Raw genomic sequence first — 44,703 nt, 5'->3', positions numbered from 1 at the left:
ATGTTTATAGCGAGCTAATCGCGCGTTTTTCTACCACAGCGTAGCTCGTTTTTCTTATTAGATTATTTCTAACAAACTTGTTAACTAATTACCAGTGTTATTAAAATTTAGGAGTTCTCGCTTTTACCTCAGGATAAAAACGAGCGATTGGGTCGTTTTCTTGACTATACGAGCAACTGAGCTAAAACTGTGTATATATACAGCTTCTTTTCAAAGGAATGAAAATGAAAACTCGCTCTCCTTATTTAAACTACATTGCAGACTATATGCTCACTCGTCAGTATTCATTAAGAACAATTAATGCTTATTTAGGTTGGATCGCAAAATTTATTCACTTTCACAACAAACGTCACCCAAGCTCAATGGGAGATGCAGAAGTCAAAGCGTTTTTAGACCATATTGTATTAAAACGTAATATGTCACCTAGAACACAAAGTGCAGCTTTAAATGCGCTCGCTTTTTTATATAAACATATTGTCAAAAATGAGCTTTCTTTAAACTTGAATTTTGCACGAAGTAATCGACAACCCAAGCTGCCTGTAGTGATGACGCCTGATGTAGTAAAGCAATTGATGAGTCATCTTTCCAAGCGATATTACTTAATCACGGGGTTAATGTATGGAAGTGGTTTGCGTGTGATGGAAGCGGTGCAATTGCGAGTAAAGGACATTGATTTTGATTACAAAGGTTATTACGCCTCATACCTTGCGCCATTCATTTGCAACGCACCTATTGCAAAGTAGCGCCGATATTCGCACCGTTCAAGCTCAATTGGGCCATTTTGATGTAAAAACCACACAGATTTACACCCATGTTTTACAACAAGGAGCAAACGGTGTTGTAAGCCCATTAAGCAAAATTTTCTAGCTATTATTAAAGATGCGTTAACTTATCATTCAATGTGTAGGGCTTGGACCGTTTCTTGATTGCTCAAAGCAGCAGTTAGAGCATTTAACCTAACTTATTTTGGGGCAGAAGCGAGTTACGCTTGAAGTTATGATTTTGTACAAAACTGACTTTCACTTAAAACTCATTTTGCCAAATATGTATTGCTAAAAAGAGCTCAAAACACAACAAAAAAGCGCCTTAGGCGCTTTTTAAAATCAACTAACTTAATTAAGTGTGGGCTGTACATCTAAGCCATAGCCAAACATTACAGCTAATACTAATACAACCGATGCTGCGACCATTAGTTTAATTAGTAGTGGTAAACAGAATCTAAACCAATGGCCGTAAGGCACACCAGCCATGCCTAAAATGCCCATAAGTACAGCATTGGTCGGAATGATCATATTTGAAAAGCCATCACCAAATTGATAAGCAAGCACGGCAACTTGCCTTGGTACACCGACTAAATCACCGAGTGGGGCCATGAGTGGCATGGTGACATAAGCTTGCCCTGAACCAGAAGGAATAAAGGTATTGAGTAGGGTTTGAATAACCAGCATGCCAATTGCAGATATTTCAGCAGATACATAAGAAAGCGGTAACGACATGCCATGTACAAGGCTATGCAGGATTTGGCCGTCTTCTAAAATAAGGGCGATACCCCGTGCAACACCAATTAACACTGCGGTGGTAACAAGATCAGATACGCCTTCTATAAATTTGTTTGCTGCTTCATCAGCAGATAGTTTGCCTAAAATGGCTACAACCACACCCCAAGCAATAAAAACACCACCTAGCTCGTATAAGTACCAGCCCTTAGTTGCGATGCCCCATACTGCAATTGCTAGGGTAATAATAAAGCTACCTAAAACTAGTTTATGGCGCAGGGCAAGTGCTGGGTAACTTGTTGCTGTTTGATTTTCCAGTGGGCAAGGCACGCCAATCATCATTGATTTAGACGGATCGTGCGCTACCTTTTTGGTGTATTGCCAAACATGATGAAAACAAATGAGTACAAATGGAATAAATATCGCTAAACGTAACCACAGACCAGAGTAAACAGGAATACCTGCAATTTGCTGTGCGATTAATACCGTAAATGGGTTAAATGCCGAAACACCATAACCAATACCATAACCTGCGACTATCATACCTACGGCGGTCATTGCATCTAGGCGCATTGCTTTGCAAAGCGCGACGAGAATAATAACAAAAGGAATATATTCGCCGGCGGTACCAATACTGCTTGATGCTAAGGCAAAGCAAAACACCACCATAAAGATTAATCGTTGCGGTTTTTTACCGTGTCGCTCTAAAAGCCTACCAATGAGCGCATCAACAGTGCCTGTGGCACGTGCAACAGCTAATACACCGCCCACAATTAACACAAAGAAAATAACATCTTGAGCAGCAGCAAAAGCGCGAGGTATGGCTTGTAATAAATCCCATGGAGTTAAGTAATGGCGCTCAGCAACCGTTTGATAGGTGCCCGCAACAACCATTTCTCGGCCTGATTCACTTAATGTAGTAGTGAAAAAACCTTGTGGTACTAACCAAGTAGCAATAAGCGCAACAACCATCATGCCCAGCAGCAGTATCAGGGTATGTGGAACTTTAAAACGTAAACCCATTTATTCTCCGTAATTATGTTAGGTTAAATTCTTGAAATCATAACATGATAAAAGCGGATAGGTTGTCTCTAAAATGTCCACACTGTTAATGATTGTAATAATTCAGATACAAAAAAGGCCAGAAAACTGGCCTTATAAAGTTTATTTGAATTTTATTTAGCTAACCCAAATGGGTCATCGATGCTATGAGCAGGCTCGGTAAACCAACGCGGACCTTCGTCTGTCATATAAAAGTGATCTTCTAAGCGAATACCAAACTCATCAGGTACGACAATCATAGGTTCATTGCTAAAACACATACCTGTTGCGAGTGGAGTAGGGTTACCACCCACAAGGTATGGCCATTCATGAATATCTAAACCAATGCCATGGCCGGTTCTATGTGGGCAGCCTGGTGTTTGATACTCTGGTCCCATGCCATTTTCGGCAAGATACTGCCTTGCAGCATCATCTACTTTGCCACATGGCTCACCAATTTTTGCGGCAGCAAAAGCAGCAAGCTGGGCATTTTTCTCGTGTTGCCAAAACATGCGTTGACGTTCGGTTGCTTCACCAAATACATAAGTACGGGTAATGTCAGAGAGGTAATCATGTACTTTACAGCCAGTATCAATCAGTACCACATCACCTTTTTTAAGGGTTTGCGGGTTTTTAACGCCATGCGGGAAAGACGACGCAACACCAAATAGCACAATACAAAAATAGTTACCCGGTGCGCCGACTTTTTGGTGCGCTTTTTTAATAAAGGCTTCAACCTCAGTTGTGGTGATGCCTTCATAAAGCATACTTGCCGTTGCTTTGTGTACTTCTAAAGTCATGTCCATTGCACGTTGCATTAAGGCAAGTTCATTGGCTGATTTATGCATACGGCAGTGAGCTGTCACGCACTGTGCGTTAACAATGTTGTAATCGCCGTTAGCTTTATTAATGCCGTCGTAGATAAAAAATTGTGCGCTTTCATCAATACCAAGGGTGCCATTTTTGCTAATGCCCATTTCTGTAAGAACATCTACACATAGTTGATAAGGGTTTTCGTGTTCTTGCCAACCACGAATTGGGCCATCAATCACCATAAAATCGTTTAAGCTGCCGATTTCAAAAAACGGCGCTATGTATTGCACATCACCTTTTGCAGGTAAAATAGCGCCAACTAAACGCTCACTTGCGTACCAACGCATCCCTGTAAAATAGGCTAGGTTAGTGCCTGCATTTAAATAAATTGCATCAATGTTGTTTGCTTGCATATACGCTTGTGCTTTTGCGATACGCGCATCAAATTCGTCATTTTGAATAGGGGTTAAATCTGTTGTCATATCTGACAAAGAGTCAAGCGCCTGCTCTGGCGTTTGTGTGCCAATACCATATGTTGTCATTGTGTACTCCTTGGTTTTTTCTGCATTGTGGCTTGAGTAAACAGTTGATGCAAACTCACTGCGACTAATCGCATAATATTCGTATTTATGGACATAACTGTTAGCATGCGCAAAAAATAAGGAGCGACAATGCAAGTTAATTACTTAAAAAGACAAGCTGAATTTAAAGCCTTGCTAGAGCAACAAGGTTACAGCGCCATGTTAGTACTTGGTCATGAAAATATTCGTTACTTAAGTGGTTTTAGCGGTAATGCTGCTTATGCATTAATTACTCAAGATGCGTGTGTGTTGATCACTGATTACCGATACCACCAACGTGCAATTGCAGAAACAACTGGGTTTGAAGTTGTTTGTCGAGACAGAGACAACGAAACTCTTGGTCATTGTATTAACAGGCACCTTAATCCAAACAGCCATGTCGCATTTGATGCAAGTTATGTCACGGTAGCCATTTGGCAAGGTGTGGCAGATGAGCTAAGCGGCCACACATTAACAGCGGTAAACGGCTTAATTGAAAAACTAAGGCGCGTTAAAGATAGCTGGGAAGTTGCACAAATTAAAGCTGCTGCGGCTATCGCTGATGAAGCATTAGCACAAACGCTGCCTTATTTTAAACCGGGTGTAACCGAGCGTGACCTTGCCTTAGAGCTTGAATTTAGAATGCAAAAGCTTGGTTCAGAAGGAATGTCGTTTGCCACCATCATGCTGTTTGCAGAGCGCTCAGCCTTGCCGCATGGTAACCCGTCAGATCAGGTTTTAAAGCAAGGTGACTTTGTAACCCTTGATTTTGGTGCAGTTGTAAATGGCTATCGCTCTGATATGACTCGTAGTTACATTATTGGCGAAGCATCAGAAAAACAAACCCGTATTTATAATACCGTACTTGATGCACAAAATGCGGCACTTGAAATGGTTAAACCGGGTGTAAATTGTTTAGATTTAAATGCCATCTCAAACAAGGTGATTACTGATGCGGGCTTTGGCGAGTACGCAGGTAAAGGCCTTGGCCATGGTTTAGGGCTGTTTTTACATGAAGTGCCATTTATCAACACTCTGACAGACTACAACCTTGAAGTGGGTAATGTGATCACCATTGAGCCTGGCATTTATATACCAGGCTACGGTGGTGTGCGCCTAGAAGATGACATAGTTGTCACCGAATCTGGGTTTGAGGTGTTAACCCATGCGCCTAAGCCATTTATAATCTAATTCTTAAATTAAAGGTTATTTTTTAGCATACGCTAAGCGGGCTAAACGTTCAGTTACATGGTAACTATCAAGCCCGCTCACTGCGATTGTGTCAATGGCTTCAATATCGACAAAGCCATCTTCTTGCAAGCAAGCCTCATCTAAGTAAATGTCGGTTATTTCACCTATGATCAGCTCAGTGCCATTAATGGCAAGGTGGTGGTGCTCTCTCAGCTCAAGCGCATATTTAAGCTTACTTTCTTTAACAAAAGGCGCAGTAAAGTCATTTAGGTATTCAGTGCTGAGCCCTGTTGCATCAAATTCAGACTCGTCCTTGTCGTAGCGTGCCGATGTTTGATGTGCATTTTTATAAATGTCTTTGTTCACATGGTTAATCGTGTACTGCTTAGTGGCTAATAAGTTTTCTAGGGTATGGCGAGGCACTGAATGGGGCCTAATTATCATACCCACTAAAGGGGGATGTGCTCCAAGATGAAATACTGAACTGACAATCGCCAAATTGGTTTGGCCGTTACTATCTTGAGTGCCAATTAAGTTGGCACTTTTAAACCCCGACAAGCTATTAATTAAATGAGCGCGGTAGCGGTTTTCTAAATCAGCAATGGCTTGTTTTGTAAAATGCATAAATTTCCTGTTACCAGTCTATGGGTTTTCCTTGCCAGTCAAAGTAGGCAGGGTTGTGTGATTGTTGTAAATAGTCAGCATCACTTATCAATGAATACAATTGCTCGGCTACAAACTCAGGGGTAAATAACTTTCCTTCGGGTACATTTGCCTGAAAGGGTTTTGATAACGGCGTATCAGTGGTACCTGGGTGAAATAACACGCAGTGGCACTTTTTATAGCGTCTGCTAAGTTCAATTGCTGCAGATTTAAATAACATATTTAATGCCGCCTTCGATGCCCGATAGCTATACCAACCGCCTAACTTGTTATCACTAATGCTACCAACACGTGCGCTATGGGCACACACCACAGTTGAAACTTGTGGCTTTAAAAGCATAGAAAATAAAGTCACACAGCGAATTGGTAGTAGAGCATTTGTCGTCATGCTATTTATAAAGTGCTGCTCAGATATTTGCTCAAGTTTACGTTCAGGCGCATTATCTGGATCATGCAATAGGCCGTTAAATATCATCAACTGGGCCAAATCATAGTTGCCACCAGCAAGTTCTTTTGCAATGCCACTTAAGCTTTGCTCTGAATAGTCAGTAATAAAATGCTGGTGTCTTATCTCATTGCTTGATGACTTATTAAAACTTGCCTTAAATTCACCTCGACTGATGGTTACGATATGACCCGTGTTTATTTGTTTATGAAGAGTAGTGAAATAAGCATTTGCAATTTCACTGCTTGCACCGCACAAAATATAGAGTTGCATTTTTGACCTGTTCTAAAAATATTTGAAAATTTTTTCGCTCAAACTATCACCAACTAATAAAATGATAGTAGCTCTGTTTGTCTTGATCTAACCCTACAAACACATAAAAAAAGGCGGGTAAAAATTTGACCATGCAAACTTTAAGGATGCCTTAATATACGGGGATTTTACCTTTTAAATTGGTAAGTCCATTTTACCAATTGAGCTAGCTTTAACGCTTTGTAGCTGACTAAGCTGCGTATTTATTACACTTTTATGTTTATAGATTGGTTATTCTTTTTTACGAGTATGTTAGAAAATTCGATCTATTAAATTAACGCTGACAATGATATTAATAAAAGGGATCAGTATTTAGCTGCGCTCGTGCTTGGCTAAATACTGTGCAGTAAGTACTTTCAACTTAGTTAAAGAAAGGAGTATGAGAATGAGTGAACAATACGCTGCACTTCGCGGTAATGTTAGTATGCTTGGACAAATGCTGGGTCAAACCATTAAAGATGCACAAGGACAAGCCATTTTAGATAAGGTAGAAGAGATTCGCGCTTTATCTAAATCGTCACGTAGTGGTAACGAAGCCGACAGACAGGCGCTTATCGAAGTACTACACGCTCTCACAGATGAAGAACTATTACCGGTTGCACGCTCATTTAATCATTTTTTGAATCTTGCTAATGTTGCTGAACAATTTCATACCGTATCGCGCTTTAATGATGTTGGTTTTTGCCAACTAAACCCTCTCACTCAAACATTAAAAGCGTTAGCAACAGCATCAAAGCAAGGTCAAGTTGATCCTAATCACTTGGCACAAACACTCTCAAAACTCCACATCAATTTAGTACTGACGGCTCACCCAACTGAGGTGACACGCCGTACAATGATTAATAAACACGTTGAATTAAGTGATTGTCTTGCCTCTTTAGAGCGTAAAGATAACCTACCTAGTGAACGTGCAGATTTATTAAATCGTATTGCCCAACTTATCAGCCAAGCGTGGCATACCGACGACATTCGTCGCTCACGCCCAACGCCAATCGACGAAGCTAAATGGGGTTTTGCGGTTATTGAAAATAGCTTATGGCATGCCGTACCACGTTTCTTACGGGAGTTTGGCGAAGACGTAAAATCAGAGCTTGATCTTGAGCTGCCTATTGATTTCAGCCCAATAGAATTTACTTCTTGGATGGGCGGTGACCGTGATGGTAACCCGTTCGTCACCGCTGAAGTCACACAGCAAGTACTTGATCATGGCCGCTGGATGGCACTCGATTTGTATTCCCGTGATATCGAAACGCTAAGCAATGAGCTATCAATGTCGGATGCAAGCGATGAGCTTATTGAGCTTGCAGGTCAAGACTTTGAACCTTACCGTGCGGTACTTAAAAAATTAAAGAATCAAATTGCTGAAACGGTGACGCATTTGGGCGCAAAAATTAAGAAAAAGCGCACAGATTCTGAAGATTTAATTACTGATATCGCGCAAATTAAACATCCAATCGAAGTGTGCTATCGCTCGCTTATTAAGACCAACATGAAAGTAGTTGCCGATGGCTTGTTGCTTGATGTACTACGCCGTATTAACAGCTTTGGTCTGCGTCTTGCAAAACTTGATGTACGTCAGGATTCATCGCGTCATGGTGATGTTTTCTCTGAACTGACACGTTATTTAGGGTTAGGTGATTACCATCAATGGCAAGAAGAAGACAAACAAGCGTTCTTACTTGCTGAGCTAAACTCTCGACGTCCGCTTATTCCAAAGCATTGGCAACCAAGCCCAGAAGTACAAGAGGTGCTAGATACATTTGATGTAATCGCAGCGCAAGATGCTCAAACATTTGGTTTGTATATTATTTCGATGGCACGCACTGCATCTGATGTGCTGGCAGTACAGTTATTGCTCAAAGAAAGTGGTTGTAAGTTTAACTTACCGGTTGCGCCATTATTTGAAACGTTAGACGACTTAAATAATGGTAAAGAGGTTATCGAATGTTTACTTGATAACACTTGGTACCGTGGTCATATTCAAAACCAACAAAATGTCATGATCGGCTACTCAGACTCAGCAAAAGATGCAGGCATGATGGCTGCTGGTTGGGCACAATATGAAGCTATGGATAAACTTGTTCAATTAGCCGAAAATCGCGGTATTGAGCTTATTTTATTCCACGGCCGTGGTGGTACTGTTGGTCGTGGTGGCGCGCCAGCTGCACAAGCACTTCGCTCACAGCCTCCAGGTTCATTAAAAGGTGGCCTACGTGTAACAGAGCAAGGTGAAATGATCCGCTTTAAGTTTGGTTTGCCTGCTGTTGCCCTGCAAAGCTTAAATATTTATGCTGGTGCAGTTCTAGAGAGTAACTTGCTACCACCGCCAGAGCCGAAGAGCGAATGGCGTGATGTTATGGAACTTATTAGTGCTGATTCGTGTGAGCATTACCGCCAAGTTGTGCGCCATGATGAAAACTTTGTACCTTACTTTAGAATGGCAACGCCAGAGCAAGAGCTATCTAAATTACCACTTGGTTCTCGCCCTGCGAAGCGCAACCCGAACGGTGGGGTAGAAAGTCTTCGTGCTATTCCATGGATCTTTGCATGGAGCCAAAACCGTTTAATGCTGCCAGCTTGGTTAGGTGCATTAACAGGCCTTAAAGCTGCTTTAGATAAGTATGGCATCGAGACACTTCACGAAATGAGCTTAAAATGGCCATTCTTCCGTGCTCGTTTAGAGATGCTAGAAATGGTATTTAGTAAAGCCGATTCATGGTTAAGTGCGCATTACGATGATGCATTAGTAACTGAGCAATATAAGCCATTAGGCGTAAAACTTCGTCAGGAGTTGAGTGAGGCTATTGAGCTTGTGCAATCGCTTAGCCCACAAAAGAGCCTGCTTGCAGACCAACCTTGGATCAAAGAGTCAATAGCGCTTCGCAACCCGTACACAGATCCACTTAACTTATTACAAGTTGAGTTACTGCGTCGTTCACGCGAAGCTGACGTGGGCTCTGAAGGCGATATTGATAATGCCTTGATGATCACTATGACAGGTATCGCTGCTGGTATGCGTAATACCGGTTAATAGCTAGTATCATCAACCAATCGAGCATCGATTGGTAGGCTAATAACAAATCGTGCGCCGTGTTCATAAGGCTCGGCGCATATTTCTCCTTTCAAATTAAATTTAACTGCATTAAAAACAACATTTAACCCAAGTCCTAGGTGTTTATCGCCCATATTAGTGGTATAGAAAGGAGTAAAGATATCATGCAAGATAGTTTCCTTAATACCGACCCCGTTGTCTTGATAAATAATTTCGACATGCTTAGGAAAAGCTTTAATCTCGATCTCAATTAAACCGTGTAGCTTTATTGCAAAACCATGTTCGCAGGAATTAATGATTAAGGTTTTTAATATGTCACCAATAATTGCAGGGTAAGAAGTTATTACAACATTATCACCCTGAATATCGAATTTAATACACTTTCCTAAATAACTTGAGAAAGGCAGAACTCTGCGTGATATTTCTTCTGTTAGGTTAAACTGGACTAGCGGTTTATCTAAATCAATAGACACATTGAGTGCCTTAAATTCTTCGACAATGCTGGCAAGTCGAGCGATGCTAGCCTGTATTAAATCTTTTGCATCGTTTGTATCGTTTAAAAAGCTATGAAGGTGCTTGCTAGATAGCTCTTGAGATTTAAACTTTTGGCAAATAAGTGTAAGTTGATCATCAATTAAAGAGCTAGCGGTTACAATGGTGCCAATGGGCGTATTTAATTGATGCGCCATACCAGATACTAATGCGGTTAACGATGCTATTTTTTCGATTTCAATAAGTTGTGCTTGTGTGTTATGAAGTTTTGTTAATGTTTTAGACAGGGCATTCTTTTGTTGCTTCGTCCTCACTGTCATCAACGTTAATACGATTAAAATTGAGCATAAGGCAAAAGCAATCGCCATAAAGATCACTTTATTTGCTTTATTTTTTGAAGCCTGAACTTGATTTGATTTAGTTAAAAGTTCTATTTCTGCTTCTTTAGTCGTTATATCTAATTCTGCTAACGCTTTGGCAAGATTAGTACTGGTTTGTCTTCTTAGAATTTTTTCTTGAGTTTCATAGAGCTGTTTGTATGCATCAATTGCTGCATGGTAGTTTTTTTGTTGTAAATGCAAAGAGGCTGATAGCTCTTGTGTAGCTAGCAATAATTGATAGTCAGAGATTTTTTTATTCTTTAAATCAATTGACTGAATTTGTGCTAGAGCCAATGCAGGTTTATTTTGGGCTTTGTATGTTTTAGCAAGTTCTAATACTACAGCAAGCTTATCGCTTTGAAGATTATTCTCATTTAGTAAATTGAGTGCTTTTTTCAATATTATTTCTGCTTTTTTATATTGTGCTTGAGAGTTATAAATTTTTCCCTGAGTGGTTAGATTAACTATTTGGTGTGAAAGAAAGTCGTTGCTTTTCTGAAAGTTATATATGTTACTAAGTAGTTCTAATGCTTGGTCATATTTTTTTAAACCAAGCAAAGCCTTAGCAAGAAGATTACTCGTAAACGACTCATTAAAGGTATGGTTATTTGTTTTGCTGTACTCTCTAAATTTTTTAAATATTTCTGCTGCATTGTTATATAGGTGTAATTTTAAGTAGATAACAGCGATGTTGTTTTCAGTTTGCATTACAAGGTTATTATTCCTCATCTTTGCAAAAGGGAGCGCTTGTTTGTAATGATTAAGTGCTTCTTGATATAACCCTAAATGGGAATAGATATTTCCCGAAATATTATAGTAGCCATACATCAGGCTCTTATCTTTCGATTTGGCAACCATACTCTCGAACTCTACGAGCGTAATCATCGCTTCATCTAGTTTATTATTACCAGATAAAACCCACGCTTTATAGTTAGTCATAATGATCTTCTGTTCAAGATTCAACTCAGAATTGGCTAGTATTTTATTTACTTCTTCTAAACCTAGCTGTCTTGAGTTTGCGTAAGTGTTTCTGACTTGGTTGCGTAGTTTTTCAAATTCTGTTGCTGTAATTGCGGTTGCTTGCAAAGGAACTGACAAAAACATGCCTGCGATAATTGGAACCATGAATCTCATGATTTATTCCTATCCAAGCAAACATGTATCATCTGACAATACGTGTTTACTCTACTGCTTTAAGATGATGTTCATTGTAAGTTTTCACTCATTTTAAGGGCATCTGAAAAGGCTTAAATTAAAGGCAGAATTCTCGTGCATGTTTAAAAAAAGCATTAAAGGTTAATTTAAGGTAACGCCAAAAATGTATTTTTCTAGTTATAAATTCTTATATTTAATGCTGGCCATACCTATTTAATTGCTAGCTATTGACTAGGTTAGGGTTATAAATAAAATATGCTGGCTTTCAACTCTGAGAGCTAGAGTTAACCCCTAACCACTCACGCAGTTTAAGAGTATTTTTATGTCAAACGTGTCTACTTGCATTACCTATGATGCATCTACGTCGTTAGTTATGATGACGTTAAGAGGGACGGCAAGCGCACAGGATGTGATTAACTTTTACCAAATCGCCCAACAATACTCAGTATTATATGGGTCAGATAAAATACTCGTTGACGTGTCTGAGTTGACGCACAATTTCGCACCTGCTGATTTATTCACAATTATGCCGGCAGTGGCAAACTCTTTGAAAGAAGCTGTTGTAGCAATTGTCGTAAGTTTTGATGGTTTTATGCACGACTTATTTATGCAAAAAGCAAAGCGCTATAACTTACAAGCTGAAAACTTTGAATGTTTTAACAAAGCAAAAAATTGGCTGGTTCGTCAATAATTGGTCGAGCTAGTCATCGCTATTTTGTTGTGTATATCTGGGCTTACAAATACCGCTAATTTTTAGCTTTTATTGTGCGATTTACCTTGATGTTTACCGCCAAAACCTAGCAATTCATTACGTAACCTTTTAAACTGTTTAGCCAATTAATAATTATAATTTGTTATGACAGCAACTAGGATAGATGCAAGCAAACTAGCTCAAAATTCAGAGCCGTTTAGCTTCAATGATCAACAAAAAAATTCTCTTTTTGCCCAGCTTAAACAGCAACGTGGCATCTTATCTCAAACAGATATTTCTTCTCTTTGTCAGCGGTTTCAAGTTAGCCAACTTGAGTTACTAAAAGCCTGTGTACCCGTCGCAAGTTTATTTTCTGTGGCGCCTATTTCTAAATTCTACGTGGGCGCTATTGCAGTTGGGTTAAATGAGCAAGACGAAACAAATTTCTATTTTGGCGCTAATGTTGAGTTTTCTCATCAAGCCTTGAGTTTAGTCGTTCATGCTGAGCAATCAGCGATTAATAATGCATGGCTTAATGGCGCGCAAGCAGTACAAAGAATTGCAATCAGTGACGCTCCTTGTGGCTATTGCCGTCAATTTATGAATGAATTGAGTACTGCAGACTCACTTGAGATTTTATTGCCAGAGCGTAACTTTAACCTTCATGAGTTATTACCTTATTCATTTGGCCCGAAAGATTTAGGTAATGATGCGTGTTTATTTTCGCATAAGCAAAGTGATAAACAATTTGCCGACCTTACCATTGATGACGCAAAACTTATTCAATTAGCACTCAATGCATATGTGCCATACACAGGTAATTTTAGTGCTGTTAAATTAAGTACATTTACCGAAGGGGATTTTTACGGAAGCTATGCCGAAAATGCAGCCTATAGTCCAAGCCTTTCGCCATTACAAAGTGCATTGAGTCAGTTTTATCTTGCGGGTTTAAGCTTTGATGATAAAACAGTTAAGTCGATAACCTTGTTAGAAACACAAGGGGCAGAAAATCAATATGAGGTGGCTAAATCTGTGCTGGCAAGCTTTGCAAACCCACCAGCATTTGAGCACTATATTGCGAAATTAAGTAACGCTTAATTAAGCAATAGTTTTGCAGCTTCAATGACGACGGCGACTGATTTTTTCTCAATCTCGCCGTGGTCAACATTCGGAATCTCTTGTTTAGTACGATTTACTAAAACACCTGCAACACATGCTGCGCGTAAGCCAAGGGCAGCACACATAGTAAATAGTGTTGCTGATTCCATCTCGTAGTTCATCACACCTAGTTTTTGCCACTCTTCACAGCTGCCTTGGAAAGAGCGCGGAACATAACCTGAATAAGTATCGTAACGCTCTTGACCTGGGTAGAATGTGTCACTTGATGCAGTAATACCAATGTGGAAATTAATTCCTAATTTATCACATGCATTGACCATTGCTTGTGTAGCAAAAAAGTCAGACACAGCAGGGTAGCTTAGTGGTGCAAAATGCTGGCTTGCGCCATCTAATCGAACAGATGCTTGGCTAATTAAAATATCGCCTTCATTGATGTGGGGCTGAATAGCACCGGTCGTGCCAATACGCAAAAAGGTATCAATACCTAGCTGAGCAAGCTCTTCAACAGCAATTGAAGTAGATGGGCCGCCAATACCGGTTGAACAAACGACAACACTGTGGCCGTTCAGCTCACCACGGTAAACATGAAATTCACGAGTCTTCGCTAAGCATTCAGGGTTATCAAGAAGCGTAGAAATGCGTGCTGAGCGGTCAGGATCGCCAGGTACGATAGCAAGAGTTGCCCCTTTTAAGTCGTCACGTGTGATCCCTAAGTGAAATACCTTTTCCATTATTAAACCTTATTTTTGTCTAAAGCGTAATACTTTAATCATATGTGTTTAAAGTACAGGACAGATGTCCGATTAACTTAACAATGTTGCAAGAATTGCACAGTTAACCTAAACCTAAAGATGTCACCTTTAATGAGGATACATTATGCCAGCATCATCTTCTATGAACAAAAATCACGAATTTGCTCGTTGTTTAGAGAGCTCTCAAATATCTGCATCTGCACCGTTTCATTGGTTAGCACTTGCATTTAAGGACATCGCTAATGCGCCAATACTGAGCCTTGTCTACGGATTAGTATTTACCTTGATACCAGCGACAATTATGTATTTTGTATATCAGTTTGATACGCACTTAGTTATTTTGCCTGCTGTGGTTGGCTTTGCATTAATAGGCCCTGCCTTTGCTGCTGGCCTTTATGATGTGGCGTGGGAGCTTGAAAAAGGCCATAAACCTACTCTAATGCATAGCCTTAAATCTATGTTTAGAAACCCAGCAGGTGAATGGGGCTTTGCGGTGTTACTAATGGTGATTATGATTGTTTGGATGCGTTTAGCTGCGCTCATCCACGCCCTATATCCGAATGTTGTCAATCCAAGTTTTGAGCAATTATCGGCGTTTTTAACGCTCGGTAGTATTGTTGGTGGTATTTTACTTGTCACTGTATTTGCTATCTCTGCGTTTACCCCGCAAATTATGATGGAGCGCCGAGTTGATATCATGACTGCGGTAATTTCTTCGATGAACGCGGTTAAAACCAATTTTGCTGCAATGGTTGTTTGGGCTGGGATAATACTCTGTTTAGTGTTTGTAGGTTTTATTACAGGCACTGCTGGGTTTATTGTGATTATGCCATTATTAAGCTACGCCAGTTGGCATGCATACATTGCGGTTATCAAAACCAAAAAGCCAAGAGGCTACGAATAATGAGTATTCACTTCGTTTGAATATAAATCTATAGCGGCAATCGCCTAGGTTGTCGCAAAATTTGACTTTCTTTTCGCGCATGTTATACCTGCCAAAATACAGCGCTCTAATTTGACTAGAGCAGTTTAAATTTTTCTGCATTGAAAATATAATCATTTAATATCAGTGAGTTATAGGTTTAGTTGAGCAAGTGATTGTTGAGTTTTAAAAATCTTAACTATACACAAACCTGATTGCGCAAGTTTTTTAATTACGCATGAATATGCAGATAATAATCAGCGGAGTAGAGATGAGTAACACACAAAAAGCATTCCACGAAAAACTAAGTCAGTGTCTTTGTCCTCCTGGCGATGGTGTATTTACAGTAAATACAGCAAAAGAGCGTAAAGATGCGTTGCGTACTAAATTATACGGTCAAACAGACAATGTTGATGTGCTTTGGAAAGAGTCACTTGAAACATTGGCAGAGTCTGAGCACAAAGCCGTTATTTTAGGTATTAGCTCTGACTGCGGCGGTGGTATATTACGTGGTGCTAACTGGGGACCTCTTTTTTTACGCTCTACCTTGATTGATCAACAACCGCAAGCACGCGCTTTTGATTTAGGTGATGTGCGTGTGATCCCACATTTACTGCATGATAAATACCTTAACGATGCGACCATCACAAACTGCCAAAAAGCGTTATATGCTGATGAAAACAGTGAATACCATGTATCACCTTTGTCTATCACTGAAGATGTCTGTGACGGCTTTTATGCGAACTACCCTGATAAGGGTATTTTTGGTATTGGTGGCGATCACTCAATTAGCTACCCGCTAACTAAAGCTTACTTAAAAGCAAAACGTGATGCTGGCAAACGCACTGCAATCATTCACTTTGATGCTCATACAGATTTATTAGTAGAGCGTCTTGGTATTGATTTATGCTTTGGTTCTTGGTGTACACATATTCTTGAGTACTTACCAGCGCCACGTAACCTAATTCAATTTGGTATCCGCTCTAGTGGTAAGCCTAAGCAACATTGGGAAGACACGTTTGGTGTTAAACAACATTGGGCCCACGAAATCATCGAACGTGGCTCTAAAGCAGTTGCTGAAGAAGTGATTGCACAGCTTAAAGCAGATAATGTTGATGAGCTTTATGTGAGCTTTGATATTGATGCGCTTGATGAAAGCTTTGCTTCAGCGACAGGAACACCAGAAGCCGGTGGCTTAACACCTCAGCATGCATTAGACATTCTTGTTGCATTGGCTGACGAGTTCCCAATTACAGGTGCTGATATGATGGAAATCGCGCCATTCACCGACAGCTCACTAATCGGCCAAACAAGTTCTGAAACGACACTCAGAGAAGGTGCTAAAATCTCTGCATTTTTGATTGGTGCAATGAATAAGTAATTCATTTTGCAAGATTAGCGGAAACTTAGTTTCCGCTAATTGTTTATTTCTATTTTACATTTCAAATTTCATCACCTCGCGCTATATTTGTATAAAAAATAATTATAATTTCCGGTATAGCGATTATGCATAAGCTCTTTATCTTACTTTATTTACTAGTGTCTCTACCTGTATTCTCTGCAATTACAGTGGTCACTGAAAATTTACCGCAGTTACAGTATCAAGATGAGAATGGTGAGTTAGTGGGGACTGTAGTTGATAAAGTACTAACATCGCTCAAGCAAAGTAACATCAACTATGAAATTTCTGTGAACCCTTGGTCTGTTTCTTACAATGCGGCTCTTAGAGATGAAAATACATGTATATTCTCAATAGCTAGATTACCTGCTAGGGAGCGTGATTTTATCTGGTTGTCAAAACTTGGACGTTTCTCTGCTTCATTTTATTCGTTTAATTTTCAGCAAATTTCAATTAGTAATTTACAACAAGCTAAGCAATACCGTATTGCGGTGCTAAAAGATAATTACTCTCATATTTTCTTAAAAGAACATGGCTTTGATGAAACAAATCAGCTGATATTACTTGATAGTTTTGACAATATTTATGATGTGTTAAAAAGTCGTCGAACGAGCATAGATTTAGTCGTTTTAAGTGATCAACAATTTGATTTTGAATTACAAAAAGACTCTACACTCAACTCACTAAAACCAGTGTTTAGTATTCCTGTTGTTAATCCTGACTTATATTTTGCTTGTAATAAAAATATGAACACTGCATGGCTTGAGAAGTTAAGTAAAGCCTTTGCTGATTACGATTAAAAATAGCACTTGTTGATTGTAATAAAGCGGCTATAATCAGCTGCTTTTTGTCCATTCTCGCCAAACTCTAGCTAGCAAAACGAGCAAAAAGTTGTTTGCATTCAACACTCTGAATGCGTTTAAATGTTAGGAGTTACAATGAGTGACTTACTCATTATTATTATTTTAATTCTGATCAGTGCGTTGTTTGCTATGAGCGAAATTGCAATAGCAGCATCACGCAAGATTAAATTACGAGTAATGGTGGACGAGGGGAGTTCTAAAGCCCAAGCGGTGCTGGCGTTGCAAGAGCAACCTGGTGCTTTCTTTGCCATGATACAAATTGCCCTGAATGCAATTGCCATTTTGGGTGGTATTGTTGGTGAGCAAGCATTATCGCCTTATATCGAACAAATCTTAGGTATGATTTACCAAGGACCTTTACTAAGCCAAATCAGCTTTTTGATTTCGTTTTTGAGTATTACCTCTTTGTTTATTCTATTTGCTGACTTATTACCTAAACGGTTAGCGATGATTATGCCAGAAGCCGTTGCAGTTAATGTGGTTTCTATAATGCGCTGGGTAACTTTTGCGTTAACACCCTTTGTCGTTTTCTTTAATGGAATTACCAACCTGATTTTGCGCGCGTTTAAAGTACCCGCTGAACGAGAAGATATTGTCACCACAGAAGATATTGTCGCGATGATGGATGCAGGGGCAGAGTACGGCAGCTTACAGCAACAAGAATATGAGTTAATTGGCAATGTATTCGATTTAGAAGCGCGTTTTTTATCGAGTGTAATGACCCCACGTGATCAAATTGTCTATTTTGATGTTAAAGCAGATGCTCAAGAAGTTGCGACCAAAATTATCGAACACCCGCATAACCACTTTTTAGTCTGTGATGGTAATCTAGATAAATTAATTGGTTCGGTTGAATCAAAAGATATTTTGCGTAAAGTACTAAAAGGGCAAAGCGCCGAAATTGATAATGAATTGATAAGCCAAGATATTTTTTATCTTCCAGAAACATTGAGTTTGTCTGAAGCCTTAAATACCTTCAAAAAAGCGGCTGAACCATTTGCCGTTGTGGTTAACGAGTATGCACTCATGGTAGGTATTGTCACTGTCAAAGATTTAATGAAAGGCTTTATGGGGGATTTAATTAGCCATCAAGGCGAAGAGTTAATTATTCAACGTGATAATTCATCTTGGCTGGTCGATGGTTTAACACCTGTGGTTGAGCTTGCTAAGGTACTTGAAATTGAAGAGTTCCCTGAGCAATCTCATTACGAAACAGTCGCAGGGTTTTTGATTTACACCATGAAACGCCTGCCTAAACGCGCTGAGTTTATCAATTTTGGTGGCTATAAGTTTGAAGTTGTCGATGTTGAAGGAGTGAAAGTCGAGCAACTACTCGTTACTCGCATTTCGGATACTGTTTAGGCCGCCGATGCGGCCTTACTCAAAGGCGCCTTTCACAAGGGCGTTACCTTTGCTTACCATATGAACACCCTTTGACCAGCATTCTGTTGGCGCAAGCGTTGTTTTATTAAGTAGCACAAGATCGGCATCTGCATTTTGCTTAATGACACCTTTATTGATACCCAGTATCTGTGCAGGGTTTGATGTAATCGCCATTAAAGCGTGTTCAATCGAAACATTAAATTTTTGCACTGCTTCTACAAACGAACCATGCAATGTAGACTCTTTACCTACTTCAAGGCCAAGCAGGTTATAGCTTTTGTCAAAAATAGGGAGGCTTGCATGGCCATCAGAGCTCATAGTGAGCTTTGTTGGGTCGACCTTATTCTCTAGGCAATAAGCGAGTGCGTGTGCGGCAGAGTATTCCCCATGAGCAAGGTCATACTCGGTTGTACTTGTTGTAAAATCGATAGTGCCACCGGCTTTACAAAACTCTACCCCAGCATTAAGTAAGTCGATATTTCGATTCATGTGAGTTGGGTAAAATTGTGCCAGTGAAATATCGGTTAGCTTATCAACCTCATGTAATAACGATAAATGTGTATCAACAGGGCCAACATGAATGCTGACTGTGCCTTTTTTACCACTTAACATGCCTGCCACTTTTGCCTCAGCGGCAAGCTCTGCCAGCTGTTGTACCGTGGGTTGGCTACTACGATGATCAGATATAGCAACTTCACCCACACCAATAAACTCATCAATGTACATTAGATCGCTGGTGACTGAGCCAGTCAGTGTTTTCGCAGGTAAATGATATGAGCCCGAATGACAAAACACGTTGAGCCCAAGCTCTTTTAACTCTTTTGCTTTAGCAATCAGGCTACTATGAGTTCGGCTACTTGAGTCAGTGCCAAGGGCTGCAATAACGGTTGTTGTGCCATGCAATGTTGCATCAGTCAGGTTCATTTCTGGTGTTCTACTTGCGAATCCAGCTTCGCCGCCACCGCCAGTTATATGTACGAGTGAATCGACAAACCCCGGGACCAAAATACAATGTGTGCCATCGACTGTGGTAATCCTCTGATAATTATCGATGGTGATTTCAGGCTGTATATCAACTATTTTTCCGCCAGCAATAAGAACATCTTGAGTGCCTAAAGGTGAGGGGGCGAAAACGTCTGCGCCTTTTATAAGTGTTAACATAATTAAATCTTTTACTGATAGTTAATAAAGTGTGCGAGAAAAATAAAGCAGCTAGCAAGGCCAAACAAAGCTAAAGTGAAGCGCCAAATAAAACGTGCCCATTCACTCCAATCTAATTTAACAATACCTAAACAGCCAATGAGACTAGCAGAAGTCGGAATAAAAATATTGGTTAAACCATCACCCAACTGAAATGCTAACACCACAATTTGACGTGAGATATTTAACAAATCACCGAGCGGTGACATTAGCGGCATCGTTATGGCTGCTTGTCCAGAGCCTGACGAAACAAAGAAGTTAAATACACTTTGAAATAATAGCATGCCCCAAGCCGCAATATAGTCGGGTACAACTGAAATGCTGGTGGCACTGTAGTACAGCAAGGTATTTAGAGTTGAAGGCGAGGTTAAGTCACTACCGCCAAGTATTAAAATAACGCCTTTTGCCAGAGCAACTAAAAGCGCTGCAGGTAGCAGTTCTTGAGCACCTTCTTTAAATGCGTTTGCGCTTTCATTGGCAGTTTGTTTTTTAAATAGGCTGGCGATTACAGCACAAGCAATCCCTAGGCAAAAGAATTGCGCTGCTAATTCAGGAATATAATACTGCCTAGCCATCACGCCCCAAATAACCCAAACAATGCCAGCAATAAAAGTAAGTAAGATTAGTTTATCTGCGTTATCTAAATTTATTGCACTGTCTTGGTGTTGGTTAGATTGTTGTTTAGTGGCTCTGATAGAGTTGGCATAGCGAATAGTGAATACAAGGCCAAATGAAGTAAAAACAAGCCAAGCAACCATTCTGAACCCTGCGCCAGAAAAAACGGGAATTTCAGCTATAGACTGAGCTATTGCAATGCTGAACGGGTTCATCCATGAGGTGGCAAAGCCAATTTGTGTAGCAACATAGGTTGTTAATACCGTTACTTTTGCGTCATAGCCAAGTTGTTTCATAATCGGGAATAACACAATACAAAAGGCAATGGCTTCCTCACCCATGCCGAAAACAGCACCACCTAAAGAGAAAAGCACGAACAAGAGAGGAATGAATACCCACTCAATATGTTGTGTTTTATTGATCAGTGCCATGATGCCGTTATTTACCGCACCGGTTTTTAAGATAATCCCAAACGCACCGCCAGTAATTAAAATAAACGCCATCACACCAATCGCTGCGCCATACTTATCACCTGACACTAATCCTTCAAATAAGACATTAGCGAGGCCAATTTCACCACCTTCTGCAAATAATGCTGGCGGGGTATGATCTGAGGCTGTTTGATATTGTGATAATTCAACACTATGGCTATCTTTTTCGGCATTAAATACACCGGGGGTTATAAATAGGCTGGCAAAATAGGCGATAACTGCGACGCACAACAAAATGATGCTCGCATCTGGCATCGCAAACTGTTTGTTTTTCATAAAGTCACTTAAATGTCATTCGACGTTTATAAGATAAGCAAGGTATTGTAGCCCTTGCTAAGAAAGATTAATACTGAGAGTCGTCAGTTTAAGATAACGTAAGCTCAAAAGTGTGGGCGACGATTAAGACGCCCATACCTTGCTAAAAGCGATAGCTCAAACTTAACGTATAGCGACTGCCATAAGCATTATGGTTTATAGAATCAAAACCTCGACTTGAACCATATAGTTTAGGCGGTTCTTTATTAAAGATATTATCGATACGAGCACGGATTGATAATGCATCATTGATAAAATATCCGGCTGATAAATCCCATACTAGCCAGTCATCAACATCACGCTTTAACTCATCATTAAGCTCGCCAAGTTCTTCTAGCTCGTCTATTTCACGGCCACGAAGCCCTTCAATATCATCCTCATAGCTACTGGTATAATTGGCACCTAAGTTAAGATAATAATTTTCGGCTTCCCAATCGATAGACAGTCGGCCAATATTTTCTGGATATCGATAAGTGCCGATGAGTTTTTCTACAGCATCTGAACCGGGTTTATTTCTCTCAAACTCTAAATAGTGTGTACCATCAAGGGCAAACGTTAAATCACCTTCAGCTAAGCGAAAACGATGATCAAATTTAAAGTCGATACCCGCTAAGGTTTGCGTGCCGGTATTTTCAAGAGGAATAACATGATCTCTAAATAGTGGCAGGAATAGCTCATCTTCTCGCGGGTTAAACTCACTTATATAGTTTGCTAGGATCTCTGAAAGATTAGCGCCATCACTTTCGATATTAAGGCCTGCATTATCGGTTACTTCACACAGCTGCTGCTCGTAGGAAATACCTTGTTGTCCTTGTGGTACTAAGCCACAGTGACGAAGAGACGCGTCCGTAATTGCTCTATCTAGCACGGCAGTCATATTGGTATCGATGACTTGCTCATGATCAAAATGCCAATAATCGACAGTTAGGTTGGTATTTACAGATGGACTCCATGCAAAGCCAATGCTGAGCGCTTCAGATTCCTCGGCTTTGAGTGCTTGATTACCAAGCTCTAGGCTGTTAACACTGACTTCTGTACCATTACCCATACAGTATAAATCTGCAACAGCCTGATTTGCGCCGCAATCAAAGCTTGATTGTGTGGTCCGTAATTTTACGCCAGCTTGAGTTAATGATGGTGCTCTAAACGACGTTGACCAAGAGCTCCTAATAATTAGAGAATCTGAAGGGCGGTAGCTTAAACCCACTTTAGGGTTAAATGTTCCACCAAAGTCATCGTAATGATCGTAACGACCAGCAATTTGCAATTCTAGCTGCTCAGTAACTGGCATATTCAACTCTACAAATGCAGCGTACTGTGTGCGGTCTGCTTCTGATAAGCTCGAGCCAAAACCAAAAACGTCGACTAAATAACCATTTTCAGCACGCGCTTGAGAGTCTAAAGACGGAATATCTTTTAACTCTTCTCGGCGAGCCTCAATACCAAATGCAGCATAAATGGGTAACTCATTAAATGTAAATAAATCGCCATTAAAGTTTAAATCCCATCCGTAGACTGTACTTTCACCACTTCTACTTGGGTTTGCTTTTGCAAGCTCAAGCACCGCATCGTTATTTTCATCACCTTGTAAAAATGGGTTGTAGAACGGCATTAACTGACCTTGCGCACAATTGAGCTGTGTTCCATCAAATGTAGCTAATGATCCGTCGGAGCATAATTCACCATTGATTGCAGCATGAAATTGGTAGCGGTTGTAAATACCATCAATCGCTTCTTGCTCTGACTTAGAACGAGAAAATGTTACACCTGACTCCCAACTCCAGTCCCCAATGTAACCGGCTAGGCTACTGACTAAACGAAAGTTTTTAGTTTCAACTTCAACAGTTCGTGGTGAATTAAAGCGTGCATCAAATGCAAAGCCATACACTTCTCGACCCGCTTGAGTGGTAAATGGATCAATATAAAGCTGGTCCATTAAGTCGTTACTGCCATCAGCGTTATCATAAATGAATAGCGCATCTTCTATGATAAACGGACCATCATCGTCGTTTATTTGATTGATTGGTGCAGGTGATGAATAGGCTTTTGATTTAGTTTGGCTATAGAAGAAATCGGTATGCCAATCTAAATCACCTAAGGTGCTGTTAAACATAAAGCCAGTTGAAAGGCTTTCAAATGGGGTTTCTAGGTAATCATCTTGGTTTGCATAGTAAGCACAAATTTGCTCACCATGCTCAGTCGTGACAAGCTCTGTTTTACAGTTTGGGGCTGGTAGTTCATTGCCATCTCGGCTGCTGAAGTAATAAATGTTTGGTGAGTTCTCAAGTTTCGGTAAATATGAGTAACCATTTACTAGATTAGGCGTTGCGGTATAACTTCTGTCGGTCGCTTTAAAGGCATTGCGGTCGTATATATCAGCAAATACCGTTAAGTTACTTTCACCGATATTGGTTCCGTAGACTAAGTTAAGTTGCTTCTTAGCTTCGTCATGACTGTCAAAGCTATTGGTGTAAGAAGTGTTTACTTCAGCTCCTTGATAGTCATCTTTGAGAATATAGTTAATAACACCGGCTACCGCATCAGCTCCATAAATTGCTGATGCGCCAGTGGCTAAAATATCAATGCGCTCGATTGCAGCAAGCGGAATTGAATTTACATCAACAAAGTTTTCAGTGCCTGCTGCAAACGAGCTTGGTGCAACACGGCGGCCATTAATGAGTGTTAATGTGGCTGAGGGACCCATACCTCTTAAGCTTGCAGCGGATTGACCCGCTGGCGTTGAGGTTGATGTACCACCACTTTCAGATGTTGAAAAGGTACCGGAACCGCCTTTAAAAACCGATAAATCTTTCAATAATTCATGAATAGTGTTCGCTCCTGAGCGCTTGATTGCATCTTGGTCAAGCACGGTAAGCGGGATGGTTCCTTCTAAATCAACCCCTTTAATTCGTGATCCTGTTACTTCTACTCGCTCAATTTTTTCTGATTGTTGGTCGTTTTGAGCATACACAGCGTGTACTGGGCACAGCACAGCACTGATTGCTACAGCAATTGATAACTGACGAAACATATTGATTTACCTTTGCCTTAAAAAACACACGGCAAAACCGTGACATTTTGAATAATTGTTATAATTTTTTAGACAGGGCAGTGGGTTATAGACACAACTAGCCCCTCACAGGAAGTGAGGTGTGGCTACTCGTCAAACCACTCCGAAAGGTAGTGTGGAGAGTAGAAATATGTGCAAAGCGATAATGCGTTTTTCAACATAATTCCAATCCGTAAGGTCTTTTGACAAAGCTAGCGATACAGTGCTAGCTTACTCGCGTTTTTAAATGTTCCTTTTTTTTATAGCAAGCAACAAAAAGCTGCGCAAGCAATTTTCTAATATTTTTTTTACAAGAGTGTAACAATATGAACATCCTTAAGGAGCAAAAGACTAAATATCAAACTTCAGCTTTTTCTTTGGTATTTAGTTTGTTTTTCGCATCATTTGGCAGCAAAGTCTATGCAAATGATCAACAGCAAACGTTGGTTTTAATTGGCGGATCTTTGACCACCTGCTCAAGTATGAGCCCTAAAAATTGTCTTTCGAATAAACAGATTAGTGGTAAACAGACTAATCAATATCGATTAAATAATGATGCTTTATCTGCAATAAAGACAAATTGGCCAACCAAGAACAAAAAAAATCGTCAGCAAACGCTTAAGGTATTAGCACAGATTGCACGTCAAAAGTCAGGTGTGATCACTAAAAGTGATATTTTATGGGCTTGGCGCGATTTAGATAACAAGTTACTAAACGAGCTTACTGATTCAGAATACAACTTTGTCATAGACTCACTTGAAGTGGCTGTATTAAATACAGATTCGACCCGCCAAAAAGAGTTGGTCAGTACAAGCGATAATAACGAACGTGCAGCCAATGATATTTTAGATTTTGTTGCTGCTTCATTAAAAACAAGCACCGAATCACCAACAATTTTAGCGGTTACTGCATCAAGCAGAGATCCATATGAATCAGCTGACTTTTATGAAGGGTTATTAAACTTTACTGGTGTAGAATCAAGCTGGTTACCTCTAACACCTGCTTTAGCAAAAGCGATTACCAGTAAGCAATGTGAGAGTTTGGAATCTTTACGTACAGAGTCTATGGGCGTTTTTAATCGTGAGACTATTTACCCTGATCGAATCAAGGCCGAAAAAGCGCTTTGTGATAAAGGGGTCGATCATTTAGTTAAGCTGATTAAAAACGCGACGGGTATTATGTTTAACGGTGGCGATCAGAGTTTAACCAGAAAAGTACTGTTTGATGATAACGGTAAGCAATATCCTTGGACTCAGGCAATTTTACAAAGACCATTACTTGTTGGCACAAGCGCAGGTACAGCGGTGCAAAGTGGTGGTAAAAATGCCTATGGCACAGTGCCGATGATTTCAAATGGTACAAGTTTAGCGGCAATGAGAGAAGGCTCGTTTGCAGTATCACCGCCAAGTGAGCGCTGTGAAAATGAATGCGGTGATAAGCTTTCGGCTGATAGTCTTACCTATGAAAAACAAGGTGGGCTTGGCAGCTTTACTTATGGTGTTCTTGATACACACTTTAGCGAGCGCAACAGAACAATGCGTTTGGCAAGATTACTGGCAGATACCGGGCAACAGCATGGTTTTGGCATTGATGAGACCACCGCCCTTGTATCAATTCGAGCTGGTGAAACCGCACTAATGACGGTGATTGGTAAAAGCGGTGTCGTGCATGTTAAATCTAACGCTAAAAATAACGGAGCAATCAGTTATTGGCCTGCTGGTGCAGTTATTGATGTAACAAAGGATGGTTTTACTCTAGCTAAACGAACTGTTGATAATGCACTCCCTAGTATTAAAATTCCGCCACTGCCGATGCAGCGTTTTGGCACTATATTTTCAGATGCTAAATTACGTTCGCTTGTACAAGCTATGTGCTTAACACAAGAGCAACAAGCAGTCGCTCAGCATGATGAGTTTTTATTGGATTTAAATGCCACTGACAATACTCATTATTACCGTGTAAACACCAGTAGTACAGGCTGTGCGGTAGAAAACCTAGCCTTTAAAGTTAAGACATTTTAACGATGTAAGGTACTGAAAAAGTAGTGGATTATTTGTTCATTATTAGTTAGCGTAAGGCTAATAATGAACAAACCATGGAATGGGGTTATGAAATATAACGTACTACTTTTATTTATTTTTGGCTGTTTATTTGCCTATTTATCTATACCAGTCATAGGTTATGGTTCAGCTATTGCGATTCCAACCGAAGTACTTTCAGCCCTTTATGACTTGTCACCTAACTTTGCTTTATCAATGGTTGATATCGTTACTTTAGGCCTTCCTTTGTTAGCGTTACTTTTAGTATTTTTACTCATTAGTAAGTCCCTGTACCTTAGAGATAAAGCGTATTCATACTTTATATTGCTGACACCATTTTTAGCGCTGCATTTATATTTTGCTGTTAACAGCTTTTCTGCAAATATTGATAACACCACTTTACTGACTAGTCTGCCTAAGTATGTATTACTAGTGCTTTTTGTTGCGCTTTTTTCTACTCATAAGAAACCGAACTTTAGTTGATGTAAGTCATACGCGAAAGATCAACATATAGGCTAATCTGTAATTAATCAGTGAACCAAGTTGGTAACACAATGAAAAAATTACTGCTATTAACAAGTGGGGGTGATTGCCCTGGGCTCAATGGGGTGATCAGAGCGGTGGTTAAAGCAGCCGAACATGATGGCAATTGGCAGGTGTATGGTAGCCGAAGAGCATACTGTGGTGTGCTTGAAAAGCCAAATGATATTATGCACTTAACCAGTGAAGTGGTGGCGGGTATTCATGTTCGTGGTGGAACAATTCTCGAAACTGTTAATAAAGGGAATCCAACCGCTTTTCCTGCTGAAATAGCAGGCGAACAAGTGTTTATTGACCGCTCTGATGAGTTAATCAGTATTATTAAGCAACTTGGGTTTGATGCCGTTATAAATATTGGTGGTGATGGTTCGCATAGGGTATCTCAGCATTTATTTGAGCATGGCTTAAATATCGTAGGCGTACCAAAAACCATTGATAATGATTTATATGGCACTGATTACACAATTGGTTTTCAGACTGCTGTCGACACCGCCACCGAAGCAATTGATCGATTAATACCAACAGCGCAAAGTCATAACCGAGTGATTGTGACTGAGGTAATGGGACGCGATGCCGGTTGGATTTGTTTGCACTCTGCTATTGCAGCTGGCGCAGAAGTCGCGCTTATTCCAGAAATTCCTTACGATATTGAAGCGATTAAAGCCAAACTAACATCACGTTTTGATAAAGGCCACGGATTTGCCAATATTGTCATTTCAGAAGGAGCTAAACCTGTTGCTGGTGGTGTTGTTAGTAAACAATCAAATGAACTCGGTTACGAAAACCCTGTACTAGGTGGTATTGCTGAGCAGCTTGCTTCACAAATACGTGTAGCGCTTGACCTTGATGTAAGAGTAACCGTATTAGGGCATATTCAACGTGGTGGCACACCTAATGCGTTTGATAGGGTGCTTGCAGCAGAGTTTGGGGTGCAAGCATTTGAGCTAGTAAAGCAAGGCCAATTTGGTTTTATCCCTGTCAGTAAAGACGGTGAAATTAAACCAATCAGTTTAAAAGAAGCTACTTCTGAATATCGTGTCATCCCTCTAGAACATCCTTTAATAACAAGTGCCCGCGCTATGGGCATGTGTTTAGGCGAATAATCTGCGAATTGATATAACTTCAATTCGCATAACTAATAGTTTTAAAACAACTTTCTCAGTTACGTTCGTAATAATTCAATTAGCAATTTATTTATTGCACAAAATTCATGCGTTAAAGCAAGCATTTTATTTAATGTAAAGTTCTTTAAAGATGGTTGATCTGTGCCTTTTTTGGTTTAGAATGATCGTTCACTCTAAACTAAGGAACTACACATGCAGCGCTCTCGCATTCCATTTTTTGCACTGTCAGCTTTGGCTGGTGCTGTTTTATTATCAGGCTGCGGCCAATCAGAATCGGCTCAAGGGCAAACGCAGGCAGCTCAAGCTGTTCCTGTTGGCGTTATTGAGATGCAAAGTAAAGCACTTACACTAACTAAAGAATTACCAGGTCGTGTGGCTGCTTCACGTATTGCGCAAATTCGTCCGCAGGTTAACGGTATTATTCAGTCTCGTATGTTTGTTGAAGGTGCTGAGGTTGAAAAAGGCCAAGCTTTATATCAGATTGACCCATCTACATTTGAAGCTGAAGTAGCGACTAGTAAAGCCGCTATTACTAAAGCTCAAGCAAGTATTGCAAATGCCAAGGCAAAAGCAGAACGCTATAAAGAGCTATTGAGCATCAAAGCAGTAAGCCAACAAGATTACGATGAAGCTGATGCAGCATACAAAGGTGCAAAAGCTGACTTACTGACAGCTCAAGCGCAGCTTAAAACCGCTGAAATCAATTTAAACTACAGTAAAGTGTTAGCGCCAATTAGTGGCCAAATTGGTAAATCAGATGTCACTGCCGGTGCCCTTGTGAGTGCAAATCAAGCAACTGCATTAGCAACCATTACTCAATTAGACCCAATCTATGTTGATTTAACCCAGTCAAGCAGTGAACTAACACGTTTGAAAAAAGCCATTGCTGCGGGTGAGCTTGATAAAGATGCTGCTTTGCATTCAAAAGTTGAATTAAAGATGGAAGACGGCAGTACTTATCAACATAAAGGTACATTGCAATTCTCTGAAGTGACTGTTGATCCAAGCACAGGCTCAGTAACCTTACGTGCTGAATTTCCTAACCCAGAAAAATTACTACTACCAGGTATGTATGTTCGTGCAGTGATTGTTGAAGGTGTGAAAAGTGATGCGATTTTAGCACCGCAACGTGGCGTAAGCAGAAACACCAAAGGTGAGCCTACTGCCATGGTAGTAAGCAAAGACAATACCGTAGAAGCACGCGTGCTTAAAACTGATCGTACTGTTGGTTCAAACTGGTTAGTGACAGATGGCCTAAACAGCGGCGATAAGTTAATTGTTGAAGGTTTACAGAAAATCCGCCCAGGTGCACCAGTCAATGCAATGCCTGCAGAATCAGCAGCTAACAGCCAGTAACGGAGAAACTTAATGTCACGATTTTTTATTGATCGGCCCATATTTGCTTGGGTGCTTGCTATCGTTGTGATGCTGGCAGGTATCTTAGCAATTAGAAGTTTGCCGGTTGCACAGTATCCATCAATTGCACCACCTGCAATTAGTATTCAAGCCACATACCCTGGTGCGTCGGCCCGTACTCTAGAAGATACGGTTACACAGGTTATTGAACAAAAAATGAAAGGGCTAGATGGCTTGCTCTACATGTCGTCAACCTCAGAGTCTAACGGCTCTGCGACATTAACCTTAACCTTTAGTGCAGATACAGACCCTGATATTGCACAGGTTCAAGTACAAAACAAATTGTCGCTTGCAACACCGTTATTACCAGAAGAAGTACAACGCCAAGGTGTCTCGGTTGCAAAATCGGCTCGTAACTTCTTAATGGTTGTAGGCTTTGTATCTGAAGACGGCAGTATGAACAACATCGATATCGGTGATTATGTTTCATCAAACGTGCTTGATATTATTTCGCGTGTAAACGGTGTTGGTGAAGTACAGCTGTTTGGTTCTCAATATGCAATGCGTATTTGGTTAGACCCAGCTAAATTACTTAAATACTCATTAACTCCTGCTGATATTAGTGCTGCAATAAGTGCTCAAAATGCGCAGGTTTCAGCAGGTCAACTAGGTGCATTGCCTGCGGTGAGTGGCCAGCAATTAAATGCAACGGTGACTGCACAAAGCCGCTTACAAACACCTGAGCAATTTAGAAATATCTTTGTAAAAACCAATGCTGATGGTTCAGTTGTTCGTTTAAGTGACGTTGCTGATGTTGAATTAGGTGGTGAAAATTACGGTGTTGTTGCGCGTTTTAACGGCAAACCGGCATCAGGTTTAGGTGTTAAGCTAGCCAGTGGTGCTAATGCACTTGATACAGCAGATGGCGTAAAAGCCGCGCTTGCTGAACTTGAGCCTTTCTTCCCAGAAGGTTTAACAACGGTTGTTCCTTACGATACAACGCCATTCGTATCGCTTTCAATTGAAAAAGTTGTCAGCACTCTTATTGAAGCTGTTGTGCTGGTGTTCTTGGTCATGTACTTATTCTTACAGAACTTCAGAGCAACACTTATTCCGACTATTGCAGTACCTGTTGTATTGCTTGGGACGTTTGCTATCTTGCAAGTGTTTGGCTTCTCAATTAATACCTTAACCATGTTTGCGATGGTACTTGCCATCGGTCTACTGGTAGATGATGCAATCGTCGTCGTTGAAAACGTTGAACGTGTAATGACAGAAGAGAACTTATCTCCTCTTGAAGCAACACGTAAATCAATGGATGAAATCAAAGGTGCCCTTGTTGGTATTGCGATGGTGCTCTCGGCAGTATTCGTGCCTATGGCGTTTTTCCCAGGCTCAACAGGTGTTATTTATCGCCAGTTCTCAATTACCTTGGTAACTGCGATGAGTTTATCAGTGCTTGTTGCATTGATTTTAACGCCAGCTTTATGTGCGACAATGCTAAAACCAAGTCATGTACATAACGATAAGTCTTTATTTGGTCGTTTCTTCCTTGGCTTTAACCGTGGTTTTGACAGAACGAACTCGGGTACACAAGGTTTTGTGTCTCGCATGATCAAGCACAGTAAACGCTACTTACTTATTTACGGTTTAATCGTGGGTGGCATGGTGTTTATTTTCTCACAATTACCATCGGCATTCTTACCAGATGAAGACCAAGGTATTTTGTTTAACCAAGTCAGCTTACCTGCCGGTGCGACAACAGAGCAAACGTTAAAAGTTGTTGAAAAGATGGAACATCACTTCTTAGAAGAACAATCAGAAGCGGTAAAATCTATCTTTACGGTAACAGGCTTTAGCTTTGCAGGTTCTGGTCAAAACGCGGCAATCGGCTTTGTGGGTTTAAAACACTGGGATGAGCGTCAACGCCCTGATCTAACCGTCGGTGCGGTTGCAGGTAAAGCCATGGGGTACTTCTCAACCATTAAAGAAGCATTCGTGTTTGCTTTCCCACCTCCTGCGGTTGTTGAGCTTGGTACTGCAAACGGTTTCACCTTGTTCTTACAAGATAGGGTTGGTCTAGGTCACGAAAAACTACTTGAAGCACGCAACATGTTTTTAGGTATGGCTGCACAAAACCCGGTGTTATCAGGTGTGCGCCCAAATGGTCAAGAAGATAAGCCAGAGCTTGAGCTTGATATTGATTTAGCAAAAGCCGAAGCATTAGGCCTAACGCAAGCAGATATCAATAATACGTTATCAACGGCTTGGGGTAGTAGCTATGTAAATGACTTTATTGACCGTGGTCGTGTGAAAAAAGTGTACTTACAAGGTACGCCAGAATCACGCATGGTGCCAGAAGACCTAGATGAGTGGTATGTACGTAACAATAATGGTGACATGGTGCCATTTACTGCCTTTGCTCATTCTTATTGGACTTATGGCTCACCGCGTCTTGAGCGTTATAACGGCTTCTCAGCGATGGAAATCCAAGGTGCTGCTGCTCCAGGCTACAGTACGGGTCAAGCGATGGCTGAAGTTGAGAAAATAGTTAAGAAGTTACCACCGGGTGTATCGTTCGAATGGACAGGTATTTCATATGAAGAACGTTTAAGTGGTGGTCAAGCGCCATTACTTTATGCACTTTCATTATTGGTTGTATTCCTATGTTTAGCGGCGTTATATGAGAGCTGGTCAGTTCCTGCAGCGGTTATGCTCATTGTACCGCTTGGTGTATTTGGTGCGTCGATTGCGTCATTTGTATTTAATTTATCAAACGATATTTATCTACAAGTGGGTCTATTAACCACCATAGGTTTGGCATCAAAAAATGCCATCTTAATTGTAGAGTTTGCTATTCATAAAATGGATGAAGGTATGAAACTTGTCGATGCCGCGGTAGCAGCTATTCGCCTTCGTTTACGTCCAATCTTTATGACATCAATGGCATTTGTGTGTGGTGTACTACCACTGGCAATTGCATCAAGTGCAGGCTCAGGTGCACAAAACGCACTCGGTATTGCTGTTATTGGCGGTACGCTTGCGTCATCGACCATTGTGGTAATCTTTGTGCCGCTGTTCTTTGTACTGGTGCGCCGAGTATTCCCAGGCAAAACAAAATCAACTAATGAGGAGCAGGCATAATGAAAGCTAAACTTATCTCAGTGTCTGTTGCTGCACTTATGTTATCTGCCTGTAATATGGCGCCAGATATGGAGCAACGTGAATTACCTGTTGCTCAAAACTATGATATCCAATGTACAGCGGGCGATATAAATGCGCTCAATTGGCAGTCATTTTTCAGTAATGCGCAACTTCAACAGTTGATTGCGCTAACGCTTGAAAACAACAAAGATATTAAAACTGCTGCACTGAATGTGCAGCAGGTTAGAGCAATGTATCAGATTGAAGATTCTGCACTTTACCCAAGCATTGATCTCAATGCATCGGGTACTCGTCAGCGTCTTCCAGCAGATTTATCTGGTACTGGTCAAGCTACTATCTCTGAAAACTATTCAGCAACTGTTGGCTTAACCGCTTATGAGATTGATCTTTGGGGCAAAGTCCGCAACCAATCAGAGCAAGCTTTGCAAAACCTGTATTCTGCAGAATACAGTTTAACCAGTGTACGCATTAGTTTGATTTCTGAATTAGTGAATGCATGGCTTAACTATGCGACTGACAAAGAGCTATTGGCTTTAGCAAACGAGACTTTAAAGTCTCAGCAGGAGTCTTTAGAGCTAACCCGTAAAACATTTGCTCTAGGTGCTGCCTCTCAGTTAACGCTATCGCAACTTGAAAGCACAGTAGCAACCGCGAAAGTTGATATCGCAAACTATCAGCGTTTATTAAAGCGCGATAAAAATGCCCTCGACTTTTTAGTGGGTAAAACCGTGACTGCGGATTTATTACCATCACAAAATATTGATGATGTACTGAGTTTACCGGATGTGCCAGTAGGGTTACCGTCAGAGCTTCTTACTCAGCGACCTGATATCAAAGCTGCAGAGCATGATTTATTGGCAGCCAATGCAAATATTGGTGTGGCAAAAGCGGCATTCTATCCAAGCATCAGTTTAACCGCGAATGCGGGTACAGCTTCTGCTGACTTGAGTAATCTTTTTGATTCAGGTTCAGGTACTTGGAGTTTTGTACCTTCAGTAAACTTGCCTATTTTTAATATGGGTCGCAATCAAGCTAATCTCGATGTTGCAAAAGCACAGCAAGAAATGGCAATAACCAGTTACGAGCAAACCATTCAACAGGCATTTAAAGAAGTCTCTGATGCCCTTGCTGACCGTGAAGGTTATATGCACCAGCTAGATGCCCTGAATGATTTGTACCAAAGTAATGAGCTATCTTTTACTTTATCGGATGCGCGTTTTCAAAAAGGCGCAGACAGCTACTTGCAAGTATTGGATGCACAACGAAATTGGTACAGTGCAGGACAACAGTTAATTTTGGGTAAGCAAGCGTATTTGGCGAGCCAAATTAATTTGTATAAAGCACTGGGCGGCGGCTGGAATGCACAAAATACTGTGCAATAAATCAGCAAAAGCATAATTTATTTAAGGTTTTGCAGGATCTTAGTTGTTTTGACTCTCCTCTAAGATTAAGATCCTGTAAACCTTATTTAAATTAAAGTTAACCATAGTCAGTAAAGCTTGGAGAAACCATGACGCAAAAAACAAAAAGACACAATGACCCTGCGCTTGCCGAGGCAAGACGTAATCAAGTGCTTTGTGCCGCGGCAGATTGTTTTCGACGTAAAGGCTATCATGGCGCGGGAATGGCGGAAATCTCGAAGACTGCGGGTATGAGTGCTGGCCATATCTATAATTACTTCGCCAGTAAAGAAGCAATTATAGAATCGATTGTTGAACGTGATATGGAAGAAATGTTCTCAATCTTTAAGGAGTTTGCTGATAAACCCGGCGATCGTGTCACTGTTCTGCTAGATGGTCTTGACCGAGGCGTTGAACGCCATACCGATTTAAATCAAGGTGCGCTTGATTTAGAAATGCTTGCCGAGGCAGCACGTAATGAAAAAGTCGCTAACTTACTGCGTGAGTCAGATAGCCACGCCCGTGATTCAATGCGCGAATTATTAGTGGGTGAAAGAGGGCCGTTACAAGGAACGGCACTTGAAGAAGTGAATGCTCGTATTGAAGTGATGTTTTCTGTGATGGGGGGGCTTTTACTACGCAAAATGCTGAACCCAGATCTAGATATTAATGAATTACTTAAAGCACTTCGCCCAACAATGAAAACCTTGTTACTACCTTTTGAATAAAGCGCATCTACTAGCGCTTACTAAAGCTTTAGATAGTTACGAACTAAATTTAATGGCAATAAATCGATTTACAAAACGAAATTTTGCCTTAGTAGCATAGGGTTTTCATACCTATCAATCGACGTACTAATTAGGTAAATTGGTATCAAATGATTGATTATTTTCACTTAACGTGAACACTCTACTAAAGTTTGCAATGTCAGCAATTGCCTTGTGATTAGCATCAACTTCAAACAACGCACTGTAGTTTATGGTGAATGCTTGTGTTGTAGGGCATGTTATTTGAACAGGCACGACAATATATGATTCATTAAAATGTGAGTCGATTTTTAAATCCCCCTCATTATGCAGCTTACAGCCTATGTCATTCTGATTCACAACCAAATGTTTAGCTAAGTATTTTAAAATACTCTCTTTTTGGCTCTTGATCTCTTGCCATGTAATTACATCATTTGTGTTAATGTCAAAAGGTATAACATGTTCTAAGTCAATAACAGCAACTTGCCATTGCCCTTTTAACACTAACTGCTCGTTTTCGGTTTTTGTTAAGTTAAGATACGCTGTACTTAATTGATGGGCGTTTGTTTTAAAGCTACATGCTATTAAAAATAAAAGAGCCGCTGCTAAGATTTTCATGATAATTCCTTAATTGCTAGTGTTAGTGAGTGCTAATAGTTTTTTATCACTGTCTAATTTAGCTTGTTGCCAGTTCATTTCTGCCCAGTATTTAGCTTTTACATTATTTTTATCTAATGTTAAGTAATACAAAGCTAAATCACTGGCATGATAGGTGTCTTGACGCCGCTCTCTTAGTATCACTCGCTTTCTCATTTTTTCTTGCCATTTATCTGATTGGTTCTCAATTTTTTCAGCTTGCGCTAGGCGTAATAATATAGCGTCTTCCAAATTAGTATTTTCAGCAGTTAAACGTGCTAACGTTGATAATACTAGCTGGTGGTTTTTCTTTGCCATCTGAGCGTCAGCCCATAGAACAACTAAACTGACAGGGGCTGTTTTTAGGTCAAGGTTACTGAGGTAAGTTATCGTTTGTTCTGGATAGCCTAACCTATAGGCCATCTCGGCGAGCACATGACGCGTGTTTCTAGTCATTGACGATTCTTTTACAATGGTTTGTAAAGCTTGATAACTTTGCTCAAGTTCACCTGTTTGACTCTTAACATCGAGAGAGCAGGTAGAAATAGTTTCCAGTCCAACTAAACCAAATAATGATAAACACTGTGCAAGTGCTTGTTCAAATCGACCTTTAACCATCAGTAAATTTGCTTTTAATAAAATAGCATTCGTATGATCAGGTTTGCGTGAGATAACTTCTGAAAGAATATTAATTGCTGCTTCAAACTCATGTTCTCTTTGTAGTAAGCGAGCATAAAAATAATGTATATCGGGATCTTCGGTTAGAGTAATTTGTTTTTCTAAATAGCTTTTTAACATACCTTGATTTGTTTCTGTTTGACCAACAAATTGGCTTTTATTAAATAAGGCGGTTAGTTGTTCTTTAGTGAATTCAGTTTCTTTCGGTTTGCTTGATAAGGCTATAACATCTTTATCATTTGGTATATAAGGATCCGCATGAGTGTAAGTGCTAAAAACGAAAGCTATGTATAAAAGATATTTCATGATTGCTCCAGAAATAGCCATCCGTGGCCAAGCTAAAAACTAATTCCCGTTTAATAGATCATCAAAATTTGCCTCAGAACCTGTATTAATAAATTCTCGACCATTCAATCGAAGAGGTTCATCATTTACATCTTGAATAAATGCGGCCCGACCAAGCGTTGCAAAGTCAACTTGTAAGGTCTCTATCGTGATACTTACTGTTGCTGTTACCTGACTATTCACACCATCACTGACTGCAAATTGAAAACTATCAGAACCGACAGTCTCTAGGTTTGGCGTATAAATATAGCTACCATCCGTATTTACATTTACAGTACCTAAACTTGGCTCACTCACTAAACTAAACGTTAACGTATCGCCATCAGGGTCTGAGCCTTCGAGCATGTCGTTAATAACGGTTTCAGTCTGAGTGGTTACCATTGCATCTTCTGCGCTAGGGGCTGAATTAACGACTTCAGTATCCATATTTTTCTTACTATCACTATCGTTACAAGCGACTAGTAAGCTAGACAATACAATGAGTGTGATACTTGAGAGTTGTAATTTACACATAATGACTCTCCTGTTTATTTAGAACCAGCAATTGGGGTAGCAAGGTATGGGAAACTGCTATCCATCATGCTTGCATCAAGAGGCGCACCATCTGTGAAAGGTACATTACCAACACTTGCATCATCTGATGTACATAAACCAAGATCAGTGTCTGTGCCATTAACAGGGATCGGATAACATAAACGGCCCATTACAACACGTAATGCGATATCAACTACATCATCACCAGGGCGACGGCCATTCGGAAAGCCAGCTAAATCATCACCTGCGACACCAAATGCTGATTGCTCATTTTGAGGTGTTGCGGCAATTGCTGTGTTTAAGCGAAGCATTTCAGATGGCGTTACTGTAGCAAGTTGATTTACACCAGGGAAACCCGTTAAAAATGCGGTGACTAAATCATTTCGTGGGAAGTTAGTCGGTGCCAATGTTTCAATATCTGTGCCCAACGTCGTATTAACAGCGTCTTTAAAGAGAATATTTAATAATTCAGGTAAAGAAGGGTGGGTAACATAGTCGGCAAATTGACCATCATCGGCAGGTGCTGAAGTAGAAAATGTGTCTTTATCTTTAAGGCCAATTACTAATTCGTTCACTAATGGGTTACCAAGACGCGAAACCTGCGTTAAAGCACCGCCATTTACCGAAGTTTTTGCAAATGCGGCATTAGGATTTAAAATGCGTGCTTGGGGCAAACTTGCCGTTGTCCAGCTACCAATTGTGCCATTCCCTTCACCTATTACACAGGCTTTTGGTACTTCTACAGCAATTGCAGTGACATTCTTCATAGCTAAGTCATCATTATCAGCTGTTTGTGTAATCCCGCCTGGGAATCCACCACCATCGCCTGCACCTGGCGCACTATCACCTTCAACAGGGACGTAATTAACTAAATCAAATGTTTTGCCTAGATTCACAACAAATGGGTCTTTTCTTTGACCTACAAACACTTTGCCCATGCCATCACATCCAGGCAGTGCGACACTATAAACAAATTGATTTGCGTACTCTTGGTATGAAGCCATTGAAGAGAATGTCTTATTACCAATGTAATCGAGAGGTTTATAAAAATCGTTGCTGCTATTGGTGATGTTTGTCAGCATGCTTTTTGTGCCGGAACGTTGTGAGCCAGAAATTACACTCACAGTATATGACTCACTGAAATTAACGGCAGCATTATTGCCTGCTGAAACGCCACCAACATTTTTTAGAGGAACTGCGACTGTTCTTTGATTACCTTCGGGGCCGACGGTAAGAGCAACTCCCATATTGTTGTTCGGTAACATACTTTTAAAATTAAATGCGAATGTCATATCTTCAACAGCATCACCATCGTTATCAATATGGATGCTATAAGTCGCGTCTGGATCCATCGCAAAGTAGTTTGGTCCGCCATAGGCATCTTGCAAAGGAATATAATTGGCAATAAAGGTTACGTAGTCACCTCGACCTTCTTCGTAACTATTAAAAGCATAAAAGTCAGTCGAATCTAACGTTGGAAAGCGCGTAATATTAGGTGCTTCTCGGTGGCTAGATGCTTCAGAAATAGAAGTGAATAAGGTACTACATACTGCAATAGTGATTAGAGATAGTATTACTTTGTTCATGACTTTTTCCTTAGTTTTAAAATAAGTCATTGCTAGTAACGAATTGGTAATCTTATTGGATGCAAAAAAGTTAAAGTTTTTTAGAAAAAAGTAAAAAGCCGTGTTTAAACACGGCTTTTAATTTACAAAATAATGAGTTCTGTAGTGAAAAGTACCTCAGTTGGAGAGCCATTTGGCGAGCCTCCTAGAGGTTCTAAACTGATAGCGAGTAGTGAAATTTCTGTCGCATCAAAGTCTATGTGTTTTGGTAATTCAAGTGTTCCCGATTTTGGAAGTAAACCTAAAGAAACCGGCGCATCTTTACCTTTTAAGATCATCCATAGCTCATAATCTTTATCAGTGCGCGGAACAAGTGCTGTTGCAGCTCGAATCGATAAGTTTTCATCTTTTACATCAATAAACCAAAGGGGTTGTTCAGCCTCATTTTTAAAAAGGGCTATTTGTTCTGATTTAACTTTCGTTATTTCCTGAGGTTGCCAAATAATTAAAGCTAACACTATACATGCAGCCGTAGCGATGAGTGACCAAGCTTGTAATATTGATGATTTAGATTTATTTGGCTTGCTTGTTATAGGTATTACCTGAGGATCGATCCTGCTAACAATTTTCTGCCAAACATGTTCATCTGGAGGCACAGATTCTATTGAACTTGCAAGGTTGTTCAAGTGTTGTTCCCACATCCAAGTTGCTTCACGTGCCCGCGTTGAAGTTAGCATTAACCGAGTGAATCTATCTCTTGCTGAACCACGTAATGTCCCCAGTACATATTCAGCCGCTAACATATCAATGAGTGTTTGATTTTCATAATTCATAGCGTTAAGCACCTTTGTAGTTGCTGTAAACCACGTCGGATCCAGCTTTTGACTGTTCCAAGCGGTGTCGCGATGTGGTCAACTAATTCGTGATGAGTCAAACCTCTATAGTATGCTAAATGAATAGCCTGTCTTTGCTGAGGATCAAGCTGTTCGATACAATCTACCAATTTGCTGTTGTCTTCATAATTAACATCAATAGGTAAATCATCTAAATGATCATTTTCATCAACAAGAGTTTGTTCCTTACGCACTTTGTGATGGCGAATCATATCTAGGCTTCGATATCTAACTATGCTGATCATCCAAGACATAACAGCGCCTTTAGATGATTGATATTCACTTGCGTTATGCCAAACTTTAACAAAAGCATCTTGTAAAGCTTCCTCGGCGTGCGCTCGATTGCCAAGCATCTTAAGACTTATTGCGAAAAGTGTTGCGCTGGTCTTCTGATATAAGTGACCAAAAGCAATTTTATCGCCTTTAGCTGTAGCACTTAATAGGGTTAATAATTCATCGTTTTCCATAGATTTCCTTTGTTATTATTAATAACGATTAGCTGACAGTTTTAGATGCAATTCATTTATGTTTTTACAAAAAGAATGGTTTAATTTTGTAAAAGTAATTCTTTTCCATTAGTTAGCGTAGCAGGGTTGCAAGACAAGGCAAACTTACATGTGAATATTATGTAAACTTGTGTAAGTTATTCATAAAGTAGTGAAAAAATGTCCTAAACTAAATTGGTAAGCTTTTTAATAATTGCTAAGTTGCTGATTTTTCATAGTCTATAAAGCTATTTAAATGGCTTTATATGGAGTGAAATTTGCAAGGTATTGTGCAATTAGAATAACAAGGAGTGATTATGTGGGCAGCATTTAGTTACTTAGCATTAGCGATTGTATTTATAATTGCGGCTATTCGCGTAGAAACTGTGTACTTTGCACTGTTTTTTTATTGGACTGCACTGTCGTTACTATTAGTCAGTGGCGCATATTTTTTTAATATCGCGCGTATTTTTAGAAAACGCGAAAATGGCGTTATTCCTATTTATATTCGTTGGGCTTTTATCCCCTTCTTATTGGGTGCACAGCTTTACAATGCTTGGTCGCGTAAACACGATAAAGTACCGCCATTACAGCAAATTAATGAGCATTTATTTTTAGCCTGTCGTTTATTTCCTTCCGATATAGACACTATGAAAGAAATGGGTATTACGGCTATTTTAGATGTAACTTGCGAGTTTGATGGCCTTGAATGGTCTTCTACCCAAGAGAATATTCGTTATTTAAATATTCCTGTTCTTGATCATAGCGTGCCAACACGCGCGCAACTACATCAAGCAATTAATTGGATTGACCATCAAGTAAAAGCTGATAGACGTGTGGTAGTGCATTGCGCTTTAGGACGAGGCCGTTCTGTATTTGTGATGGCAGCTTACTTACTTAGCCAAAATAAAGATGCCGATGTACACCAAGTACTCGCACAAATTAAAGAGACACGAGAAACTGCAAATTTAAACAAGCGCCAGCTGCGTCATCTAGTGCGTCGCCATCGTAGAGGTGACTTATTAATCAAAAATAAAGCTGTGCTCATTGCTAACCCTGTTTCTGGCACAAAACTGTGGGAAGCTAAACGTAAGCAAATTACATCTCGTTTGTCTGAGTATTACGATTTAACTGTTTACACCACTTCAGAGCAGGTAAATGGTACTGAGTTAGCCAAAGAAGCACTTGAATTGAACCCTGATGTAGTCATCGCCTGTGGTGGTGATGGTACAGTAACAGAGGTGGCAAGTGTACTTGTTAATACAGACTGTAAACTGGGGATTATTCCTTTAGGTACTGCAAATGCCCTCGCTCATGTGTTGATGGGTATACAATCGAAGCTTATTCCGGTAGAGCAGGCGTGTGAGCTTATTATTGAAGGGCAGGCGAGTCGGATAGATACCGCTGTGTGTAATGGCGAGCGTATGTTATTACTTGCAGGAATTGGTTTTGAACAAAAGATGATTGAAAAAGCCCATCGTGATGCTAAAAATGAGTCTGGGCAATTAGCTTATTTACAAGGGTTTTGGCAAGCATTAGGTGAGCATGAAGCGCAAGACTATGTTGTTACTCTTGATAATAACGATGAGCAAACAATCAATACTACCAGTTTAATCATCGCCAACGCCGCGCCATTTACTACTTTACTTGCTCAATCTGCAGGGCAGCCAGATCACCAAGATGGTTTATTGGATGTTAACTGGCTAACACCTAGTGCCGATTCTAAAGCGAGTACTTTAAGTATTGCGGAGTTAGTGTTCTCGAGTATTACACAAACTAGTTTTGCTATTAACAGTCACCACACAAATGCTAAACGAGTAACAGTACGCGCAGCAAAAGGGTTGAGCTATGTTATTGATGGTGAAGTTAAAACTGCAGATAAACTAGAGGTGGAGATATCACCGAAATCGCTTTCGGTGATTGTAGCAGCTGAAGATTAAGTGGTTACTTTTTGATGCTTTTCCATTGGAAAGTGCCATCATCAGCTAGGTCATTATTGATAAAGGTATCAATATATAACTGCTCTACTTTTTCTCGTGCCCAAGGGGTCTTTCGTAAAAATTTAAGACTCGACTTTACACTTGGGTCATTTTGAAAGCAGCGTACATCGACGTGCGCTGCCATACCTTCCCAACCAAGTTTTTCTTCAAGTTTAGTAACGATGTCGGCTAATTTAACGCCATGTAACGGATTATTTGGTTGATTGTCCATGATAAATCTTAGGTTATTTGCAACCGCGCAATAGTACCCTATCTGTGCGTTTTAATCTAATTGACGTGAATCGTTTTCGTTTGTTTAGGGTAAATAATCTCGCCATTAGCATTTAGTCTGAGCCACGCCAAATCACTGTTTGAAAAATTAGGCTGTTTGGCGCTGCAAATTAAGGTCATCTCGCCAACGACAATATAGGCACCTTCGGTATAGCGTTTATTTTCATACCAACACACTTTTTCATTGTTTAACGCCTCTTGACCATCAAGCACGATTAATGGTTTTTCCTTAGCGTGCGCTTGATTTAGAAACCCTAAAGTAAACAAAGTACTTAACAGTAAAATTTTCTTTAACAAAATACGCCTCCCGTTGGGCAGATTTGTATAACTACACTAAGCTTATGACAAGGAATAAATAATAAAAAGGTGAACACATGCAATTTGATAAAAATATGATCGATGAACTAACTCTGCTTGCAAAATTTCCTCGTAACTCTCAAATGCAGGGAATTAAAATACACTCCGATGCAGAAAACTCAATTAAAGATGCAGCAAAACGGCTTTATGATAAAGGTATTACTGATAGTCCTGATGGGGGCTACTTAACGGACTTAGGGCTCGATTTAATCAACCATGTGAGTGTGATTAACTCAGCGCTTAGATAACAAATATAAAAGGCCCGAATTGTTCGGGCCTTTTACATTAATCATACTAACGCTTAAATCGCATCTGGCTGATTTTGTGGTGCAGCATCTATAAAGGCATCAAGCTTATTACATTGCTCATAAACAGCTGCAATTTTAGGGTAATTGGTCATATCAACCTTAAAGCGCAAGGCATTAAATACTTGCGGCACTAAGCACACATCTGCAAGCGTTGGTTTGTTGCCCACACAAAACGTGTTCGCTTCATCAAGTAGCTTTTCGATACTCTCAAAGCCAACTTCTACCCAATGCTTATACCAGGTTGTTTTTGCTTCTTCATCAACACCCAGATCGTTAGCCAAGTATTTTAATACGCGCAAATTATCGATAGGGTGGATATCGCACGCTACGGCATAACATAAATTACGGATCTGAGCTTTTTGCCATGCATCACCCGTTAAAAGAGGCGTTTCTGGATGAGTTTCTTCTAGCCACTCTAAAATAGCCAGCGATTGCGCAAGTACACCTTGCTCAGTTTCAAGTGCAGGCAATAACCCTTGAGGGTTCTTAGCTAGGTACTCGTCGCTTTGCTGTTCGGATTTTAATAAATTAACTGTCACCAACTCGTGATCAATGTTCTTTAAATTAAGCGCAATGCGTACTCGATATGCAGCTGATGAACGAAAATAGCTATAAAGTTTCATTATACGTCCTGTTTACCTGTGAAATGTTTTTTAATAGTGCGCCAACAGTCAGTGTAATTAGGCTGACGCTCTTTACCTTCAAGGGCATATTTAGTTGGTGAAATAACGTAACGCGATTCGAACATAAATGCCAAGGTGTTTTCGTAGCGTTGTGGTTCAAGTTTAGCATTTGATGCTTTTTCGAATACATCGGCTTCTGGACCATGTGGCGACATACAATTATGTAAGCTAGAACCACCTGGTACAAAGCCATGCTCTTTGGCATCGTAGACACCTTCGATTAGGCCCATAAACTCGCTCATGATATTACGGTGGTAATAAGGTGGACGGAATGTGTTTTCAGCCACCATCCAGCGTGGAGGGAAGATAGCAAAATCGATATTAGCGACACCTTCTGTACCCGATGGTGATGTTAATACAGTAAAGATTGATGGGTCTGGGTGATCGTAACTTACTGTATTCATAACATTGAATCTAGCAAGGTCATACTTGTAAGGTGCACTGTTACCCGTCCAAGCAACCACATCTAATGGCGAGTGGCCAATATCACAACGGAACATATTGCCGTTGAATTTAGCAACGAGTTCAAAATCACCTTCAATATCTTCGAAAGCCGCTACAGGGTAGTGGAAGTCACGGTCATTAGCATAGCCGTTGGCACCGACAGGACCGCGCTCTGGTAAAATATAGGTATGGCCATAGTTTTCACAGATATAGCCACGGGCTGTATCAGTAAGCAAATCAACTGCGAACTTAATGCCACGAGGAATTACGGCAATTTCGCCTGCACGAACGGTGAGTATCCCGCACTCGGTTCTAAGTAATAGCTCACCTTGTTGCGGCACGAATAACATTTCACCGTCAGCATTATAAAAGTAACGGTGTTGCATTGATTTATTAGCGACATAAATATGAATACCAATACCTGTTTGTGCATTGGCACTACCGTTGGCAGCCATAGTGACTAAACCATCTATAAAATCGGTTGGCTTCGTAGGAATGTCGATTGGATCCCAACGCAGCATCGTCGGTGGTGTTGGCACTTCTGTAATAGGAGCAGTGCGAATAAGGCCATTATCAATTGGCGTGTAATCACCTTGTATTACAGACGGGCGAATGCGGTAAAACCAAGTGCGACGGTTATCAGCACGGGGCGCTGTAAATGCCGTTGTGCTGAACTGCTCAGCATATAAATCGTATTTAACTTTTTGCGGGCTGAATTGACCGATAGGTAATGCAC

Annotated in this window: 36 protein-coding genes and 1 pseudogene (1 of these 37 cut by a window edge); 18 read left to right on the top strand and 19 right to left on the bottom strand. The window is 40.3% G+C overall.

Annotated elements, in window-relative coordinates:
• Nucleotides 1-224: 224 nt before the first annotated feature.
• Nucleotides 225-867: pseudogene (locus JIG37_RS16505) on the top strand (tyrosine-type recombinase/integrase).
• Between the two features lie 245 nt (nucleotides 868-1,112).
• On the opposite strand, the gene JIG37_RS16500 reads toward JIG37_RS16505, so the two are convergent.
• Together JIG37_RS16500 and JIG37_RS16495 are read right to left on the bottom strand one after the other, a co-directional pair.
• Complete coding sequence (locus JIG37_RS16500) at nucleotides 1,113-2,519, bottom strand: TIGR00366 family protein (protein ID WP_199529850.1); 1,407 nt, start codon at nucleotides 2,517-2,519, stop codon at nucleotides 1,113-1,115.
• 152 nt (nucleotides 2,520-2,671) lie between these two features.
• Complete coding sequence (locus JIG37_RS16495; RefSeq protein ID WP_199529849.1) at nucleotides 2,672-3,892, bottom strand: Xaa-Pro peptidase family protein; 1,221 nt, start codon at nucleotides 3,890-3,892, stop codon at nucleotides 2,672-2,674.
• Nucleotides 3,893-4,021: 129 nt separating this feature from the next.
• On the opposite strand from JIG37_RS16495, the gene JIG37_RS16490 reads away from it, so the two are divergent.
• Complete coding sequence (locus JIG37_RS16490) at nucleotides 4,022-5,101, top strand: Xaa-Pro peptidase family protein (RefSeq protein ID WP_199529848.1); 1,080 nt, start codon at nucleotides 4,022-4,024, stop codon at nucleotides 5,099-5,101.
• 15 nt (nucleotides 5,102-5,116) lie between these two features.
• Here JIG37_RS16490 and JIG37_RS16485 read toward each other — a convergent pair whose 3' ends face one another.
• Nucleotides 5,117-5,725 (bottom strand): flavin reductase, encoded by a 609-nt coding sequence (locus JIG37_RS16485; protein WP_199529847.1) that lies wholly within the window; start codon nucleotides 5,723-5,725, stop codon nucleotides 5,117-5,119.
• Between the two features lie 10 nt (nucleotides 5,726-5,735).
• Nucleotides 5,736-6,482 carry an SDR family NAD(P)-dependent oxidoreductase gene (locus JIG37_RS16480; RefSeq protein WP_199529846.1) on the bottom strand — a complete coding sequence of 249 codons (747 nt, stop codon included), beginning with the start codon at nucleotides 6,480-6,482 and terminating at the stop codon, nucleotides 5,736-5,738.
• A gap of 424 nt (nucleotides 6,483-6,906) precedes the next feature.
• Between JIG37_RS16480 and ppc the strand changes: the two genes are divergently transcribed.
• Nucleotides 6,907-9,552 carry a phosphoenolpyruvate carboxylase gene (ppc, locus tag JIG37_RS16475; protein ID WP_199529845.1) on the top strand — a complete coding sequence of 882 codons (2,646 nt, stop codon included), beginning with the start codon at nucleotides 6,907-6,909 and terminating at the stop codon, nucleotides 9,550-9,552.
• Here the strand turns inward: ppc and JIG37_RS16470 are convergent.
• A complete protein-coding gene (locus JIG37_RS16470) occupies nucleotides 9,549-11,579 on the bottom strand; it encodes an ATP-binding protein (RefSeq protein ID WP_199529844.1) in 2,031 nt (676 codons plus the stop codon). The two genes, ppc and JIG37_RS16470, sit on opposite strands and share 4 nt — an antisense overlap.
• Nucleotides 11,580-11,922: 343 nt before the next feature.
• Between JIG37_RS16470 and JIG37_RS16465 the strand changes: the two genes are divergently transcribed.
• A complete protein-coding gene (locus tag JIG37_RS16465) occupies nucleotides 11,923-12,291 on the top strand; it encodes a hypothetical protein (protein ID WP_054552162.1) in 369 nt (122 codons plus the stop codon).
• 165 nt (nucleotides 12,292-12,456) lie between these two features.
• Nucleotides 12,457-13,389, top strand: a complete 933-nt coding sequence (gene cdd, locus JIG37_RS16460) for a cytidine deaminase (RefSeq protein WP_199529843.1) — start codon at nucleotides 12,457-12,459, stop codon at nucleotides 13,387-13,389.
• Here cdd and udp read toward each other — a convergent pair.
• Nucleotides 13,386-14,141, bottom strand: a complete 756-nt coding sequence (gene udp, locus JIG37_RS16455; RefSeq protein WP_054552164.1) for a uridine phosphorylase — start codon at nucleotides 14,139-14,141, stop codon at nucleotides 13,386-13,388. The two genes, cdd and udp, sit on opposite strands and share 4 nt — an antisense overlap.
• Before the next feature lie 145 nt (nucleotides 14,142-14,286).
• On the opposite strand from udp, the gene JIG37_RS16450 reads away from it, so the two are divergent.
• The 4 genes from JIG37_RS16450 (at nucleotide 14,287) to JIG37_RS16435 (ending at nucleotide 18,708) form a co-directional block, all read left to right on the top strand.
• Nucleotides 14,287-15,066 carry a DUF2189 domain-containing protein gene (locus JIG37_RS16450; protein ID WP_054552165.1) on the top strand — a complete coding sequence of 260 codons (780 nt, stop codon included), beginning with the start codon at nucleotides 14,287-14,289 and terminating at the stop codon, nucleotides 15,064-15,066.
• A 289-nt stretch (nucleotides 15,067-15,355) separates the two neighbouring features.
• Nucleotides 15,356-16,465, top strand: coding sequence for an arginase family protein (locus JIG37_RS16445; RefSeq protein ID WP_054552166.1), 1,110 nt, complete (start codon nucleotides 15,356-15,358; stop codon nucleotides 16,463-16,465).
• Between the two features lie 125 nt (nucleotides 16,466-16,590).
• Nucleotides 16,591-17,283, top strand: coding sequence for a transporter substrate-binding domain-containing protein (locus JIG37_RS16440; RefSeq protein ID WP_138617338.1), 693 nt, complete (start codon nucleotides 16,591-16,593; stop codon nucleotides 17,281-17,283).
• A 138-nt stretch (nucleotides 17,284-17,421) separates the two neighbouring features.
• Entirely contained in the window at nucleotides 17,422-18,708 is a 1,287-nt protein-coding gene (locus tag JIG37_RS16435) for a hemolysin family protein (RefSeq protein ID WP_054552168.1), read from the top strand.
• A gap of 15 nt (nucleotides 18,709-18,723) precedes the next feature.
• On the opposite strand, the gene iadA is transcribed toward JIG37_RS16435, so the two are convergent.
• From iadA to JIG37_RS16420, 3 genes are all read right to left on the bottom strand, one after another.
• On the bottom strand, nucleotides 18,724-19,890 hold the full coding sequence (gene iadA / locus JIG37_RS16430; protein ID WP_199529842.1) for a beta-aspartyl-peptidase: 1,167 nt from the start codon (nucleotides 19,888-19,890) through the stop codon (nucleotides 18,724-18,726).
• An 11-nt stretch (nucleotides 19,891-19,901) separates the two neighbouring features.
• Complete coding sequence (yfcC, locus tag JIG37_RS16425) at nucleotides 19,902-21,311, bottom strand: putative basic amino acid antiporter YfcC (protein WP_054552170.1); 1,410 nt, start codon at nucleotides 21,309-21,311, stop codon at nucleotides 19,902-19,904.
• A 142-nt stretch (nucleotides 21,312-21,453) separates the two neighbouring features.
• On the bottom strand, nucleotides 21,454-24,381 hold the full coding sequence (locus tag JIG37_RS16420; protein ID WP_199529841.1) for a TonB-dependent receptor: 2,928 nt from the start codon (nucleotides 24,379-24,381) through the stop codon (nucleotides 21,454-21,456).
• A 344-nt stretch (nucleotides 24,382-24,725) separates the two neighbouring features.
• Here JIG37_RS16420 and JIG37_RS16415 point away from each other — a divergent pair, with 344 nt between their 5' ends.
• The 7 genes from JIG37_RS16415 (at nucleotide 24,726) to JIG37_RS16385 (ending at nucleotide 34,751) form a co-directional block, all read left to right on the top strand.
• Nucleotides 24,726-26,420 carry a cyanophycinase gene (locus JIG37_RS16415; protein ID WP_199529840.1) on the top strand — a complete coding sequence of 565 codons (1,695 nt, stop codon included), beginning with the start codon at nucleotides 24,726-24,728 and terminating at the stop codon, nucleotides 26,418-26,420.
• Between the two features lie 87 nt (nucleotides 26,421-26,507).
• A complete protein-coding gene (locus JIG37_RS16410; protein ID WP_138617330.1) occupies nucleotides 26,508-26,921 on the top strand; it encodes a hypothetical protein in 414 nt (137 codons plus the stop codon).
• Nucleotides 26,922-26,992: 71 nt separating this feature from the next.
• Nucleotides 26,993-28,081, top strand: coding sequence for an ATP-dependent 6-phosphofructokinase (locus JIG37_RS16405; protein ID WP_199529839.1), 1,089 nt, complete (start codon nucleotides 26,993-26,995; stop codon nucleotides 28,079-28,081).
• A 213-nt stretch (nucleotides 28,082-28,294) separates the two neighbouring features.
• Complete coding sequence (locus JIG37_RS16400; RefSeq protein ID WP_194441106.1) at nucleotides 28,295-29,458, top strand: efflux RND transporter periplasmic adaptor subunit; 1,164 nt, start codon at nucleotides 28,295-28,297, stop codon at nucleotides 29,456-29,458.
• A gap of 12 nt (nucleotides 29,459-29,470) precedes the next feature.
• Nucleotides 29,471-32,602 (top strand): efflux RND transporter permease subunit, encoded by a 3,132-nt coding sequence (locus tag JIG37_RS16395; RefSeq protein ID WP_054552175.1) that lies wholly within the window; start codon nucleotides 29,471-29,473, stop codon nucleotides 32,600-32,602.
• Entirely contained in the window at nucleotides 32,602-34,005 is a 1,404-nt protein-coding gene (locus JIG37_RS16390) for an efflux transporter outer membrane subunit (RefSeq protein WP_199529838.1), read from the top strand. Before JIG37_RS16395 ends, JIG37_RS16390 begins: the two co-directional genes overlap by 1 nt.
• 128 nt (nucleotides 34,006-34,133) lie before the next feature.
• The gene (locus tag JIG37_RS16385) at nucleotides 34,134-34,751 is read left to right on the top strand and encodes a TetR/AcrR family transcriptional regulator (RefSeq protein ID WP_166340957.1); all 618 of its coding nucleotides are present in this window, start codon (nucleotides 34,134-34,136) and stop codon (nucleotides 34,749-34,751) included.
• A 126-nt stretch (nucleotides 34,752-34,877) separates the two neighbouring features.
• Here JIG37_RS16385 and JIG37_RS16380 read toward each other — a convergent pair whose 3' ends face one another.
• The 6 genes from JIG37_RS16380 to JIG37_RS16355 all read right to left on the bottom strand — a co-directional run bounded on the left by JIG37_RS16380 (nucleotide 34,878) and on the right by JIG37_RS16355 (nucleotide 39,887).
• Complete coding sequence (locus tag JIG37_RS16380; RefSeq protein WP_166340959.1) at nucleotides 34,878-35,387, bottom strand: hypothetical protein; 510 nt, start codon at nucleotides 35,385-35,387, stop codon at nucleotides 34,878-34,880.
• 9 nt (nucleotides 35,388-35,396) lie between these two features.
• A complete protein-coding gene (locus JIG37_RS16375) occupies nucleotides 35,397-36,389 on the bottom strand; it encodes a tetratricopeptide repeat protein (protein WP_166340961.1) in 993 nt (330 codons plus the stop codon).
• 39 nt (nucleotides 36,390-36,428) lie between these two features.
• Nucleotides 36,429-36,941, bottom strand: a complete 513-nt coding sequence (locus tag JIG37_RS16370; RefSeq protein ID WP_138617319.1) for an Ig-like domain-containing protein — start codon at nucleotides 36,939-36,941, stop codon at nucleotides 36,429-36,431.
• Nucleotides 36,942-36,955: 14 nt separating this feature from the next.
• Nucleotides 36,956-38,548, bottom strand: a complete 1,593-nt coding sequence (locus JIG37_RS16365; RefSeq protein ID WP_199529837.1) for a DUF4331 domain-containing protein — start codon at nucleotides 38,546-38,548, stop codon at nucleotides 36,956-36,958.
• Nucleotides 38,549-38,670: 122 nt separating this feature from the next.
• A complete protein-coding gene (locus JIG37_RS16360) occupies nucleotides 38,671-39,360 on the bottom strand; it encodes an anti-sigma factor (RefSeq protein WP_166340963.1) in 690 nt (229 codons plus the stop codon).
• A complete protein-coding gene (locus tag JIG37_RS16355) occupies nucleotides 39,357-39,887 on the bottom strand; it encodes a sigma-70 family RNA polymerase sigma factor (RefSeq protein WP_138599809.1) in 531 nt (176 codons plus the stop codon). Before JIG37_RS16355 ends, JIG37_RS16360 begins: the two co-directional genes overlap by 4 nt.
• 335 nt (nucleotides 39,888-40,222) lie before the next feature.
• Here JIG37_RS16355 and JIG37_RS16350 point away from each other — a divergent pair, with 335 nt between their 5' ends.
• A complete protein-coding gene (locus JIG37_RS16350; protein ID WP_166340965.1) occupies nucleotides 40,223-41,845 on the top strand; it encodes a diacylglycerol kinase family protein in 1,623 nt (540 codons plus the stop codon).
• Nucleotides 41,846-41,849: 4 nt separating this feature from the next.
• Here JIG37_RS16350 and JIG37_RS16345 read toward each other — a convergent pair whose 3' ends face one another.
• Both JIG37_RS16345 and JIG37_RS16340 read right to left on the bottom strand, forming a co-directional pair.
• Nucleotides 41,850-42,116 carry a VF530 family protein gene (locus JIG37_RS16345; protein ID WP_054552185.1) on the bottom strand — a complete coding sequence of 89 codons (267 nt, stop codon included), beginning with the start codon at nucleotides 42,114-42,116 and terminating at the stop codon, nucleotides 41,850-41,852.
• A gap of 56 nt (nucleotides 42,117-42,172) precedes the next feature.
• Entirely contained in the window at nucleotides 42,173-42,472 is a 300-nt protein-coding gene (locus JIG37_RS16340) for a DUF1496 domain-containing protein (RefSeq protein ID WP_054552186.1), read from the bottom strand.
• A 77-nt stretch (nucleotides 42,473-42,549) separates the two neighbouring features.
• Between JIG37_RS16340 and JIG37_RS16335 the strand changes: the two genes are divergently transcribed.
• Nucleotides 42,550-42,780 carry a TIGR02647 family protein gene (locus JIG37_RS16335; RefSeq protein WP_054552187.1) on the top strand — a complete coding sequence of 77 codons (231 nt, stop codon included), beginning with the start codon at nucleotides 42,550-42,552 and terminating at the stop codon, nucleotides 42,778-42,780.
• A gap of 53 nt (nucleotides 42,781-42,833) precedes the next feature.
• Here the strand turns inward: JIG37_RS16335 and maiA are convergent, their stop codons facing one another.
• A complete protein-coding gene (gene maiA / locus JIG37_RS16330) occupies nucleotides 42,834-43,463 on the bottom strand; it encodes a maleylacetoacetate isomerase (RefSeq protein ID WP_138617312.1) in 630 nt (209 codons plus the stop codon).
• Nucleotides 43,463-44,703: the 3' portion of a homogentisate 1,2-dioxygenase gene (gene hmgA, locus JIG37_RS16325; protein WP_194441112.1), read on the bottom strand. It continues 64 nt past the right edge of the window; the window shows 1,241 of its 1,305 coding nt (coding positions 65-1,305); the start codon falls outside the window, past its right edge — the gene reads right to left on this strand; it ends in the stop codon at nucleotides 43,463-43,465. The genes maiA and hmgA overlap by 1 nt, the downstream gene beginning before the upstream one ends.

This window comes from Pseudoalteromonas sp. bablab_jr010, assembly GCF_016464105.1.
Taxonomy (GTDB): Bacteria; Pseudomonadota; Gammaproteobacteria; order Enterobacterales; family Alteromonadaceae; genus Pseudoalteromonas; species Pseudoalteromonas simplex.
This window is presented reverse-complemented; position numbering and strand designations above follow the sequence as displayed.

What these genes read in the sequence shown, in the direction of transcription:
- JIG37_RS16450 (WP_054552165.1), top strand. Translation starts at nt 14,287, where the DNA reads ATGCCAGCATCATCTTCTATGAACAAAAATCACGAATTTGCTCGTTGT.
- JIG37_RS16470 (WP_199529844.1), bottom strand. Translation starts at nt 11,579, where the DNA reads ATGAGATTCATGGTTCCAATTATCGCAGGCATGTTTTTGTCAGTTCCT.
- JIG37_RS16375 (WP_166340961.1), bottom strand. Translation starts at nt 36,389, where the DNA reads ATGAAATATCTTTTATACATAGCTTTCGTTTTTAGCACTTACACTCAT.
- JIG37_RS16410 (WP_138617330.1), top strand. Translation starts at nt 26,508, where the DNA reads ATGAAATATAACGTACTACTTTTATTTATTTTTGGCTGTTTATTTGCC.
- udp (WP_054552164.1), bottom strand. Translation starts at nt 14,141, where the DNA reads ATGGAAAAGGTATTTCACTTAGGGATCACACGTGACGACTTAAAAGGG.
- JIG37_RS16370 (WP_138617319.1), bottom strand. Translation starts at nt 36,941, where the DNA reads ATGTGTAAATTACAACTCTCAAGTATCACACTCATTGTATTGTCTAGC.
- JIG37_RS16405 (WP_199529839.1), top strand. Translation starts at nt 26,993, where the DNA reads ATGAAAAAATTACTGCTATTAACAAGTGGGGGTGATTGCCCTGGGCTC.
- yfcC (WP_054552170.1), bottom strand. Translation starts at nt 21,311, where the DNA reads ATGAAAAACAAACAGTTTGCGATGCCAGATGCGAGCATCATTTTGTTG.
- JIG37_RS16385 (WP_166340957.1), top strand. Translation starts at nt 34,134, where the DNA reads ATGACGCAAAAAACAAAAAGACACAATGACCCTGCGCTTGCCGAGGCA.
- JIG37_RS16365 (WP_199529837.1), bottom strand. Translation starts at nt 38,548, where the DNA reads ATGAACAAAGTAATACTATCTCTAATCACTATTGCAGTATGTAGTACC.
- JIG37_RS16480 (WP_199529846.1), bottom strand. Translation starts at nt 6,482, where the DNA reads ATGCAACTCTATATTTTGTGCGGTGCAAGCAGTGAAATTGCAAATGCT.
- iadA (WP_199529842.1), bottom strand. Translation starts at nt 19,890, where the DNA reads ATGTTAACACTTATAAAAGGCGCAGACGTTTTCGCCCCCTCACCTTTA.
- JIG37_RS16415 (WP_199529840.1), top strand. Translation starts at nt 24,726, where the DNA reads ATGAACATCCTTAAGGAGCAAAAGACTAAATATCAAACTTCAGCTTTT.
- JIG37_RS16485 (WP_199529847.1), bottom strand. Translation starts at nt 5,725, where the DNA reads ATGCATTTTACAAAACAAGCCATTGCTGATTTAGAAAACCGCTACCGC.
- JIG37_RS16335 (WP_054552187.1), top strand. Translation starts at nt 42,550, where the DNA reads ATGCAATTTGATAAAAATATGATCGATGAACTAACTCTGCTTGCAAAA.
- JIG37_RS16400 (WP_194441106.1), top strand. Translation starts at nt 28,295, where the DNA reads ATGCAGCGCTCTCGCATTCCATTTTTTGCACTGTCAGCTTTGGCTGGT.
- JIG37_RS16360 (WP_166340963.1), bottom strand. Translation starts at nt 39,360, where the DNA reads ATGAATTATGAAAATCAAACACTCATTGATATGTTAGCGGCTGAATAT.
- cdd (WP_199529843.1), top strand. Translation starts at nt 12,457, where the DNA reads ATGACAGCAACTAGGATAGATGCAAGCAAACTAGCTCAAAATTCAGAG.
- JIG37_RS16420 (WP_199529841.1), bottom strand. Translation starts at nt 24,381, where the DNA reads ATGTTTCGTCAGTTATCAATTGCTGTAGCAATCAGTGCTGTGCTGTGC.
- JIG37_RS16495 (WP_199529849.1), bottom strand. Translation starts at nt 3,892, where the DNA reads ATGACAACATATGGTATTGGCACACAAACGCCAGAGCAGGCGCTTGAC.
- JIG37_RS16380 (WP_166340959.1), bottom strand. Translation starts at nt 35,387, where the DNA reads ATGAAAATCTTAGCAGCGGCTCTTTTATTTTTAATAGCATGTAGCTTT.
- JIG37_RS16355 (WP_138599809.1), bottom strand. Translation starts at nt 39,887, where the DNA reads ATGGAAAACGATGAATTATTAACCCTATTAAGTGCTACAGCTAAAGGC.
- JIG37_RS16445 (WP_054552166.1), top strand. Translation starts at nt 15,356, where the DNA reads ATGAGTAACACACAAAAAGCATTCCACGAAAAACTAAGTCAGTGTCTT.
- JIG37_RS16465 (WP_054552162.1), top strand. Translation starts at nt 11,923, where the DNA reads ATGTCAAACGTGTCTACTTGCATTACCTATGATGCATCTACGTCGTTA.
- JIG37_RS16490 (WP_199529848.1), top strand. Translation starts at nt 4,022, where the DNA reads ATGCAAGTTAATTACTTAAAAAGACAAGCTGAATTTAAAGCCTTGCTA.
- ppc (WP_199529845.1), top strand. Translation starts at nt 6,907, where the DNA reads ATGAGTGAACAATACGCTGCACTTCGCGGTAATGTTAGTATGCTTGGA.
- JIG37_RS16390 (WP_199529838.1), top strand. Translation starts at nt 32,602, where the DNA reads ATGAAAGCTAAACTTATCTCAGTGTCTGTTGCTGCACTTATGTTATCT.
- JIG37_RS16395 (WP_054552175.1), top strand. Translation starts at nt 29,471, where the DNA reads ATGTCACGATTTTTTATTGATCGGCCCATATTTGCTTGGGTGCTTGCT.
- JIG37_RS16345 (WP_054552185.1), bottom strand. Translation starts at nt 42,116, where the DNA reads ATGGACAATCAACCAAATAATCCGTTACATGGCGTTAAATTAGCCGAC.
- JIG37_RS16435 (WP_054552168.1), top strand. Translation starts at nt 17,422, where the DNA reads ATGAGTGACTTACTCATTATTATTATTTTAATTCTGATCAGTGCGTTG.
- JIG37_RS16350 (WP_166340965.1), top strand. Translation starts at nt 40,223, where the DNA reads ATGTGGGCAGCATTTAGTTACTTAGCATTAGCGATTGTATTTATAATT.
- JIG37_RS16440 (WP_138617338.1), top strand. Translation starts at nt 16,591, where the DNA reads ATGCATAAGCTCTTTATCTTACTTTATTTACTAGTGTCTCTACCTGTA.
- maiA (WP_138617312.1), bottom strand. Translation starts at nt 43,463, where the DNA reads ATGAAACTTTATAGCTATTTTCGTTCATCAGCTGCATATCGAGTACGC.
- JIG37_RS16500 (WP_199529850.1), bottom strand. Translation starts at nt 2,519, where the DNA reads ATGGGTTTACGTTTTAAAGTTCCACATACCCTGATACTGCTGCTGGGC.